Raw genomic sequence first — 57,272 nt, forward strand, 5'->3', positions numbered from 1 at the left:
TAGGGCAGAGGTGTAAGCGTAGCGATACGTTCAGCTGACTGTCACTAATCGGTCGAGGGTTTAACCAAAAGGTCGAGTAGGTAGAGGTAGGAAACGGAAGATGTAAGGTAGACTGCGGAAGCAGGGATTAGATTTCGGATGAATTGGGATAAATGTTCTGTGTGTGGTTTTCAGGGTGTGATATTTTTTATAAGTGAGAAAGTGGAAGTGATTGCTTGATAGCAGTCACTTTTTTTAGGCTTTCTTTTTGGGTCGCAAAAGGGAAAGGGCTGTATTATACTGATAAATAAGAGCTTCAGGAATGCAGACGGAGGAAGAAAAATGAAATTTGAGAGATTTTTTCAGGCAGTAAAGAATGGAAATGATGTGCGTGGAGTAGTCCTCGAGACGGAGAAGGAGGCACGTACTTTCTCTCCTGAGCTGGCAGCGTATATTGCAAGAGCGTTTACAGATTTTCTTGCGTGCAAATTGGGCAAGGAGAGCTCTGAGCTTAGAATTGCGGTGGGGCACGACAGTCGAATTACCGCAGGAGATATGAAAAAGGAGTGTTTTCATGGCCTGTCTGTATCAGAGGTCTTTGACTGTGGGATGATTACGACCCCTGCGATGTTTCAGTCTACACTTCTTCCTGAAAGCCATTTTGATGGAGCGATCATGCTGACTGCGAGCCATCTTCCATTCAATCGGAATGGTATGAAGTTTTTTACAGAGAACGGAGCGCTCTCTTCGACAGAGCTTAAGGAAATTCTTCAGATTGCGGCGGAACTTTCGGAGCGGTGGGGAGAGGCAGATGCAGATTGTCTGGTGACAGCGGCCCGACTTCCGATCGGAGCATTTACCGCGCAGACTTTTGATATGAAAGCAATTTATGCCGCGCATATGAAGCAGATTATCTGTGCGGAGGTGCAGGCGGAGGACTTCCTGCACCCGTTGTCGGGGCTCCATATCGTCGTGGATGCTGGAAATGGTGCCTCCGGTTTCTTTGCAACGGAGATTCTCAAGCCGCTGGGGGCGGACATCAGTGGCAGTGTTTATCTGGAACCAGACGGACATTTCCCGAATCATGTGCCAAATCCGGAGGATGGAGAGGCTATGCGTGCCGCCAGAGAGATGGTGCTCTCTGCGGGAGCGGATCTCGGGGTTATTTTTGACTGTGATGGTGACCGCGCAGCAGTGGTGTTTGAGGATGGGACAGAGGTGAATCGCAATACTCTGATTGCATTGCTTGCCGTTATTGTTGCAGAGAACCATCCGGGTTCCTGGATTGTTACAGATTCTGTCACCTCTGATGAGCTCGCTGATTTTCTGACGAATGGGCTGGGGCTTAAACATCTGCGCTTCAAGCGTGGCTATAAAAATGTGATTGATCGGGGAATAGAGCTGAATCGCAGTGGAGAGTGCTGTGAGCTTGCGATTGAGACTTCGGGGCATGGTGCATTTCGTGAAAATCATTTTTCGGATGATGGGGCCTATATTGCGGTGAAGATCATCTGTCACATGGCACGGCTCCTGCGCGAGAACAAAAAGATCAGCAGTCTGATTGCAGGACTTGGGCAGCCTGCGGAGTCTGCTGAACTTCGCTTTAAAATTAAGGCGGAAGATTTCAAAGTCTATGGAGAAAACGTGCTGAATGCCTTCAGGAACTTTGCGGAACGGGATGTCCGCTTCCATATTGTCAAGCCTAATTATGAAGGGATTCGCATTGCTTTTCAAGATGAGGAGGTGCAGGGGTGGCTGCTGCTCAGAATGTCTCTGCATGATCCGGTGATGCCGATGAATATAGAGGCAGAGAGCGCTGGAGGAGTCGCGGTGATCAGAGAGAGAATACGTCCCTTTTTCAGCAAATACACAGAACTGGAATTGAAGTAAATAGTGAAACAGATTATAATTCCGCTTCAAGGCTGTAGAATGTAAAGGCTCAGGACAAGGCAAAGGCTTTGTATGCTTTGTCCTGCAACTTTTCTTATGAGTGAGAGGCGAAGGAATTGAGGCACCTTATGGACTTTATTTTAGATATAGATTATTATAAATATCTTCTCTGAGGACTTGACAGAACACAGAAATGTGGTATCTTTATATTGTTAGTTTGAACTAATTATGTTTATGCCTGACAAAACTCCTTCAGGCATTTTTTACCTTGAAATAGTTAGAAAATGCTAACCATCACAGATCGACACCGGGAGGTAAACACGATGAGCGTAGTGATAATCGGAGGAAACGAATGTATGGAGCGCCAGTATTGCGAGCTCTGCTCAAAGCATGGCTGCAAGGCGAAGGTTTTCTGTAAGTTTAAGGGAGGAATGCGGGACAGAATTGGCAAGCCGGATCTCATGATTCTCTTTACGCACACGGTATCGCATAAGATGGTTCAGTATGCGTTGAACAATGCTGGGGATTCCACAAGAGTTGTGCGCTCACACACGAGTTCTATGGCCTCACTCAAGGAAATTCTGGCGGAGCATGTCGCCTGATATGTCAGATCAGTTTATAGTGGAGCGCTGTTCGCCGACGCTTGCCGGGCTGAAAACAGGGAGTCTGTTTCCAGTGGAATACAGTGACAGGGCTGAGATAAACCGGGAGATACGTGATCTGAACAGAACGCTTGCCCTTAAAGGGCTTCGGGCAATTCCGGTTCGCTACACAGAGCGCTTTGTTCTGATTTATCTGTATCGTCCGGATTATCTTAAGCGTGATTTGGAACAGAAGGAAGCGGAGGAGATACTTCGCGAGCTGGGATATTCCTGCGGGAGTACCAACCGCTGCGTGGCAGAGCTGGAGCGGCAGATGAAGAAGCGGGAGACATTTCCGCATGAGATCGGTCTCTTTCTGGGCTATCCGCCGGAAGATGTGCGGGGGTTCATGCGCGACTCACGCCGCGGCTGCAAATGCATTGGTTACTGGAAGGTATATGGCGATGTAGAGCGAGCGGAGAAGACCTTTCAGAAATACAGGAAGTGCACAAGGGTATACGCGGATTGCGTACGAAGAGGAAGTCCGCTCTCTCAGCTGATCGTACAGACGGACAGAAGCGGCAGAGAGAACGGAAGAGAAGTTCAGAAATAAAGCTGTAAAAGAGCTATGTGCGGAGCGCTGGAAGCCTCCGAATCATATAGAAGAAAAGAGTAGAAAGGGATTAGAACATTATGAGTAAGGTAGCAGTGGTATTTTGGAGCGGAACCGGGAACACACAGGCTATGGCAGAGGCTGTCGAGGAAGGTGCAAGAAAGCAGGGGGCGGATGTCTCTGTCTATGGGCCGAACGATTTTACGGCGGATATGGTCGCAGAGTTTGACGCAATCGCATTTGGCTGCCCATCTATGGGAGCGGAGGTTCTGGAGGAGACGGAGTTCGAGCCTATGTTCACAGCAGTTGAGGGCTCTCTCAGTGGGAAGAAGATTGCGCTCTTTGGCTCTTGGGGCTGGGGCGGCGGTGCATGGATGACCGACTGGGAAGCGCGCTGCCAGGAGGATGGAGCGGTTCTCGCCTGCCCGAGCGCGATGTGCCAGGAGGCGCCGGATGATGCTGCGCTGGAGGAGTGCAGAAGCCTTGGTGCAGCACTTGCCTGAGTGCTTCCATTCTTTTATAGAAAAACCTCGATTTTTGTTCTGAATTAAAAAATAGTTTTTCTGATCACTCAGGCCTGAGAGCTGTTCTCAGGTCTGGGTTTGTTGTATTAAATATAGATTGGCCATTGACAAATTGGTTTGCGAAGGCTAGACTCTTATGCGTAATTAGAAAGTTCTAATAATACTTTGCGCAAAGTAACGGAAGTTAATGTTGCTTGCAGAGCAGGAGGAATTCATGCTGCCGCTTTCATTATCCGCTAATGGAGATATTGTGACTGTGATCAGAGTCGGAGGAAACGCAGAGGGAAAGAAGCATCTGGAGGATCTCGGTTTTGTTGCGGGCAGTCGCGTCACGGTGATTTCGTCCCATCAGGGGAATATTATTGTAAATATCAAGGATTCCAGGCTGGCGATTACAAGTCAGATGGCAGAGAAAATTATGGTGCAGCCTGCGTGAGCGGCGGCGCTGTATATTTGAACAGACAGAGTCAGGAGGGGAGAGAGGATGAAGACACTCAGAGATATTCCGGTTGGAAGCACTGCTACGGTGGTTAAAATTCACGGAAGCGGTGCGCTGAAGCGCCGCATCATGGATATGGGGATTACAAAGGGAATTCAGATTTATGTCCGTAAAGTAGCTCCGCTGGGAGATCCGGTGGAGATCACAGTGCGTGGCTATGAGCTGTCTCTTAGAAAAGAGGACGCGGATATACTGGAGATGGAGTGATACGGAGGTAGAAATGAGAATCAAGATAGCACTTGCAGGCAATCCAAACTGTGGAAAGACAACACTTTTCAATGATTTGACCGGTAGTTCTCAGTATGTGGGAAACTGGCCTGGTGTCACAGTGGAGAAGAAAGAGGGAAGACTGAAGAAACATAAGGATGTCATTATTCAGGATCTCCCCGGTATATACTCCCTGAGCCCCTACACCATGGAAGAACTGGTATCCCGGAATTATCTGGTAGAGGATAAGCCGGATGTGATTTTGAATATCGTGGACGGAACCAATATCGAGCGAAATCTTTACCTCACCACACAGCTGCTTGAGATCGGACTGCCCATGGTGCTCGCAGTCAACATGATGGATCTTGTTAAAAAGAATGGTGACAAAATTGATCTTCAGAAGCTCGGTGAGGAACTGGGATGTCCGGTTGTAGAGATGAGTGCGCTGAAGGGCGAGGCTACCGCCGCGGCTGCAGAGCTCTGCCTTACCGTTGCGCAGCAGAAGAACCATGCGAAACTCCCACATACCTACACCGGCAGTGTTGAACATGCGCTGGCACACATTGAGGAATCAATCCAAGCCCTAGTGGATCCGGTGAATCTGCGCTGGTATGCAATCAAGATCTTTGAGCGCGATGAGAAGGCGATAGAGAAGATAGCGCTCGGTGCAGAGCTGAAGGAACATCTGGAGCAGCATATTCAGGACTGCGAGAAGGAGATGGATGATGATGCGGAGAGCATTATCACCAATCAGCGTTATCTCTATATTCAGAAGGTTGTCGGTGATTCTGTGGTAAAGAAGAGCCGGGGCGGTGAGCTGACTATTTCAGATAAGATAGATCGCATTGTGACGAACCGTGTACTGGCACTTCCGATCTTTGCTTTTATCATGTGGCTTGTCTATTACATATCTGTCACGACAATAGGGACCGCGATGACAGACTGGACCAATGATACTCTTTTTGGGGATTGGATTCCCAATGCTGTCACGGGGGCACTGGAGAGTGCCGGTGTGGCAGGATGGCTGCAGAGCCTGATTGTGGACGGCGTTATTGGCGGAGTTGGTACGGTGCTTGGCTTCGTGCCGCAGATGGTGGTGCTGTTTCTCTGCCTCTCCATTCTTGAAGACTCGGGCTATATGGCGCGTGTCGCCTTTATTATGGATCGCGTGTTCCGCAGATTTGGTCTCTCCGGAAAGTCCTTTATCCCGATGCTGATCGGTACGGGCTGTGGTGTTCCGGCGATTATGGCGTCCCGCACAATCGAGAATGAGAAGGATCGCCGCATGACGATTATCCTCTCGACCTTCCTGCCCTGCGGTGCGAAGATGGAGATCGTTGCGATGATGACCCTGGTCTTCTTCCCGGGAAGTCAGTTTGTAGCTCCGGGGATGTATTTTCTTGGGCTCGCAATTGTGATTCTTGGTGGTATCGCACTGAAGAAGATGCACTACTTTGCAGGAGATCCGGCGCCCTTTGTCATGGAGCTTCCGGCCTATCACATTCCCTCTGCGAAGGGCGTGCTGATTCATGTCTGGGAGAGATCAAAGGCTTTCATTATCAAGGCCGGTACAATTATTTTCGCAGTGTGTGTGATTCTCTGGTTCCTCATGAACTTTGATTTTTCTTTGCATTATCTGGACGGGGATCTGGATGCCAGTATCCTGCGTTATCTGGGCGAGGGCATGGCAGTGTTCTTTGCGCCTCTGGGACTTGGAAGCTGGCAGGCAGCAGTTGCTTCTGTCACTGCGGAGCTCGCAAAGGAGCAGGCCACAGCGACTCTCGGTATGCTGGCACATGCGGCCAGTGAGGAGGAGGTTGATGTTGCAGCGGCAATCTTCCGTATGTTTGGTGGAAGCAAGCTGGCTGGTATGAGTTTCCTGCTCTTCAATATTTTTGATGCGCCCTGTCTTGTGGCCATTGCGACGGCCTTCCGAGAGATGGGAGAGAGCAAGTGGGGATGGATTACGTTCGCCTTTCAGATGGGGGTGGGATACGGACTGGCACTCTGCACCTATCAAATTGGAATGTTTGTAAGCGGAAATGGATTTAACCTGTGGACAGCTGTGGCCATTGCACTGGTGCTCATGGTGATGTTCTTTGTCCTCAGACCCGCACCAAAGTATGAGAAGCTCTCAAATATCAGTGCCGTCGATGCGAGGGCATGAGTCAGAGCTGCGGTGCGTGCAGAGCTGAAAAGGAGAGTTCATGATGAATACAGCTACAATCCTTGTTTTTATGCTTCTGCTGCTTCTCTTTGTGCTGGCGCTGCGCTACAGCATGTCCCATGGCTCCTGTGAGGCCTGTGGGGGATCTTGCGGGAGCAGTGCAGGCGCTGAGGCGGGGCACAGCTGCGCGGCGGGCGGCTGCAAAAATTGTGCGCATCTGGCGGAGGAAATGCAGGAAGTGCCGGAGCGTTTCCGCATAAAGCAGTGAGAGCTGCCTGAGCCTCACATTCAGGCTTTGGATGGGAGCGGATAGATATGATTAAAAATATTATCAAAATAGAGGGCATGGCCTGCGGGATGTGTGAGGCACATGTGTGCGATGCGATTAGAAAGGCATTTCCTGACGCAAAGAAGGTCAGCGCCTCGCATGGAAGAAGGGAAGCAAGCTTTCTTTCAGAGGGGGCCGTAGATGCGGAGCTGCTGAAGCAGCTGATCAACGAAACAGGCTATCACTATATTTCTGCTTCTGCGGAGCCGTATAAAAAGAAGGGATTTTTTGGATTTCTGTAAAGCTTTGTGAATTGGGGAGATGGAGGAAATAAGCTTCGCAAGGGCTGTGATTTACAGAGTGGTTCATGTTATACTGGATGCGATTCATGCGGCGGAAGGGCTGTATGAATCGCATCTGTTTGCTTTACAGAAAAGAGTGCTCTATTGAATGAGGAGAAAGCGTTTATTATGATGAAGGAAGAAAAGAAGAAGCTCCGGAAGGAGGTGCTGGAGCGGATTCATGCGCTGCCTGAAACCTATTGTACAGAGGCAGATGCCGGAATACTCCGTCAGGTGACGGACATGCCGGAGTACCGCGCAGCCGGAACCGTGTTCTGTTATGTTGGAATGGATCAGGAAATAGATACAAAGCCGATTATCACCCGTATGTTAGCGGACGGAAAACGCGTGGCAGTGCCCCGCTGTGTGGGACGGGGTGTCATGAACGCCTATGAGATCCATACGCTCTCCGTGCTGGAGCCGGGCATGATGGGGATACTTGAACCGCCGACCAGCTGTACACTTGTAGAGCCGGAGGAACTCCAACTGGTACTGGTTCCCTGTGTGACCTGTACAGCGCGCGGCGAGCGGCTGGGTTACGGCGGAGGTTTTTATGATCGCTATCTTGAAAAGACCTCAGCCTTCCGGGCTATACTGGTTCGCAGCAGGGTGATGGAAGAGGCAGTCCCTATGGAGGAGCATGATCTTTGTATGGATGCAGTAATTACGGAGCTTGGCAGGATAAACTGCCGAAGATAAAGGAGGAATGATGGAGAGCAGATTTGATCTTTCACAGGCAAGTGCCGAGCTAGCAGAGGAAGTGAGAGGAGAGAAAAGCATTGATCTGGATGCCATGGTATCCAAGCTCATTCCCTATGGTCTGTACAGAAAGGCACAGGTAGACGTGGCCAATATCTTCTTCGAAGATGCGAGAAGAGATTTTATGATTGCAGAGGCGGAGGAAGGACTCGGAAGGGCGCTCGCAGATCGAGAGGTGCGGGAGCTCATAATTGCAGCTATCGGAATGTCCCTGGGGCAGGAGGCGGAAATAGATGTCTGCTACGCCTCAGAGCTCTCTGCGGCGGCCTGTGTCAGACTGATGAGCGATGACTGGGAGGAGAGCTGTGAGGATCTTGTGAGCGGCGCGTGCCGCGATGTGGAACAGCTGCCGCTGGTAGATATTTATGCTTGCTATGAGGGAGATGACGGGGCTTTTTATGATGAAATTCCGGAGGAGGCAGAGCCGGAGGACTTCCGGGAGCTGACCGCTGCAGATATTTTCTTCTGCGAGGGAGCGGAGCCGGACTACATTGAGGAAATTCTGGAGGTCATGTCTGTGCCGGAGCATCACTCCTACGACTATCTTGTACCGGAGCTCATGCTTTCTGATGATGAGGACGGAGAGATGGAGATGGCAGAGGAAGAGGAGCTCCTGTAAGATTGGTTTTTTGTCTGTCCGCGCCCGCAGCAGCATTGCTCACTGATTGGGCGCGGATAGAAACAGATATGGCAGATGTGTGTGGTTGATCTGCAGAGAAAGAAACAGTGCGCGAGTGCTCAGAGCTCCAGCGCAGGAAGCTGTTTCAGCTGCTCAGAGTAAGCGGAGAGGGTGTCAATATCCGCGTCCTCACCCTCACAATAGTAGAGACAGCCGCCCTCGTAGCCGCAGAGACCGCCCGCAGCCATGATCTCTGCATCAACATCAAAGAGTTCGGGAAAGGCATCCAGTTCCGTATAGGGGGTTCCGGTACTGGGATAGATGCGCAGGCCTGTAGCCTGAGGGGCATTTACAAAGTCGGCGATTTCACCGATCGGAAGAGGCACGCGCTTCTCAACACTGACGGGATGTATGAGCGTCGCGCGCTTACCGATGACAGCAGCTTCAATCGGGATGATAGTGCCTCCCTGTGGGTGTCCTATGAGAATGCCGGCGGTATCTGTCTCAAGATGGACTGCATTTGCACCCTTAAAGATTAGGTCGTCCGGCCCCAGCTCGTCGGAGATATCAAAGATGGTTTTTTCAGGAAGCAGTTCTCCCTTTCGAATGATGAGATCATATTTCTGGGCGGCTCTGATGGCCGGACTTGCCGGCCGAAGAATGCCGCGGTGGAAGCTTCCCTTATCGATGCCCTCCAGTCCCAGCTTTTCGCAGAGGGCTTCAGCGAGATAGCTGTTCGTTGTTCCCATGATAACGACGACTGTGTGTTCTCTCGCAGCAGCGAGGATATCCTCACGTGAAGCGAGAGCATCTGCGATCAGTTTTTTACCCTGATTCGGACTCAGATACAGCTGGATAGATTTCATGCCGGATTCCTTTCTCATCAGAATAATGAATAGACTACGACAACCTGCCTTGTTGCTCATTGCAGCATAAGTATACCGCAAAAGTGAGGGAGGGTACAGATAGACACTATGGTCATTGATCGCAGTTTTTTTTACAGTCTGGAGCATTATGAGTACGGAGAAGCTTTTTACGGAAGTTATCGCTCTGTCTGCTACAGATTGGGTATAGAACCGCTGGAAAATGTACACTGGACGCCGGTTGATAAGCGGGAAGTGCACAGTCTTCGCGCCTACGTCTGGCCCGGCCCCTTTGCCTTCAGCGAAACGCAGGAGGAGAAGGAATTTCAGGACTTCCCATATACTGCCGAGGGACTGGATGCTGCAGTGGCCTGGATTGATGCACACTGTGAGGGAGCGGGAGAGCTGAAGCTTCTGTGAGGGGAGACAGTACTGCGCCATCATATCAAATGTAGAAGAGACAAATACAGCGAGTCAGATTTCTGATCTGTGAACTGTCCCCGATTTTCATACTGAAAATGAAATCAAATATCCGGGGGCTGTGCATGATACAGAGTTCTGACTCGCTGTTTGTATGCTGTAAAGGGAAGCTCTATCAGTACTGATTGTTGCCGTAGCTGTTTATATCGTCAGAGGTAATGTGGAAGTACTTCTTTACGAAGCCGGGCAGCTCTCTGCTGCGGAAGCTCAGCTCATAGCCGAGCGCCTCTCCGTAGGGGCGCAGCGCCTTGCTCTCCTGCTTCAGCTCAATGCGTATACTGATCGCGCCGAATTTAGAGTTCAGATTGTTTGTGCAGTTCAGAGACCAGAGGGCAGCACTGTCCAGTATCTCCTGAATCTGTTCCGGATCCGTAACAATCAGATTTTTAGGTCTTACATTCCTCTCGGAGTCTGCCAAACCTTCATCCTCAGAGGTGGCAGCCGCGCGTGGTGCCTCGGCGTCCGCCGCCTCCTGCGGAGTGTCGGAGGGTCCGTACTCAACCACTGTTTCATCGCTGCGGTTGTCCTCCAGTGTGATGGAGGCGATAGCATCCACGCTGAGCTGCGGATTAAGATTTACACCGCAGCGCTCGAGGAGGACCAGAGTCTCCTGGAAGGAGGGATAGACAGGATAGTACTGCACACGGTTGAAGGAATCTATGTCAGCGTCCTTTGCACGAATGGCATCTGCCATTGCCTGAAATTCGTGCGACTTGAACTGGATGCAGGCGATTGGATCCTCGTGTCGCTGTGTGTCTGCGCTGAGCGCCATCAGTTCTCTCTGGTAGCTTGTGAGGAGCTGCTCCTTCATGCTTTCGTCCGACAGCGGCACGTGCGCACATCCGTCAATATCCTCATAATTGATGCCGGAGATATCGGCCGCCGCAGCTGAGAGCACGGGGTATATGGCTTTTTTGTAATTTTCGTCCTCCAGCACCTGATCCATGGAATTTCGGACAGCGCTCAGATTCATGTAGTAGTAGCGAAATACCCTGCGCCCATTCTTCAGATGCCAGCAGATCAGAACCTCACCGTGGAGATCCTGCGGTCCGCCGCTCTCAGGCAGCAGACTGTCTTCCTTGTAATAGACAGGATCCGCATACCTTTTGTCCCGAAGGCTTAAGTTGTACTGGATGCCCTGTTTGGCAAGCTCCAGTACGGGAGCGGCATTCGTAAGAGCCATAGAAGTTACAATAGCCTCCTCGTTGTGATTCCGCACAACGACGGGGTAGAGATCGTTTCCGCTTCCGTTCAGCTGGATTTCATTCTGATACTGATACAGGTTTGGTTCCAGTGTCTGGCTCAGCACGCCGACAGATTCGACCTGATCCTCCTTGGGAAGATAGCTGTCGTATCCCATGAGATCGAAGCGAAATACGGCTATGATCGCGAGCGACGCCAGCGTACAGAAGAGCAGCTGCAGCTTATGAGAGAAGAGTCTCTTAAAGTCAAAGTGATAGATAATCTCAATCAGGCAGTGGGTGATGATCGCGCCGCAGAGCAATCCAAAGAGCGCAAAAAGATCAGAGCGCAGCGCAGTTACAGCTACCATTGCGCCGAATATACCGGCGGGGATGACAATCAGGCAGCGTATCGGCGCTTCTGTCATATGGAAGGCCATCGCGTGACCGGCGGACTCAGATTTTCTCTTCTTATACAGCAGCAGTGCAAGCAGCAGCAGAATGACCGCAGCAGCGAGAGCAACGGCGGCGCGGCTTTCGGCCGGAGTATCCGTCATATCAAGCGTCCACAGGAAGGGAGAGCTGCGCTGGATTGCCGGGAGCAGGAGAGAGGAGTTATCGTAGTAGCTGTTCAGCCAGGTGGCGTGAAGCCACTGCGAGAGGGTAATGACGGCGGGACCCCAAAAAGTTAGTACCGAGAAACCGAGCAGGCAGACCAGAAGATGTCCGGTCAGCATGACAGAGACTGTCATGGTTGCATAGAGCAGAAGAAAATATGCCATATGCATGATATATCCTGCCATGGCGGCGGAGAAACAGCCGCTGTATCCGGAATAAATCTGCGTGATTGCAGCTGAGAGCAGGGCCATCAGCAGATAGGAGATGCCTGTGATCAGGATGCTGTTTACATTTACTACAGAGAACAGCAGAGTTCTGCTGATGGGAAGACTGTGATAAAAATCTGTTTGTTTGATGCTCTGCAGGTAGGAAAAGCCGGAGCTTGCCATGACCACAGAAAAGCAGAGCATAAAAAAGCTCATCGCACTGTTTTCTGCGGAGTGCCAGTCGAGAAAGCTGTTGTAGAGCTTCTCCCTGGCCATCAGCAGTGCAGTTTGCGGGTCCATGCCGTAGGCAAAATTTGCGGGATTCAGTTCCACTGCAGCAGTCAGGGCAGAGGCTACCGGAAAAAGGAAGAAGAATACCAGAAGCGAGAGGGCGATCGACCAGACGCGCCGCTTCAGATTTTCTCTGGTGAGATTAAAGTATAAGCTTTTTAATGTCATAGCCGTTCACCTCCGTTTCACTGATAAAGATCTCTTCAAGTGTCAGCGGAACCAGCTCGAAGAAGATGGTCTCATAGCCGCGCATCTTTAGAAGAATCTCCTCCTCTGTGCCGCGCACTGTGAGGGTCAGAACACTGCCGCGCTGCTCGGAGAGGACAATATCCAGATCCTTTAAGTCCTCTTTTGTGAGTCCCTCCTTCAGGACACACTGCAGGCGGTGAATATTCAGTTTCATCTCCTCAAGATCACGGGAGAAGAGTATGCCGCCCCGGTGCAGGAGCCCGACGTGGTCGCAGATGTCCTCCAGCTCGCGCAGATTGTGGGAGGCAATAATCGGGGTTAGTCCCCGCTCTGCCATGTCGTTTGCGAACAGTCCCTTTACGGTCTGCCGCATGACCGGATCCAGTCCGTCGAAGGTCTCATCGCAGAACAGGTACTTTGTTCGTGCCGAGAGGCCGAGTATTACAGACAGCTGCTTCTTCATGCCCTTTGAGAAGCTGTTGATTCTTCGTTTTCCGGAGAGGGCAAAGCCGTCCATGAGCTGCAGGTAGCGCTGCGTATCAAAGCTCGGATAGAAGCTTCGGTAAAAATACATCATATCCTCCGGCGTTGCATTGGAGAAGAAGTGCTGATCATCTGATATATAGAAGAAACGTTCCCGCAGAGAGGGATTTAAGTAAACATTTTCGCCGTCGAGCAGCAACTCGCCTTCGTCCGGCTTCAGTATACCGGCAGCGGTCTTTAAAAAGGTACTCTTTCCTGATCCGTTTGTACCGATGAGTCCAAAGACACTGCCTTCATGGATTTCCGCATTGATATGATCCAGGGCTGTGATATCGTCGAAGCGCTTGGTGAGTTCTCTGGCTGTTATCATTGCTTACCTCCTGCCATGTCAGCTGCTGCCGCAGAGTCTGTGCGGGTACCATGATGTGCAGCGTCCTCGTAAAGTTTTTGCGAATATGAGACGAATTCGTTCTCCCGTATTCCCGCAGTTTTTGCCCTCCTTACCAGCTCGAAGAGCTCCAGAAAGATGGCTTCCCGTTTGCCTGCCTGGATTTTCTGCATATCTGAGACAAAGCTTCCGCGCCCTTTGACAGAGTAGATATAGCCCTGACGTTCCAGCTCGATATAGGCGCGCTGTACGGTGTTCGGATTAATTGAGAGCTCCGTCGCGAGGGTGCGGACGGAGGGCAGAGGATCGTCCTGTTTCAGGATGGCCCGTGCCATGAGATCTGAGAGCTTGTCCACGATCTGCTCGTAGATGGGTCTTCGATCCCGTTGGTCTATGAATATCATTGCGTCCTCCTTTGTCAGTCGTTTCTGAGGGCAGCCAGCGGACTGAGCCGCATGGCGCGCTTTGAGGGAAGATATCCTGCTGCGGTACCGATCAGAATGGCAAAGATCAGTCCGAAGAGATACAGCCAGAGTGGAATATAAGAGAGACCGGAGCTGCCCGGCATCATCATCCCCATATTCTCACCGCCTGAGTGACTGCTTGTGAAGTTGATGAGCAGGGAGAGCAGAAGGCTGACGATCAGACCCACAAATCCACCCAGAAGTCCGATTGAGCCGGACTCCATAAGAAAGAGATTGCGTATATCGGTCATATCGCAGCCGAGTACCTTCATGACACCGATTTCACGGGTGCGCTCATAGATGGACATCATCATGGTGTTGATGATGCCGATCGCTGCGACGAGCAGGGAGACCGCGCCGATGCCGCCCAGCACTGCCTGTACCAGTACCATAGATTTCTGAGACTGCTCCAGCCACTGCATCATGGAGTTGGCCTGGAACCCCATATCACTGATGCGCTGCTGAACCTCTTTTACATTTTTCATATCGTCAACAAAGACATAGGCTTGGTCATAGACATAGTAGTTGAGCGGACGCCCCTTGCGGTTTGTCTTCGGGTTCGGAACCAGGTTTTTGCGGTAGATTTTTCGGAGAAAGCTCTTAAAGCTGTCTATATCGCAGTAGGCTTCGTAGGAGTAGTCTGTGTAACCGCTCTCGCCTCCGTCTACGATGCCTGCGGTTTCCAGCAGATATTTCTTCTGGGGCTTTGTCTGACCATCCTCGGCTTGGGAGGAGTCAGAGGGGCGCTTATAGCCCTCCGGGAAGGTGAAGAAGATCGTATCCTTCTCCGGATCCACGAGACTCTCACCTGAGCCCATGTAAAAGGACTGATTCTTTGAGGGTATATAGAAGTTTTCACCGACCATGTTTCCATAGATCACGCCGAGTGTCGGTGCATCCGGCGGAGGGACAGAGCCATTTTTCAGGGGGATCTGTTTCAAAAATTCCTGTGATACACCGCAGAGCGAGACAGAGCCAATCGCAGCACCGCACTTTGCTTCGAGGCTTACGCTGAGCTTCGGAGATCCGCCCGTGACATGCGGGATTTTTTTGAATTTTTCCAGCTGCTCGTCCGTGATATCTGCCGTGCTTCCGTCCGAACGGAAGGGGTAGACAGTGATAGTCGTGAGGGAGGCCGCATTGGAGTACATCTCTACCATGCGCCGGTTCATGCCGAGTCCGAGACTCATCATGACTATGATGGAAGAAGTTCCTATGACGACACCCAGCACAGTGAGCAGAGTGCGGGTCTTCCGGCGCAGGAGATTGCGAAACGCAAGCTGTATGAGATCTAGAGGTCTCACTGCAGATCACCTCCCTTTCTTCTCGCTTGCAGTGCCTCAGTCGTTGCCTTCATCTGCATCCTCATCTGTATTGTTTTCCTCGTCCTTTTTCTTCCGGCGGCGTCTGATCGCAAATACTGCGCCGGCAGCTGCGGCTATGACGGCAAGTGCCAGAGGCAGGAGCTTCTTCGGGCCGGAGCTGGACGGTACGTTCATATCCATGCCGTCCATATCCACAGGTTCCTCCGGGACAGGCTCCGTCACAGTCAGGGTACAGCTCTGCTCCATGGAAGAGATGTTTCCGTTTACATCCTCGTATTGAATGACAATCGGGATGGTTCCATCCCCTGTGCTCGGGGCGACACCAGTCAGCATGACGTCGACATTACCCGTCTCACCGGGCTTGATGTTTCCGACATAGGCGCTGGTCTTTTTGATTGAGGGATCCTCAAAGATCGCCTGTACGTTGTACAGCAGGACCTTGCCTGTATTGTTGATGCCGAACATGATGTTGGACTCTCTGCCGACTTCAATGCTCTCGGGCGTCAGCTCAAAATTTGAGACGGAGAGACGCGAGTGCTGGTTTACAGGAATATCAACCGTCAGTTTCTCCTCGGCATTCTTGAAGTCCGGGGAGTCGTACTTCTCATTGATCGTGATGACGTAGGAGCGCGGGTTTACCCCGGGAGCAGCTTCCATGGTGAGACTCAGCTCTGTGCTCTCATTGGCCTTAAGCGAGTTCACAACAAAGGAGCCGGAACCGGACTCCATGGAAAAGACGGAAGAATTGTCCACCTTTTCTGATTCCAGGGAGAAGAGAATATTGCTCGCACCGATATCTGTGGAGGCGTTCTTCATGGTGAGGTAGAGCGTGAAGGGCTGGCCCGCGAAGACCTGCTCAGGCTCTGTGCGGAAGCTGTCCAGAATGAGACGTGCTTTTTTTCTGTCGTTTGCGTTGAACTCACCGAGTTTATCGGAATCATCGTTCATTGAGGGGTTGCTGATGCGCACATAGCTTGTGTATTTTTCTTCGTAGGAGGCGGCAGCGTCCGGGGTGAGCTTATAGCTCACGGTATAGCTCAGGGGATAGAAACCGCTCGCCGCGTTCTGCATGATACCCATGGAATAGGCGGCGGAGATGGTCTCATCGGGCTGCACTGCGTCAAAGCTGCGGTCATAGTTGGATTCGTTGATATCAAAGGGGAAGCCGGTCGCTGCGGAGGATTTTGCGCGTGCGGTCTGCTGGACGGCAGTGCCTTCGGCGAGCGCAGTGTTCAGGTGGATGCGCACCTGATAGAGCGGAACGCTCATGAGATTGCGGAAGTTCACGCCGTACTCCATGACTGCGGGAGCATTGCCCGCGGGGGTCTGCTGCCCCTCGCCGATTGCGAAGGCCTTGTCATTCGTGAGAGAAGCCGGGTTTGCCACCTCCTTGCTTCCCTTGATGTAGACATTGATATACTCAATTTTCATCGGTCCCCGATAGTCCGGATAGGAATTCGGCGGGACGTTGTAGTAGAAGGAGACCGGAATGCCATAATAGTCTTCCTTGGTATCTGCGCGGACCTTGATGTTGAAGACGACTTCCTGGTACTCACCGACCTGCAGGCGCTCAAAGCGTGCCTCCTGCGTAAAGGTAGAGGCATTGACCTCAAAGGGATAGCGTCCGCTGTCGATGGGGTAGGTCAGGTTGCCGCCGTAGGCGCGGTCTATGCCCTTCTTCTGTCCTTCCTTCCACGCCTCGTAGAGATCCGGCTCGTCCTCTTTATTGTAGGGATTCTTTCCGGAGGTCTTCTGTTCGGGATCCTCCTCCTGGCGGAGATAGTTCTGGTCGTTCGAGAGACGGACAATGACATTTGTGATATGGTCGGTCTGCGGATTGTTGAGCCCGTTTACGTTGTTGTAGCCGACGCGGACCTTGAAGCTCATATCCTGTCCAGGGTAGCCGACCTGCAGCTCTGTGGCATCATGAACGTAGGTGTTCAGATTTGTGTTCACATAGGAGGCATAGGCCGCATGCGGGGGCAGAAGCAGCACAAAGAGGAGAGAGAGCAGAAGCTCCACTGCTAGAATGCGCCCGAATACTGCATTTAATTTGAGGTTCATTGGTATTATCCTTTCCTGTCTGTTATTTTTCCGTCTACAATGCGGATCTGTATGTCCGCCCGTTCCGCGATGCTCTGATCATGTGTAACCATGACAAGCGTTTTCTGCTGTTCGGTGACAATGCGTTTTAGTAGATCCAGCACCTCGGCTGTCGTGTGGGAGTCCAGATTTCCGGTTGGCTCGTCTGCAAAGATGATGTCCGGGTCGATGGCGAGCGCCCGGGCGATACCGACACGCTGCTGCTGCCCTCCCGACATCTGACCGGGCATATGCTCCGCTTGATCCAGTATGCCGATGCGCTCCATATAGTGCCTTGCGGTGGCGATGCGTTTCTCTGCCGGAATACCGCGAAAGAGCAGCGGCATGGCGACATTCTCCGCGGCATTCATAGAGGCAATGAGATTGTAGCTCTGAAAGATGAAGCCGACGTGATCCCGGCGAAAGCGCACCAGCTGGTTTTCGTTCATTTTGTCAATGCGTTTTCCAAGTATGCGTATGCTTCCGCTGGTCGGCGGTTCCAGACCTGCGAGCATATTGAGGCAGGTCGATTTTCCGCTTCCCGAGGTTCCTACGATGGCCAGAAAGGTACCCCGCGGAATATCGAAGGAGATACCGTCCAGTGCATGAACCTGATTGGTTCCGATATAGTAGATCTTTTTCAGATCGCGGACGGAAATGATAGGAGCTGACTGCGACATGAACCCTCCTGTTGATTCAACTGTATTAATATGATTAATACAGATAGTATACAGTTGCTGTTCATTCATCACAAGATGAAAAATGAAAGTATTTCTTACAAAAAGCAAAAGAATTTGTGGAGATAAATTTTAGTAATATTGAATTACGTCACCATGATAGCAAGTTAATGAATTAGCAACATTCTTCAAAAGGAGCGAGAAGGAGCTCATCACCGTGATCAATCGCTGCATTGAGGAGCTGCGCACGAGCGGTCAGATTGATCAATGGATTGCGGAGTACTCGGACTATGCAAAGACGCTGGGAATCAACTAAGGAATAAGCCAGAGAGGAGGAGAGCCAATGCTTGCAAACATGTCGAAAATCTGGGCGAAGTATTCATTCGTATACCTTCAGGGACTCGGCGGGACTGTGATGCTGTCTGTGATTGTGGTGCTGCTCGGCACACTGATCGCCTTCCTGAAGCTCAGTCATTTTCGGCCCAGGCAGGCGTCTTTGACACACTGGATTTTGCCTATACCTGGCATCCGTCGAGCTTCAATGAGGTGTCGGCGGACAGCTCATTCACTATGCTTATGCAAATTCCGGAGGCAGTGCGCCAAATGTGGTGCCCGCCTACGCAAAGATCAAATACGAAGTGCGGGCCGGTAATGTCACAGAGCTGAAGGAGCTTTTTGCCCGTGTCAGGAGATGTGCGGAGGGGGCAGCTCTGATGACAGAAATTGAAATGAGCTGTGAGCTCACCATGGCTTTTTCAGATTTCCGGCAGAATTCCGTACTGGCCTCTATTGTATCGGGTTGTCTTGCAGAGCTGGGAGCGCCGGAGTGGACAGAAGCGGATTATGCGCTGGCAAAGAAATTTCTGTCGAGCTATGATGCGCACACGCGCGAGGAGATGCGGAGAGATCTGGAGCAGCCGGTGGCTGCAGAAGCAGCAAAGCGGGAGTGCAGAGCGCGGAGCGGAGGGCATTACAGCTGTCCCCTGCCGGATTTCGTAAAGCCCCCGATTGGGAGATACTGAAGTTTCCTCCCTTGAAGACAGGTTCGCTTTCGTGTAAGATAAAAGGCAGGCGTAGAGTGCCTTAGAAAGAGGAGATGTGCGATGAAAATCAGAAAAATGATGTTGTCGGCGGCGGCCGCTGTGCTGCTTTCTTTAAGCCTTGCTGCCTGTGGAGGAAAGACTGAGACGACTGCGGATACGAAAGCGGCAGAGAGCAGTGCAGAGACAAGCGCCGAGGTACAGGCAGAGAGTCAGGCGGAAGCTGCAGCAGGGGACGTGCTCCGAGTATCCTCTCTGAAGGGCCCCACTACGATGGGGCTGGTGAATCTCATGAAGGAGAGTGAAAGCGGGGCCTCTGAGGGCGCTTACAGCTTTTCCATGGCGACGCAGCCGGACGAGCTGCTCGCAAAGATTGTGGGGGGAGAGACAGATATCGCGCTGGTTCCGGCAAATATGGCAGCAGTGCTCTACAATAAGACGCAGGGAGCGGTCTCTGTGATCGATATCAATACCCTGGGAGTACTCTACTGCATCACGGGAGATGAGAATATCCACTCGGTAAAAGATTTTTCTGAAAATATGGTAATTACCACAGGGCAGGGCGCCACACCGGAATATGTGCTGAACACACTGCTGAAGGAGAACAGTGTGCTGGACTGCACAGTTGAGTTCAAGTCGGAGGCGACTGAGATCGCTGCGACGCTGAATGCAGATCCCATGCGGATCGCGGTGCTTCCGCAGCCTTTTGCGACAGTCGCGGTGAGCCAGAATGAGGCACTGCACACGGCATTTTCGCTCACGGATGAGTGGGACAGTCTGCCGGGGGATTCCCGTATGGTTACCGGGGTCACGGTGGTGAGAAATGAGTATTTAAAGGAACACCCGGAGGAGATCGAGCTCTTTTTAAAGGAACATGAGAAGAGTGCTGCGAAGGCTGCAGAGGATGTTCAGGGGACGGCTGCACTGGTCGCAGAGTATGGGATCATAGAGAAGGCGCCTCTCGCGGAGAAGGCATTGCCGCTCTGCAATATTGTCTGCATTCGCGGCGAGGAGATGAAGACTGCGCTCTCCGGTTATCTGGAAGCACTTTATCAGCAGAATCCGAAGGCTGTGGGCGGCGCGCTTCCGGAGGACAGCTTTTACTATATGAAGTGATGGGAGAGAGGATGAATCTGAGGCAGAGCGTTTTGGCACTGCTGCTCTGGCTGCTGCTCTGGCAGCTGATCTCAATCTCAGTGAACAACACAATCCTGCTGGCAGGGCCGCGGGAGACAGCGGAGGCGTTGTTACGGCTTTTTGGAAGTAGTGCTTACTGGAGCTCTGTGCTTCATTCACTGCTTCGCATACTCGGCGGCTTTCTGGCGGGAGGGCTTTTAGGCGTATTGCTCGCCGCCGCTGCCTACAGCAATCAGGGACTCAGGATCATCTTGAGTCCCTTTGTGGCATCCATCCGGGCGATTCCGGTTGTGAGCTTTGTAATTCTGCTTCTGATCTGGTCCGGAAGCGGCGGCGTGGCGTTCTGGATCAGTGCGGTTGTGAGTTTTCCGGTGCTCTACCTCAATTCACTCGCGGGACTGATGAGCACAGAGCACACGCTGATAGAGGTCACAGAGCTCTTCCAGCTGCGGCTGAGGGACCGCATTTCTGCCCTGTATCTCCCGCAGCTGAAACCTTTTTTGCGGGGGGCGCTCTCCATCGCAGCCGGCATGAGCTTCAAGGCGGGAGTGGCAGCGGAAGTGATCGGACAGCCTCTGCTCTCGATCGGGAACGGCATGTACCGCGCGAAGATCTATCTGGAGACCGCGGAGCTCTTCGCATGGACCCTCACAGTGGTGCTGCTCTCCTGGCTTCTGGAGAGAATGCTGCTTCTGCTGCTAAGAAAATGCTGATTCACAGCTCTTGTACATTTCAGGGTACAGAGCGCCGGGCTGTGGACGGAGCTGAGAGATTGTGATAAAATTAACTTGAAAGCGAGGGTCGCTTTCCGGGGGAGCGCGCTGCTCCTACAGAGCGGAGGAAACCATGATTAACAGTGATGAAGCCCTCATTCAGACCAGACATAAGATCATTGAGGAGACCTGTCGTCTGGAGTGGAAGGGTCAGCTTGATGCGGAACATAAGGAGGAGCTTGTCTATAAAATAATTCCGGGTCCGAAGCCGGAGATCGGGCGCTGCTGTGTCTATAAGGAGCGGGAGATTGTGAGGCACAGAGTGCGCCTTGCCTGTGCGGAGAATCTGCTTGATAACCCGGCTTCGGACAATGAGGTGCAGGTGATCAAGCCGGCCTGCGACGAGTGTCCGCTCTCGACCTATACCGTCACGGACAACTGTCGTCTCTGTCTCGGAAAGGCCTGCTTAAGCTCCTGCCACTTCGGAGCGATTTCAATCGGGGAATTTCGCTCTCATATTGACTCAAAGAAGTGTAAGGAGTGCGGAATGTGTGCGCAGAACTGTCCCTACGGGGCGATTGTACATCTGGTGCGGCCCTGCAAGCGAGCCTGTCCTGTGGATGCAATTACCTATGATGAGTATGGCTTCTGCGTAATTGATGAGGAGAAGTGCATCGACTGCGGGCGCTGCATTCACAGCTGTCCCTTCGGCGCGATCAGTGCGAAGAGCTATCTGGTCGATATTATCCATGCCATACGCGAGGGCAAGGAGGTTATCGCGATGTGTGCGCCGGCGACAGAGGGACAGTTCGGAGAGAAGATCGGCATGCCCTCGATCCGTCATGCACTGAAGAAGCTTGGCTTTGCAGATATGGTGGAGGTGGGACTCGGCGGCGATATGACGGCGGCCTACGAGGCACTGGAGTGGTCCGAGGCCCGCAAGGAGGGGAAGAAGATGACGACCTCCTGCTGCCCGGCCTTCATTAACCTCTTAAAAAAGCACTTTCCGCAGCAGTATGCGGAGAATATGTCCACGACAGTGTCGCCGATGTGTGCGGTGTCGCGCTATCTGAAGACGACCCATCCAGGCTGCGTCACTGTTTTTATCGGGCCCTGTGTCGCGAAGAAATCGGAGGCGGCAGATAAATCTGTTCCGGATAACGCGGACTACGTTATGACCTACGGCGAGCTGAGCACGCTGCTGCGCTCCAGGGATGTGGAGCTGGAGCCGGTTGAGGAGGAATATCAGGAGGCCTCGATCTGGGGAAAGCGCTTTGCCACCAGCGGAGGTGTTGCAAACGCAGTGCTGGAATGTATGCAGGAGCGGGGAGAGGATATTGAGGATATCAAGCTGCTGCGCTGCGCAGGAGGAGAGGAGTGCAAGAAGGCGCTCATGCTTCTGAAACGCGGACGCCTCCCGGAGGATTTCATCGAGGGTATGGCCTGTCCGGGCGGCTGTGTGGGCGGCCCGTCACGGCATAAGACGGAGCTCGAGCTGAAGCGCTCCAGAGAGACGCTCTTAAAGAAGGCGGATGGCAGAAAGGTTCTGGAGAATCTGAAAAACTATCCGATGGACAGCTTTTCCATGCACAGGGACGGACATATGGAGAGCACAGAAGTTTGAGATTACAGCAGCAGGGACGAGGCGTGCGCCGGCGGCGGAAGTGAGCTGCACGGAGCCGGAGGGCAGGGGCAGACGTTGGCTGTCTGCGGAGAAGAGGAGGAAGACATGGATGTTAAGAATCTGATACCCACACCGCATATTGAGGCAGGGCCGGGAGAGATCGCAGAGACCATACTGCTCCCGGGTGATCCGCTCCGTGCGAAATTCATTGCAGAACACTTCCTTGAGACGCCGAAGCTCTTTAATTCCGTGCGGAATATGCTGGGGTACACCGGGAGCTATCACGGGAAAGCGGTATCTGTGATGGGAACCGGGATGGGCTGTCCGTCGATGGGGATCTACTCCTATGAGCTGATTCATTTTTACGGAGTGAAGAATCTGATTCGCGTCGGTACAGCGGGCTCCATCAATCCGAGGGTAAAGCTTCGCGATATGGTTTTCGGAATGGGAGCCTGCACGACATCCAACTTTCCTGCGCTCATGGAGCTTCCGGGAAGCTACGCACCGGTATGCTCCTTTGCGCTGCTGAAAAAGGCTGTGGAGGAGGCGGAGCGGAGAGGACAGTCCTACCAGGTGGGGAATATTCTCTCCTCTGATATGTTCTATGGCCCCGCGGAGGGAGCGGAGGCGACGAAGAAGTGGGCCGCCATGGGTGTGCTGGCCATTGAGATGGAGGCGGCTGCGCTCTACACGAACGCAGCCTATGGCGGTGCAAATGCACTCACCATACTGACAATCAGCGATCATCTCCTGACCGGGGAGACGACCAATGCAGCGGAGCGTCAGTCGAGCTTCACCGATATGATGGAGCTGGCCCTGAGTCTCGCAATCGAGTAGGAAAAAGCTTTTTGATTGGGCAGCCCTTTATGAGCTGTGACTCTCTGCGGTGTGACACAGCGTTACAGCTCGACTGTCTCACCGAAGGACAGATAAGACATGTTTGGCATCTGCTGCGCAAGAAAGTCAAATGCCTCTGTTCCTGTGCAGTGGCAGGTATAAAACTGAGTCAGGGGGGTATTGCTTCACTTCCTTTGCAATTTCACCCAGCAATTCTGCTGAAACTGTTTTTTTGGTCGAGGGATTGAATAAATGATAGGGTGGTTTAGAAATTGCTCGGTGTGTACCTGACTGTTATAATATGAACTTCCTTCTTTTCTTTCAAAACACGGCAAATGATGGTGTGATTTTTATGAAACAACTGCCTGTATCCAGTGTCAGCAGCGGAGAGTATGATGGTATTTTTCATCAGGCGTTTCGGGATTTTTATATTGATGAGAGCCAGTTGTTTCGCTATGCAAAGAGAAGAAATGCAAAGAATAAGGTGTTACTCCATATAAGCAAATCCGATTTAAGGATGGGATTATAATATGCTGACAAAAGATAATTTTACGGAAGCTCATATCAGGAGCTTGCAGTCAAAGAGCAGACGTGATCCACTTTTGCTGGAACGCTGCGTGTATGCGTTTGGCCTCAGGTGAGAAGAAACGGACTTTGAAGTGATGAAGGCGGATAATCCGGAAGAAGTTGCCGAAATCAGCAAATGGTATCTTCCCTACGCGCTGCTGATGGAAGTGACCGGTTATACGCCCTGGTTACTCAGCGAACGGCTGAAGATCCGCAATGAGGTAGAGGCGCAGATCCCGCAATGCAAAATTGTCCTGATTGTTGACGAAAATGCGGAAAAGAAAATTGCGCAAAAGGTGCGGCAGGCAAAGAAAGACGGCGTGATTGATAATTTCATCTACGGTTCAATTTCAGCAAACTATTTGTCCGCCGTGATCGATGCGCTTTAAAGGCTGAGAAGTCTGCTAATAAAATTTCTCTGGATCATACTACATTGTCTGTGTGAAGAGAAGCAGCAGAAGCAACGGCGGAGGCGGCGGAGGCGGTGGTAGCGCGAGACGCCGTGAAGCGTCCGCTCAGCAGGCTCCTCAGCCCGTAAAGCAGGGCTGGTTACTGGAAAACGATATCTGGTACTACTACGCCGGGACCACCAGAAGCACGCTGAAGAAGGGCTGGCACCTGGATCCGCAGGACGGTTTCTGGTACTATCTTGACCTTACCACGGGCGCGATGTTCACAGACTGGCATTACATCAGCGGGGAGTGGTATTACTTCAATCCGCACACGCCGATGTGGACTTGGGAAAGACACAGCGACGGAGAGTGGTACGATAAGAAGCTGGAAAATTCCAGACCGCTCGGCTCTATGTATGCCGGTGAGAAGACACCGGACGGCTATCAGGTGGATGCAGAGGGACATTATCGTCCCTGACACAGCGCTACCGCAGAGAAAAGATATTGAAAAAGGAGGGCAATTATGAAAAAAATAAGTTCACTTTTTGTAGCACTGGCATTTTGTCTGTCTGTGACAGCATGCGGTGGTTCTTCGGGCAGAGCCGATGAGGCGCTGACAGGAAAGTATATCGCCGTGACCGGAACAGCCATGGGAATGACACTTTCCGGTGATGACGTTGCCGGCTTCACGATCGAACTGAAGAGCGGAGGAAAAGCGACGCTCGCCATAGAGGGCGACAGCGCAGACGGGAAATGGGTGAATGATGACAGCACCCTCACGCTGACGGTCGAGAAGGTCGATATGGTCGGACAGCTCGGCGAGGATACGATCACATTTGAAAATTTCATGGAGGAAATGATCGGAACTTCCATGGAGCTGAAATTCGCAAAAGAGGGAACAGACGCTGCGAAGCCTGAAAACTTCCTTCCGGAGGAGGAGAAGGCGCTCCTCGGAAAGTGGACAGGAATTTCTGTCACGGATGCGCTGGATGCGGACGCCTCCGCGGAAATTTCACCTGATGCGCTGAAGGCAACGCTGAATGCAGATCACACGGCTTCCGTCAGTCTGAACGGCGAGGAGATCGCAGCCCCGAAGTGGAGCTTCTATTCCGACATGGTGTCCTTTGACGGTGATGTTGCCGACGGAGCGAGCCTCTACGGCGAAGTGAAGGACGGTGTATTCACGATCACCTACAGCGGAGATGACTACTATAGCTTCACCATGGGCAATGGCACAGAAGCTGCAGACGCGGGAACCGAGGCATCCGCAGGAGCAGAGAGCGGGGCGGAGCAGGCCCTGGCAGCTGGCGAGCCCTCCAGCACCGGCGATGGATATGCGCCGAGAGAGGATGTGCTGAGGCTCATCAAGTGGATCGACGACGACTATGCAGATGGTCTCACCTATGAAGAGGTGCGCGACTTTATCGGAGTGGACGGCTACGACTGCGGAAATAGCGGGCCGAACAATATGACGGCGCTGGGAGATCATTATTTTAACTGGTATGCCGATGAGACACATTACATTCATGTGTGCTTCCGCGGCAGAGAGGACAGCGGAAGGTTCGAGTGCTGCCAGTGGAACACGAGCGGCTTCGATAGCTCCGAGTGGAAGGATATCAGCCTTGCGGACTGGCTTGTGGCAAACGCCAGCACAGATACCGAAAATATAACCATGGAAATGAAAGAGTTCTTCGACGGCGGAATCGTAAAGGTGAGCGCAGATGTGCCCAAGGGCAAATGGTACTGTGAGGAGAACGGCAGCAAAGCCTATTTCTACAATGTGCCTGACAAGGACAGCCAGAACTCCGGCTCCCCGCGCATCGAGACAGAGGTGGATAAGACGGTAGAGGGGTTCGACTTCTATAAGGATAATTTCGAGAACCTTGAGGAGATCGAAAGCAGGACCATAGGCGGGATAGAGATGTCCGGGCGCAGGTATAAGTATGTGGGCATGGACTGGACAGAGTATGTGGGCAAGCTGGATGATAACTTTGCGATCTCAGTCAAAATATCAGATGTGGATATCTCTGACGGAACGGAGAGCGACGGAATCCTGAACAGCATGCAGTTCAGCTGGTGAGGAAGACCTGACAGTGACGGCACATGGATCCGGTAAGAATGAGCCCGGCGATGATATGTCACACCCTGAGTGAGCAAAAACGCATATTTTTCAGCTCCTTCCGGGAAATAAATGCGTTCTGATCAGGAGAACAATGAAATAGAATAGCAACAGAGATGCTCCCCCATGAGAGGACAGTGAAAAATATACTGTCGGCTCAAGGGGGAGCATCTCTTAAGGGGAGGGCTGTTTTGTTGCATCGGAATACCTTCTGGCTCACGGCAGTATCAGCATGAGCAGAGGAATGGTGATGAATATGCCCAGTGTCGAGAGTATAGATCCGGTGGCGGCATAATCCTCGTCCGCGCCGTAGGCCCCGGCCATGACTGTGATCTGTGAGACTACGGGCAGAGCGGCCTCCGTGATGAAGACGGCCCGGGTCAGTCCTTCGACGTGGAAGAAGAGACAGAGCAGGGTGCAGATTAAGGGAGAGAGGAGGAGACGAATCACAAGCATGGTCGGGATGCCGCGCTCCATGCGTATATTCCGGATGCCGAGCTCATAGACGATGAAGCCGCAGTACATGAGGGCGAGCGGCGTCACGGTGCTGCTTAAGTAGCCTGCAAAGGACATAAAAAGTGCCGGCGGGCGGAGGTCGAGGAGCAGCATTGCAAAGGCAGCGCTGACGCCGAGTATCGGCGGCTTTGTGAGTATGCCGCGGAGCACGGACGCTGCGGAGTGCCGTGTTTTGGAGGCGGCTGTCCCCGCGCGCTCTATAAGTATGACGGCGAGGGTCTGTGTGAAGAGTGTGCTGCCCATGAAGTAAAGCATGACGTAGGGGATGGAGATCTCGCCGAAGAGCTGGGTGGAGAGCGGAAGACCGATAAAGAGCGTGTTTGAGAGGAAAGCCATAGAGACAAAGACACCCCAGCGCGCACGCGGGAGCCGGAGCAGATTTGCCGCAATGACAGAGAGCAGAAGGGAGAGCAGTATGCAGAGAACCGGAACCAGGAGGAGGCTGCCCATGGAGGCGAGATCCTCCCGCTTCAGGTGATTTAACACGCCGACGAGGCAGTTCATGGGAACCGCAATATTCACGACATAGCGGCTCAGAAACTTTTTCTCTGAGGAGGTCAGCCATTTGAGTCTGCCGAGCACGTATCCCATGCCCATGAGACTGAATATTAAGAAGACCGCGGAGAGCGCGCGCAGAAATTCACCCATATTAAGTAGCCTCTTTTCCGATATTACAGGAAGCTCTGATGCCCTGCGGTGCAACCCTCTCGGGGAATGGACGCATTTAAGTAAAATGCAGCGGTGAGCAAGGCATTATGTATACATAGGAGCATACCACGAAACGACAGACAGGAACAGCCGGAATTCCATGAAAGGAGGATGATTCATTCGGAAGTGACGGCCTCCGGCGTAGATTTCAACAAAAAAGCTCCGGGAAAGCTGCTGAGATTCAGAGAATATTTTACACTTTAAAGGATTGACGCGCCAACGCGACGGTGATACCATGATGGAAACCTGAATACAGGAACAGACCGACAGAACATACAGGAGGAACTATTATGAAAAAAATGTCGTTGGCACTTGCCCTCGTGGCGGCGGCTGTGCTTGGCGTTACAGCATGCGGTTCTGCCTCCACCGGCGGCGGAAGCAGCGCGGCCGAGGCAGGGGGAGTAGCGCAGACCCCGGCAGCGGAGAGCAGCACGGGGGAGCCGGACAGCTCTGCGGCTCAGGGAGCAGACGGAGAGAAGGTCTATCAGATCGGTGTACTTCAGTATGTGCAGCACCCGGCGCTGGACAAGGCAAATGAGGGCTTTGTTGCAGCGCTGGATGAGGCGGGCATCCGCTGTGAGCTGGAGCAGCAGAACGCGGCTGGAGATCAGTCGGCCTGTCAGACCATCGCGACCAAGCTGGTGAATGACAGGAAGGATCTGATTCTGGCAATTGCGACTCCGGCTGCGCAGGCAGTTGCAGGGCAGACTACGGAGATTCCCGTTCTTGTGACGGCGGTCACGGATCCTGCGGATGCGAAGCTTGTGGTGAGCAATGATGCGCCGGGCGGCAATGTAACCGGTTCTTCAGATCTCACGCCGGTGAAGGAGCAGATCGGTCTGCTGAAGCAGATTCTTCCGGAGACACAGACTGTCGGCGTTCTGTACTGCTCTGCGGAGTCCAACTCCATCCTTCAGGCGGAGATGGCAAAGGCGGCCTGCGAGGCAGAGGGCATGACGACAGTCAAGCTGCCGATTACGGCCTCCAACGAGATACAGACGGTCGTGCAGTCTGCTGTGAGTAAGGTGGACGCCATCTATACGCCGACCGATAACATGGTGGCGGCAGGCATGACGACAGTCGCCATGGTGGCGAATGACAATAAGATTCCGGTGATCTGCGGTGAGGATGGCATGGTGGAGAGCGGTGGCCTCTGCACCTACGGCATCGACTACTATCAGCTCGGTTATATCTGCGGGGAGCAGGCTGTGAAGATTCTCACAGAGGGCGCAAAGCCTGCTGAGATGCCGATCGAGTATCTTCCGGCGGAAAAGTGCAGCTTCAGCTACAACGAGGACACGGCGGCACTGCTCGGTCTGGATCTCACGGGCTTCGCAAAATAATTATGATCGTTCTGCATCCGGTCGGATTGCTGAATGCTTACATCATCGGGGGAAATTATGTCGGGAATATTACTGTCGTTTCACGGGGCCATCTCTCAGGGCATACTCTGGGGGCTCATGGTGCTCGGTGTCTACATCACCTTCCGTCTTCTGGATATCGCAGATCTCACAGTAGACGGAAGCTTTGCGCTCGGCGGCTGTGTCTGTGCGGTGATGATCGTCAATCATAACATGCATCCTGTGCCGGCGCTTTTTCTCGGCATGCTCGCGGGGATGCTCTCAGGCGCAGTGACGGGCATACTCCATGTGGTCTTTGAGATTCCCGCGATACTCGCCGGGATTCTGACCCAGATCTCGCTCTGGTCTGTGAATCTCCGCGTCATGGGAAAGAGCAATGTGCCGCTTCTTCAGACGCGGACGGTGTTTCTGGACTTCTCGGAGCAGACAGGCAGCTCACAGGCCAATTCGGCTATGGTGATAGGCATACTGTTTGCGGCGCTCGGCATCGCCATTCTCTACTGGTTCTTTGGAACAGAGATCGGAAGCGCCATCCGCGCGACCGGAAACAACGAGCACATGGTGCGGGCGCTGGGGATTGACACGCGCTTTACGAAGCTTCTGGGGCTCACAATTTCCAACGGGCTTGTGGGGCTCTCGGGCGCCCTGGTCTGTGAGAGTCAGAAATATGCGGATATCAATATGGGAACCGGCGCCATCGTGGTGGGATTGGCGTCTATCGTGATCGGCGAGGTGCTTCTGGGACGCATCATCAACTTTGCCGGAAAGCTCAGTGCGGCGGTGATCGGCTCCGCGGTGTATTTCCTGATCCGCGCGCTGGTGCTGCAGCTCGGAATGAACCCGAACGATATGAAGCTGTTCTCGGCGGTGATCGTCGGAATCGCGCTGGCAGTACCGGTGATGTCGGCGAAGCTTAGGCTTAAGCGCTCCTACAACCCGGACGGAGAGGAGAACTGAGCCCATGTTGAGATTAAAAAACGTATCAAAGACCTTCAATAAGGGAACCGTAAATGAGAAGAGAGCCCTCTCCGGGCTGAATTTGCATCTGAACCCCGGAGATTTTGTGACGGTGATCGGAGGAAACGGCGCGGGAAAGTCCACTATGCTCAATATGGTGGCGGGCGTCTATCCGATTGACGCCGGCACGATAGAGCTGGACGGGGTGAATGTCTCACGGGAGCCGGAGCACCGGCGGGCCAGATACATCGGCCGCGTCTTTCAGGACCCTATGCTCGGGACAGCTGCCAATATGGAGATTCAGGAGAATCTCGCGATGGCCTACAGGCGGGGGCGCGCGCGGGGTCTTCTCTGGGGAATTACGCGGGAGGAGAGAGAACTCTACAGGGAGGAGCTCTTAAGGCTGGAGCTGGGGCTTGAGACCCGCATGAGCGCCAAGGTGGGACTGCTCTCCGGGGGACAGAGGCAGGCGCTGACCCTGCTCATGGCGACGCTTCAGAGGCCGAAGCTCCTGCTTCTGGATGAGCACACGGCGGCGCTCGATCCGAAGACTGCGGAGAAGGTGCTGACCCTCACGAGGAAGATCGTCTCAGAGCAGCAGCTCACCACCCTGATGATCACCCACAACATGAAGGATGCACTGACGATCGGAAACCGCATCATCATGATGAATGCGGGACAGATTATCTTTGACGCGGCCGGGGAGGAGAAGCAGAGACTCACGGTGCGCGATCTTCTTCAGAAGTTCGAGGAGGCGAGCGGAGGAGCCTTTGCAAACGACAGGATGATACTGGCAAGGTGAGCGGGAAGCCTGCCGGGATAGAGCAGCATGAAGGTGAAATATCAGGGAAGGAAGCAAAAGAGAGACTGCCCGGGACAGCAGGTCAGAACGGGCGGTCTCTCTTTCAATGGGATTCAGGCAATGAGCTCTACGAGGCGCGCTATCCGATTGAGCAGATGCGCCTTGTGGATGACTTTGCGGCGGATGATGTCTGGTCTGCGACAGAGAATAATACCTCCTGCTTCAACTATCGTCTGACGACAGGCAGACATCGTCTGTCCTACCACGCCCTGGGGCTTGCGATTGATATTAACCCGCGTTATAATCCCTATGTTATTTACGGAGACGAGGGGATACGCTACTGCGTGCCGGAGGAAGCGCTGCCCTATGCGGATCGCGATGCAGCCTATCCCTATAAAATAGCCGCGGGAGATCTCTGCTGCCGCCTGTTCCGGGAGAGAGGATTTCGCTGGGGCGGAGACTGGACAGGACACCCGGATTACATGCACTTTTCAAAGACAGAGTTTGCAGAGGAATCGTGAAGGAGGTTCGCTATGGACAAGAAGCTGGTTATTACCATTGAGAGAGAGTACGGAAGCGGAGGCAGGGTGCTCGGGCGGACGCTGTCGGAGCAGCTGGGCATTCCCTACTACGATGATGATATCATCAAGATGTCCTCGGAGCACTCCGCAGTCGGAGAGCAGTATTTTCGTATGAACGATGAGAAGCCGGGCAGGCGCCCGTTGCTCTTTGGCGGTGCAAAAAATGTGATGGATAAGCCTTCTCTTGACAGCAATATTACGCGGCCGGAAAATCTGTTTCGTTTTGAGGCGGAGACCATCCGGAAGCTTGCAGATCAGGGGCCGTGTATTCTGATCGGGCGCTGCTCGGATTTTGTCCTGAGCTCCACTGAGTTCGAAGAGTTCATAAGTCTTTTTGTCTACTGTGATCTCTCCGACAAGATACGCAGGGTGATCAAGGTGGACGGGGTCGATACGGAGGAGGCGCTCCGCCGGATTCAGAGCATTAACAAGCAGAGAAGGAGCTATTATCGCTACTACACGGGCAACAGCTGGGGAGATCCTTCGCTCTATGACCTCATGCTGAACACCTCTCACATCACGATTTCGCAGACTGCGGAGCTTGTGAAGCAGTATCTGAGATTCCGGGGATATGCGCTCTGAGCCGGATTTTCTAAGCCCCTTCATAAATATTTTATGGTTTATAGTCCCTTTCGGCGTTATAATGTTCATCATTGGACATTTTGCCCGAGAGGGACTTTTTTGAGGTGAGAGATGAATTTACTGGACGAGATCAATGACGACAGCCGCGTAAGGCGTCGGAGAAGAAGCAAGGTGATGAAGAAGACAGCGGCCGGACTTGCTGCGGCTGCTCTGCTCTGCGGAGCGGCCGTGCTCATTCAGGGGCGAGGACGAGGCGCAGCGACACCTGCGGATGCTGTAAAAGCAGTGTCGCAAGCGGAGACTCTGTCGCCGGAGGAGCAGGCAAAGGCGGAGGAGGTGCAGCGCGTTGAAGAGGTTCTTAAGTGCTACAGTCAGCTCGGAATGATTCAGGTCGAGGGCTATCTGAATGTCCGGGATCAGGGGGCTGCCAGCGCAGATGTGATCGGCAAGCTCTACGGTGGAAGTGCCTGCGAAATTCTGGACGAGACGGGAGACGGCTGGCTGCACATCAGCTCCGGCGGCATCGAGGGCTACATTCATTCGGATTATGTGAAGCGCGGCGAGGAGGCGGAGGCGCTTGCGCGGGAGAATATAAAGCTCCGTGCGACAGTCAATGCGGACAAGCTCTTCATTCGCGAGGAGGCGTCTACGGAAGCAAGGCCGGTCGGAACCGCGCTGCAGAACGAGCGATATGTTGTCGAGGAGCAGAGAGACGGCTGGGTGAAGGTCGCGAGCGGGTGGATGAGCGCAGATTATCTGACTGTCGGGTATGCGCTGAACGAGGCGCGGAAGCTGGATATGCGCGCCATGGTTCTAAATATGTACGACAATCTGGGCGTTTCCGAGGTCTCCAGCTATCTGAACATCCGCGAGGAGCCAAAGGAGGATGGAAAGATCATCGGCAAGCTCACCAGCAAGGCGGGCTGCGATATTCTGGAGACCGCGGGCGATTGGCTTTCGATTCGTTCCGGAGGCATTGAGGGCTACGTGAAGGCGGAATATATCGCGACCGGACAGCAGGCAAAGGACGAGGCGATGGCGAGTGCCACTCTGATGGCAATTGTCAATACGGATGTGCTCAACGCGCGTTCCGAGCCGAAGGAGGAGTCCCAGATCTGGACGCAGATCACCAATAGCGAGCGCTACCCTGTGGTGGAGCAGCTGGACGGATGGGTGAAGATAGAGCTGGAGGAGGACGATGAGGTCTATGTGAAGAGCGAGTACGTGGAGGTGCGCTATGCGCTGAACGAGGCGATTCACTTCAGCCCTGCGGAGGAGGCAGCGATGCAGTCGCTCTCCAGAAGACAGCAGATTGTAAACTACGCGCTGCAGTTTCTCGGAAATCCCTATGTCTGGGGCGGAACGAGTCTGACGAACGGTGCGGACTGCTCCGGCTTCACCATGCGTGTGATGGAGCATTTCGGCGTGTCGCTGCCGCATTACTCCGGCTCGCAGGCGCAGATGGGAAAGAAAGTGAGCTCCTCGGAGATGCGGCCGGGAGATCTGGTGTTCTATTCGAATTCCGGCGGGAGAATCAATCATGTCGGAATCTATATCGGCAATGGTCAGATCGTCAATGCGGCGAGCCGGAGATCCGGAATCAAGATCTCAAACTGGAATTACCGCACGCCGCGCGCCATCCGCAATGTGCTGGGAGACTGAAACTGCAAAATGTGGTAAAATAACGAGGAAAGACTCCCTGCGCTTGCGCAAATGGAGTCTTGACGAGAAAACCCATCGAGCGGGAGCGAGATGGTAAAATAACGAGGAAGAACCCCCTGCGCTTGCGCAGGAGGGGTTCTGACGACAAAACGCATCGAGCGGGAGCGAGATGGTATGCTACAGTGATCATGTAATATAAGTTCGGAGGCAGATGGTTTGGCACAGAAATCAGCACGAAAACGTGGCGGGAGCACATCCGGCCGCAGCACGGCAGGAAAGAAGAGGAGAAACAGCGCAGAGGAGCGTCGACTGATAGAGGAAAGGGAGGAGCAGCGCGCTCTGATTCGCTCAGAGGGCGCTGTGATCTTTGTCTTTGCACTCTCAGTTTTGCTCTTTTTAAGCAACTTTGGTCTGTGCGGCGCAGCGGGAGTTCTTTTGAAGGGGCTTCAGCTGGGTCTCTTTGGTGTTCTTGGATATATCTTTCCGCTTCTGCTTCTGTTCTGTGTGCTGTATGGCGTATCAAACCGTGGGAACAGCCGGGCGCTGATCAAGCTTCCGGCTCTGCTGCTCGCATTCTGGGTGGCGGCCGGACTCGTTCATATGCTTGCCGGACAGAGAACCGCCGAGACAGGGGGTCTGCGGGAGCTCTATCTCAGTACCCGGGGCGGCGGTGTGCTGGGCGGTATCTTGTCCGGTATGCTAAAAGGTATCTTCGGCGTGGCAGGCTGCTTTCTGATCCTTCTGCTGCTTCTCATTTTCCTTGTGGTGATCATTACGGAGCGCTCCTTTGTAAATGCGCTGCGGCAGGGCAGCGGCAGGGCGTACCGCCATGCGCAGGAAGATCTCGAGCGATACCGAGAGGACAGGAGACTCCGTGCGGAGGAGCGCCGTCGCTACTTAGAGGAGCGCAGGGAGCGGGATATTGACCTGGAAGCGACAGATTTTTCGCGGCTTGCTGCTGAGGAGGGGGGCGACGGAGCTGCGCCCTCTCTTCGCACAGAGCTTCCGGAGACGGAGGAGACTGTGCCTTTCTGCCCGACGGAGAGCGGAGAGAGAGAGAGCTCTTCGGATCAACAGATTTTTATATATGAAAACGCTGTTTCTGACGCGGCTCCCGCAGAGACGGTAGCAGGTACAGCGGCGGAGGCAGAGCCGGGAGACGCTGTAGCGAAGTTTCCGGATCTCTCCGGGGTGCTCAGCTCGGAGTCGGATTTTGCAGATGAGGATCCCTATCTCCGGGAGGCCTTCGAGCGCGCAGATGCGATTCTTCAGCGCGACAGCAGAGAAGGGACGACGCGTGCGTCTTCGTCCGTCTGGGGCGGAGCGGCTGCCGGGATGGCGGCCGGAGCTTTTACAGAGGTCTCAGATAACTATGAGGCGGAGCATACAGTGCGCACCGTGGAAACGACAGCTCCGGAAGGGGGGGCGGAGTATCCGTCCCACATGGAGGCCACAGAAATACAGCCGCGCGGCGAATATGAAGCTGCTCTGTACGCGGACAGAGATATGGATCATACGGATAAGGCACCATGGGGAGCCGATTTTGAAGAGGAGGAGCGCGCAGCGGCAGGGGATCGCTCCGGGCAGGAGTGCAGTACTGCAGAAGAGCTATACGCGGAGCCAACTGATGCGAGTGAACGCGTGGTCGTCACGGCCAGCGGCAAGCTGATTCAGGGAGAGTATCAGTCTGTTCAGAAGAAGATGGAGGAGGCGCGGCGCGAGCGCAGAAGAGAGCTGAATCGAGAGGCAGGTTTTGCGGAGACAGAGCGCGCCACAGAGGAGGCTGCGCAGGAGGCGGCCGCCTCCATGGCGGAGCAGAAGGAGTACCTCTTTCCGCCGCTCTCTCTTCTTGAGAAGGGAAGAACTGCGCCGGGCGGAAGCTCGGATCTCGAGTACCGCAGCACCGCAGCCAAGCTTCAGCAGACGCTTCACAGCTTTGGCGTGGACGTCACGGTGACGAATTTCAGCAGAGGACCGGCGGTCACACGCTATGAGCTGCTCCCGGCGCAGGGGGTCAAGGTGGGGCGCATCGTGGCGCTTGCCGATGATATCAAGCTGAGTCTTGCGGCCTCGGATATCCGCATTGAGGCGCCCATACCGGGAAAATCCGCGGTGGGCATCGAGGTGCCGAATAAGGAGAATAATACAGTCTTTCTGCGGGATCTTCTGGAGAGCGACGCCTTCCGCATGAGCAGGGGGAAGCTTTCTTTTGCCGTGGGCAAGGATATCGGCGGACAGACGGTTGTGACGGATATCGCAAAGATGCCGCATCTTCTCATTGCGGGGGCGACGGGCTCCGGAAAATCGGTCTGCATCAATACGCTCATTATGAGCGTTCTCTACCGCTATCGTCCCGAGGATGTGAAGCTCATCATGATAGATCCGAAGGTCGTGGAGCTCTCCGTGTACAACGGGATTCCCCACCTTCTGATTCCGGTGGTCACAGAGCCGAAGAAGGCCGCAGGAGCGCTGAACTGGGCAGTCGCGGAGATGACAGATCGCTACAAGAAGTTTGCGACGACGGGCGTGCGTGACCTGAAGGGCTACAATGATAAGATACTGGCGGCGCGCCGGAGCGGGACAGTGAATCCGGAGGAGCTTCCGAAGCTGCTGCCGCAGATCATCATCATTATTGATGAGCTGGCGGATCTCATGATGGTGTCGAAGAATGAGGTGGAGGAGGCAATATGTCGCATTGCCCAGCTCGCGCGGGCAGCCGGCATGCATCTCGTGATCGCCACCCAGAGACCGAGCGTCAATGTGATCACCGGCCTCATCAAGGCCAATATTCCATCGAGAATCGCCTTCGCGGTCTCGTCCGGCGTAGATTCCAGGACCATACTGGACGGTGTCGGTGCAGAGAAGCTGCTGGGCAAGGGAGATATGCTCTTCTCGCCGCAGGGCGCGCCGAGACCCATGCGCGTGCAGGGGGCCTTTGTCTCCGATCAGGAGGTGCAGAAGGTCGTCGAGTACATAAAGGAGGAGGAGCTTCCGCTCTCCTACAGTAAGGAGACAGTTGAAAAGATTGTCCGAAGTGCGGACAGCACCGCGCAGACGCCCGGCTCGGGGCGGGATGAGCTGTTTGCACAGGCGGGACAGTTTATCATCGACAGGCAGAAGGCCTCCATCGGAAATTTACAGAGAATGTTCAAGATTGGCTTTAACCGCGCGGCGCGCATCATGGATCAGCTGAGTGAAGCAGGAGTTGTCGGCGAGGAGCAGGGCACAAAGCCGCGCGAGGTACTGATGACAGCGGAGCAGTTCGAGGAGCTGCTGCGTCAGAGTGAATAGAGTGGCGGGCGGAAAGCCGAGCCATGTAATCAAAATTTGGAAGAGGAGAGAGGAGCAGAGGCTCCGGGACAGCTTATGAAACTCATTCAGAGGGCCGAGACGAAGGGTTTTCGCTATGAACTGATACAGGGAAGTGCGGACAAGGAGATCACTGCGCTGTGCTATGATTCGAGAGAGCTGCGGGAGGGCTGTCTCTTTGTGTGTATGAGAGGGGCGAATTTTGATTCCCACAGTCTCCTCCCGTCTCTTGCGGCGGCGGGAGTGCAGATCGCCGTGACCGATCATGACTGTGCGCTTCCGGAGGGACTCACGGTGCTTCGCGTCGCAGATTCGAGGGAGGCGCTCTCACAGCTTTCCGCCGCGTGGTTTGGCTTCCCGGCAGAGAAGCTCACGACGATCGCTGTGACCGGAACCAAGGGAAAGACGAGCACCACCCATATGATACGGGAGATACTGGAGCGCGCAGGGAGGAAAACTGGACTGATCGGGACGAACGGCATCACGATCGGCGACTGCCACCGTGAGACAAAGAACACGACGCCGGAGAGCTACCATCTGCATGAGGCCTTTGCGGAAATGGTTGAGGCGGGCTGCAGCTGCGCTGTGATGGAGGTGTCCAGTCAGGGGCTCATGCTGCACCGCACCGGTGGCATATGCTTTGACTACGGCATTTTTATGAATATCAGTCCCGACCACATCGGGCCGAATGAGCACGCGAGCTTTGAGGAGTATCTGCATTGGAAAGCCGCGCTGTTCCGTCAGTGCCGTGTGGGGCTGCTGAACGCGGATGACGCACACACGGAGGAGATCATAGGAAATGCCTCATGTGAGAAAATATGGCGCTTCAGCACAGAACACCGCCCGGCGGACTTTTCTGCTGCGGGGCTGCGCTACGCCGCAGAGGAAGGCTTTGTGGGGCTCTGCTTTGATTTCCTCTCGCCGGAGCGCGAGGCACTCCCGGTGCGCGTCGGCATTCCAGGGCGCTTTAATGCGGACAATGCACTCGCCGCGCTTGCTGTGTGCTCCCTGATCGGCGCGGGGCGGGAGGCGCTTTCCACAGGGCTTCAGAGCGTACGTATCAACGGGCGCATGGAGATCGCAAATGCGGCTCCCTTTACTGTGATCGTGGACTATGCGCACAACGCAGTCAGCATGGAGGCGCTGCTTGACACGCTGCGGGAGTACGGCCCCCGGCGCCTTGTCGTGGTGTTCGGCTGCGGAGGCAACCGGGCGAAGGAGCGGCGCTATTCCATGGGGGAGATCGGTGGAAGAAAGGCGGATCTCTCCATTATTACGGCGGACAACTCCCGCTTTGAGCGGGTGGAGGATATCATCGCGGACATACGCGGAAGCATTGAGAAAACCGGCGGAGCTTATCTCGAGATTCCGGACCGGAGAGAGGCGATTTTCTATGCAGTGGAGCATGCAGAGCCGGGCGACATGATCGCGGTGATCGGCAAGGGGCACGAGGACTATCAGGAGATCGAGGGCGTCCGCCATCACTTTGTGGACCGCGAGGTCGTGGATGAGGCGCTGAAGCGGCGCTACGGGGAGAAAAAGTCATGAGAAGCTGGAAGCTCAGTGAGGTGATAGAGGTCTGTGACGGCCGTCTCCTCTGTGGCAGTGCGGAGGGGGAGATATCTCATCTCAGTATCGATTCGCGCGATGTCTGCGAGGGGACGCTCTTTGTGCCGTTTGTCGGTGAGCGGACAGACGCGCACCGCTTTATCGCTGCGGTTGCGAAGGCGGGCGCGCGGGCGGCATTTACCGCAGCGGGACGGGCAATTCCGGAGGGACTGCCGGAAGATTTTGCTCTGATTGAGGTGGAGGATACACTGAGGGCTCTGCAGGCGCTCGGCGCTGCGGCGAGAGACCGGCTGTCTATCCCCATCATTGCGGTTACCGGGAGTGTCGGAAAGACCACGACGCGGGAGATGATAGCGGCGGCGCTCTCCGCGGAGCGTCGGGTTTTCAGGACAGCGGCGAATCACAACGGACAGATCGGTGTGCCTCTGACGCTGCTGGAGATAGACGAGCGCTGTGAGCTTGCTGTGATCGAGATGGGAATGAGCATTCCGGGGGAGATGGCGGTGATCAGCCGTCTTGCGCGGCCTTCCATGGCTGTATTTACCAACATCGGCCTCGCGCATATTGAGCAGCTGAAGACGCAGGAAAATATACGCGCGGAGAAGCTGCACATACAGGACGGGATGCCGGAGGGTGCGAGCCTGCTCCTGAACGGGGACGATGCGCTGCTCCGGACAGCTGAGCTCAGGCCGGGCTTTCGGAAGGAGCTCTACGGGACAGGAGCGGACTTAAGGTATCGGGCGGAGGATGTGACGCTGCAAAACGGCTGCGCCTCCTTCACGGCGGTGATTGACGGAAAGCGCGTCCCCGTGCAGCTTAAGCTGTACGGCAGGCATCAGCTGCTGAATGCACTGGCTGCACTTGCCGTCGCGGATCGCTTTGGCGTGTCTCTTGACGCCGCGGCTAAGAAGCTCGGGGAGTTTACAGGCTACCGGCACAGACAGCAGATCTTTGTTCACGGGGGCGTGACGGTGGTGGACGACAGCTACAATGCGAGCCCTGACTCCATGCGGGCGGCGCTGGATATCCTGGGGGGGCTTTCGGTGAGCGGCAGAAGGATCGCAGTGCTGGCGGATATGAAGGAGCTCGGAGAGCGGGAGGCAGCGCTGCACAGGGAGCTGGGGCGATACCTCTCTTTGGGAAAGAAGGCGGATCTGCTCCTCACGCTGGGGCCGCTCGCGGAACAGATCGCAGAGGTGGCAGAGCGGGACGGGGTGGAGGTGCAGTGCTATCAGGACAGGTCAGCACTCGAGACAGCGCTTCATTCCCTCCTCCGTCCGGGTGACGCACTGCTCTTCAAGGGCTCAAACAGTATGGGACTCTCTGCGCTCGCAGACAGCTTCAGCGGGAACGCAGACCGGTGAGGACAGCTTGAACAGAGTATATGCCTATGCAGATGTAATGATTGGAATCACGCATGAGAGCGTGGATCGTCCCTTCACCTACGCGGTGCCGGAGGCGCTCCGCGCTGTTCTTGTACCCGGAATGCCGGTGAGAGTTCCCTTTGGAAGGGGAAAGGAGCTGAGGACAGGCTATGTGCTCGCGCTTCGGGAGAGCCCGCCGGAGGGGATAAGCCGAATACGGGAGATCGCGGCAGCGGCGGAGCGGACTGTGAGCGCAGAGCAGGATCTTGTGGAGATGGCGCTCTGGATGCACAGACACTACGGCTGCATGCTGAATCAGGCGCTGAAGACGGTGCTTCCGGTGAAGCGGAAGGTGAAGGCAAGGTCAGGGAAGGAGCTTTTTCCGGGGCAGGCAGGGACGGGAAAGCCCTATACACTCACGGAAGAGCAGAGTGCAGCGCTTCACCGCTTCTCGGAGGACAGGGCCGCTGGACGAAGCGGGCGTTACCTGCTCTTTGGCATCACCGGAAGCGGAAAGACAGAGCTCTATATCGCCATGCTCAGAGAGGTGCTTTCGGAGGGGCGTCAGGGAATCCTTCTGCTCCCTGAGATCGCGCTCAGCTTTCAGATTGTGCGGCGCCTCCGGGCTGTCTTCGGGGATCGCGTCGCGATTCTTCATTCCCGGCTCTCTGCGGGGGAGCGCTACGAGCAGTTCCGCAGAGCCGCAGAGGGAGAGGCCGATATCATGGTGGGCCCGCGCTCTGCAGTCTTTGCGCCGCTTAGGCGTCTGGGACTCATTATCATGGATGAGGAGCACGACAGCGCTTACAAGAACGATACGGTGCCGCGCTATGAGACGCGGGACGTTGCGGAGAAGCGAGCGGAGCTCGCGGACTGTCCGCTGGTGCTGGGAAGCGCGACGCCCTCTGTGCAGTCATGGGCAAAGGCGCAGAGCGGGCGCTACACCCTGCTCCGGCTAAGCCGGCGGGCAGTTCCAGGGGCACAGCCTGCTGCAGTTCGCGTGGTGGACCTCCGGCAGGAGCTGAGAGAGGGCAATCGCTCTGTATTCAGTCTCTGTCTACAGGAGCTCATCCGGGACAGACTCTCGCGCAGGGAGCAGACCATACTCTTTATGAACCGGCGCGGCTACTCAAACTTTGTGTCCTGCCGTTCCTGCGGAAATGCCATACGCTGCCCGCACTGTGACGTCACGCTGACCCTGCACGAGGGGGAGCGTCTGGTGTGTCACTACTGCGGTTATACAATTGCGCTGCCCGGACGCTGCCCGGACTGCGGATCGCCCTATCTGGCAGGCTTCGGAACGGGGACACAGAAGCTGGAGGGAATTACGAAGAAGCTCTTTCCGGCGGCGCGTGTGCTCCGCATGGATGCCGATGCGGCCTCCGGAAAGCACGCAGGAAGAGATATACTCTCAGCTTTTGCGGCGGGAGAGGCCGATATTCTCATCGGAACGCAGATGGTGGTGAAGGGGCACGATTTTCCGAATGTGACGCTGGTCGGCATCATGGCGGCAGATACGGAGCTCTATCTCAGCAGCTATGACAGCGCGGAGCGAAGCTTTCAGCTCCTGGTGCAGGCGGCTGGCAGAGCGGGAAGAGGCGCGCGGCCGGGAGCCGTGGTGATACAGACCTATCGCCCGGATCACTACGCAGTGCGGACAGCCGCGGCACAGGACTACGAGAGCTTTGTCCAGGAGGAGCTTGCCTACCGGGAGGCGGGGGGGTATCCTCCGCTGTGTTCGATTCTCACGGTGCAGCTTGCGTCAAAGGATGAGCTTCTTCTGCGGCGCGCGGCGGAGCTCTTTACAGCCATCTGCCGCCGGGAGGCGGCGGAGCGGCGGGCGGTATTCATAGGCCCGGTCAACGCCTCCGTATATAAAGTTCACGATTACTTCAGAAAATTAATCTATATGAAACACAGCTCCTATGATATACTGTTAGACATTAAAAATGCGGCGGAGCCCGCATTCCGCGCGGCTTTCCCGGGTGGAATCTCGCTTCTCTACGACTTCTCCTGAACGCGTCAGGAGTACAGCCTCAGGCCGCGGATTTGGGAAGAAGGGGAGAAAATGGCACTCAGAACGATAAGGGAAATCGGAGATCCGATCCTAAATAAAAGGGCGAAGGAGGTGCGGGAGATCACAGACCGCACAAGGGCGCTGATCGGAGATATGTACGATACCATGCGGAATGCAAATGGCGTGGGACTCGCGGCGCCGCAGATCGGCATTCTGAAGCGCATTGTGGTGATTGAGGTGGAGGAGGGACAGCCCTATACGCTCATCAATCCGGAGATCATCGAGAGCGACGGGGAGCAGACCGGCTATGAGGGCTGTCTCAGTGTGCCGGGTAAGACCGGAATCGTGACGAGACCAAACCACGTGATCTGCAGGGCGCTGAATGAAAATATGGAGCCTGTTGAGATCGAGGCGGAGGAGCTGCTCGCGCGCTGCATCTGTCATGAGCTGGATCATCTGGATGGACATCTCTATCCGGAGCTTGCATCCGAGATGATGAGCAATGAAGAGCTTGAGGAGCGTGAGCGTCTCGCCGCCGAGGAAGGCTGAGGGGGCGGCAATGAAGATTATTTATATGGGAACTCCGGATTTTGCGGTCGCACCGCTGCGTGCGCTGATCGGCGCAGGGCATGAGCTGCTCTGTGTATTGACGCAGGGAGATAAGCCGCGCGGCCGGGGGCAGGCGCTCCATATGCCGCCGGTGAAGGAGGCTGCGCTGGAAGCAGGCATTCCGGTGCTGCAGCCGGAAAATATGCGTGATCCGGCGCTCCTTGAGACACTCCGGGGCTACGGCGCAGAGCTCTTTGTTGTCGCGGCCTTCGGGCGCATGCTTCCAAAGGAGTTGCTCACGCTGCCGCGCTACGGCTGTGTGAATATTCACGCCTCGCTTCTTCCGGATTACCGCGGCGCCGCTCCGATCCAGTGGGCGGTGATTGACGGCAGAAAAGAGAGCGGCATTACCACGATGCAGATGAATGAGGGACTCGATACAGGGGATATACTCCGGCAGTACCGCCTTACTCTCACAGAGGATGAGACCGGGGGCTCGCTCTTTGACCGCCTGACTGCACTCGGTGCGGAGGCGATACTGGACACCGTGCGCGGTCTTGAGGAGGGGAGCATCATCCCGCGCCCGCAGGGAGAGCCCGGGACAGCCTATGCCGCCATGCTCACAAAGGGGATGGGAAATATAGACTGGAGCCGTCCGGCCGCGGAGCTTGAGCGCCGCGTGCGGGGGCTGAGCCCGTGGCCCGGCTGTTACAGCTTCTTAAACGGCAGGATGATCAAGCTCTGGAAGACGCGGGTCATGCCGTCCGACGGGCGGGAGAGTGCAGAGCCGGGAACGGTGTGCGCTGCGGATGATGGGGGGCTCATTGTGCAGACCGGAGAGGGGCGCCTGATCATTGATGAACTTCAGCCGGAGGGGAAGAAGCGCATGGAGAGCAGCGCATATTTAAGAGGTGCGAAGCTCAGGGAAGGAATGCATTTTCAGAGCAGTCGCAGCTGATTGAGCAGAGAAAGAGGCGGCGGGATCGTCCTTACGACGGCGGTCGCTTAAAGAAGGAGGTGTCTGCCCTATGTATGGCTATGGTTACTACGGACTTGACTGGACTTATATTCTGGTGTTGATCGGCATCGGAATCACCATGCTCGCATCCGCGAGGATGAACAGCAGCTTTACGAAGTACGCGCAAATACGCAGCAGCTCCGGCCTCACGGGAAGAGAGGTCGCAGAGCGCATCCTGGCCGCCAACGGCATCTATGATGTCGCCGTGCAGCCAGTTCCCGGACAGCTCACGGATCACTATGATCCGTCGAAGAAGATTGTGAGGCTCTCGGAGTCTATTTACAGCTCAACCAGTGTTGCGGCGATCGGTGTCGCGGCTCATGAGTGCGGCCATGCGATTCAGGACAACCGGAGCTACTTTCCGCTGCGCTTTCGCTCCGCCTTTGTGCCGCTGGCGAATCTCGGTTCCCGATTAAGCTGGCCCATGATCCTGATCGGTCTGCTGCTCGCACAGAGCGGGGCTTATCTGGGTTACAATCTGATGTCCTGGGGGATACTCCTCTTCAGTCTGGCTGTGATCTTTCAGCTGATCACGCTGCCTGTGGAATTTGATGCGAGCCGCCGCGCGCTGATACAGCTCAGTGAGACGGGCATACTCCCGGCAGGGGAGAAGCGGCAGGCGCGTGAGGTTCTGACTGCGGCTGCGCTGACCTATGTGGCTGCTGCCGCGGCATCGCTTCTGCAGCTCATGAGACTTTTGATTCTGTTCGGAGGAAGAAGACGCCGTGACTGAAGTAAGTGCCCGTTCCGTTGCTCTGGACTGTCTCATGGCGGTCACGGAGGAAGGTCAGTTTTCTCACACGGTCTTAAACAGCGCCCGGGAGAAGTATGCCTGGATGGCGCCGGAGGACCGTGCTTTTTTTGGACGTCTGGTGCATGGAAGTCTGGAGCGTCTCATACAGCTTGACTGGGCTCTGGATCATTGTTCCAGCGTGAAGACAAAAAAGATGAAGCCGGTGATACGAAACATCCTGCGGCTCTCCGTCTATCAGCTTCTCTTTCTCGATCGGGTTCCGGCACATGCCGTGACCAACGAGGCTGTGCGGCTCACGGAGAAGCGCGGTCTGCGCGGTCTGAAGGGCTTTGTGAACGCCGTGCTGCGCCGCATTGCGCAGGAGCGGGAGAGCCTTCTCGCGGCGCTTTCAGGGCATGCGGAGCTGGGGCTTCGCCGGGCCTGTCCGGCCTGGATTGCCGCACGGCTTGAGGGGCAGTACGGAAGCGCTCTCGCGGAGCAGATCCTGACGGCTTTTCTTGCGCCCCGCGGGCTTTCTGTCCATGTGAACCGAACGGCACTCGAAAAGGACGGTGTGCAGTTTCCGGAGAAAGGACGGGAGAAGCTCTGGAAGCGCTCGGCCTGCTGCCCGGATATCTACAGTACGGAGGCAGCAGAGGGGGCGGCAGCGCTCTCTTATATCGAAAGCGGAGTCGTCTTTGTGCAGGATCTGAGCTCGGCGCTCGCCGTGATGGCAGCAGCCCCCGCAGCGGGGGAGCGTGTGATAGATCTCTGCGCCGCACCGGGAGGAAAGTCCCTTGCAGCTGCGGATCTCATGCGAGGCGCAGGGGAGATACGCAGCTTTGATATCTCGGAGCGGAAGCTTGCCCTCGTGCGGGAGAATGCGGCGCGCTGCGGCTTTGCGGGGATCATACACCCGGAGCTATGGGATGCGGAAGCGCTTAAGCCTGAGCTTGTCGGAGAGGCAGATCTCGTGATCGCGGATCTTCCCTGCTCGGGGCTCGGCGTGCTCGGCGGCAAGCCGGATATCAAGCTGCGGCTGAAGGAAGAGAGCATCGCAGAGCTGGCAGCGCTTCAGAGACGCTTTCTTAAGAATGCTGTGGCCTATGTAAAGCCGGGCGGGCGTCTGCTCTTTTCCACCTGTACCATTACGGAGGAGGAAAATCAGGAGAACAGACGCTGGCTGCTGGCGGAGTATCCGGAGCTTGGCCCCGTTGATCTGCGGGACAGACTGGCTGCTCTCAAGGGCATTCCGGGGGCTGATACTCTCGCGGAGGGCTGGATGCAGCTGCTGCCGGGAGCATTACCCTGTGACGGCTTTTTCTTTTCTGTATTTCAAAAAGCAAGGTGAAGGAAATGAAGGATTTGCGTTCCATGTCCCCGGAGGAGCTGGGGGAGTACGTGAGGAGTCTGGGAGAGCCCGCCTTTCGCGGAAAACAGCTCTATGAGTGGCTGCATAAGAAAAAAGCGGCTTCGCTCGATGAGATGAGCAATCTTCCGAGGAGTCTCCGGGAGAAGTTTGCTGCAGCGCAGCTGTTCTACAGCCTGAAGCCTGTGACGGTGCAGGAATCAGAGCTTGACGGCACAAGAAAATATCTCTTTGAGCTTCGCGACGGAAACTGCATCGAGAGCGTATTCATGCGCTATCATCACGGAAACAGCGTATGCATCAGCTCTCAGGTCGGCTGTCGCATGGGCTGTCGCTTCTGCGCATCCACAGTGGACGGGCTGGAGCGGAACCTGAGCGCCGGGGAGATGCTGGATCAGATCTACCGCATCGAGGCAGATACCGGGGAGAGGGTCTCCAACATTGTTGTGATGGGCTCCGGAGAGCCGATGGACAATTACGACAATCTGATCCGCTTTCTTCACATGGTGAGTGATGAGCGGGGGCTGAACATCAGCCAGAGAAATATCACAGTATCCACCTGCGGCATAGTCCCCGGAATACGGAAATTTGCCGAAGAGGGGCTGCAGGTCACGCTGGCTCTCTCACTGCACGCGGCGGAGGATGCGACGCGGCGCTCTCTGATGCCGATCGCGAATCGCTACAGCATCGCAGAGGTGCTGGATGCCTGCAGGTACTATTTTGAGAAGACGGGGCGGCGGGTGAGCTATGAGTACAGTCTCGTCTCGGGTGTGAATGATACGGAGGCAGAGGCGGAGAAGCTCATACGTCTGCTTCGTGGAAGAAGGGGGCATGTGAACCTGATTCCGGTGAATCCCGTGGTGGAGAGAAGCTGGCGGGAGTCTGCGCCGGAGGCGGTTCTGCGCTTCAAGAAGCTTCTTGAAAAGAGCGGGATAAATGTTACTATTAGAAGAGAAATGGGACGGGATATCGACGGAGCCTGCGGGCAGCTGCGCCGCCGCTACAGAGTAGAGACGGAGAAAAAAACAGAGGGAGCCCCTGGCACAGAAGGGCTGTGAATCCCGGGACTGAGGGAGGATGCCCGAAGAGGTCGGCCCGGCACAGCTACAGAGACAGAGGATGCGAGAATGAGAGCAGCAGCACTGACGGACACAGGATTGGTCCGGGAATCAAATCAGGATACGGTATTCAGCAGCACAGCGCCCGTGGGCGCGCTGCCGAATCTTTTTATAGTGGCAGACGGAATGGGCGGACATCAGGCAGGGGACTACTGCTCCAGAATGCTGGTGGACCGTCTGGTAGCCGCGCTGCAGAGCGGAGAGGAGACGGTTCCTCTGAGGGCGCTGCGGCAGGCCATTGGGGAGACCAATCTGAGTCTCTTCCGCGAGGCGGAGGAGAGGGAAGAGCTCTCCGGCATGGGCAGCACGCTTGTCGCTGCCTTTACGGAGGAGGAGACCGCCTGTGTCTTCAACATCGGGGACAGCCGTCTCTATGCCGTGGAGGAGGGCGGCGCGCTGCGCCAGGTGACGCGGGATCACTCCTATGTGGAGGAGATGGTCAGCGCGGGGAAGCTGGAGCGCGGGAGTGAGCAGTACTATCAGAATAAAAATATCATTACCAGGGCTGTCGGGATCGCAGAGAGCGCGGATGCAGATGTATTTGAGCTGCCACTCACGGGCTGTAGTGCCCTGCTGCTCTGCACGGACGGGCTCACCAATATGGTGACGGACGCGGAGATCGCAGAGCTGCTCCGGAAGCATCAGGAGCCGGAGGACGCTGTGCGCGCGCTGATTCACGCAGCAAATACCGCGGGAGGCAGAGACAATATTTCTGCTGTGCTGGTCCAGCTTGCGGGAGAGGAGGCGAGACGATGACACTCAGACCGGGCGTGTATCTGCAGAATCGCTATGAGATTCTGGATCTCATTGGCAGCGGCGGAATGTCAGAGGTATACCGTGCGCACTGCCATAAGCTGAACCGCGATGTCGCGATCAAGCTGCTGAAGAAGGAATTCTGTTCGGATGAGGAATTTGTGCGGAAATTTAAGTACGAGGCACAGGCCGCCGCAGCCCTGAACCATCCGAATATTGTGAATATTTATGATGTTGTGGATGAGGAGGAGCTCCACTACATTGTGATGGAGCTTGTGGACGGGATCACTTTGAAGGAGTATATCCTTCAGAAAGGAAAGCTCGGTATTTCAGAGGCCGTCGGCATTGCGACGCAGGTCGCACGGGGCATCGGCGCGGCGCATGAGAGAAGAATCATCCACCGCGATGTGAAGCCTCAGAACATGATACTGTCAAGGGATGGCAAGGTAAAGGTTGCAGATTTCGGCATCGCCCGGGCAGTGAGTTCCCAGACGGTCAGTTCCCAGGCCATGGGCTCCGTGCACTATATCTCTCCGGAGCAGGCAAAGGGCGAGTTCACGGATGAGAGAAGTGATATCTACTCTCTGGGCGTCACGCTCTATGAGATGCTCACGGGACGGCTGCCCTTTCAGGGGGATACCGCAGTTTCGGTGGCGCTCTCGCATATAGAGGAGACCATGACACCTCCCAGTGTATACAATCCGGACATTCCAGCGGGGCTTGAGAAGATCATCCTGAAGTGCTGCGCCAAGGATCCGGAGGCGCGCTACCAGAATGTGGATGCGCTGATCGCAGACATGAAGGCGGTGCAGGAGCGTCCGGATGAGCTTCCGCCGGGCACGGCGTCTGAAGCTGCAAGTGATGGCAGCACCAGAATGCTCAGCAAACAGGAAATGGCGGAGATACGCTCAGTGGCTGGAAGAAAGAGCAGAAAGGCGGAGCCCGCAAAGCAGACATCTGAGGAGGAGAGCGAGGACGCAGGGCTGAACCGTATGCTGAAGACGGTCGGTATGATTCTTGCGGTGGCAGTTGCAGTGGCTGCACTCTCTATGCTGGCGGTTTTCTCCGGTGTCTTCCGGAAGCACGCTCCGCAGAGCGGCGCCGCAGTGGCGCAGGAGACGGAAGAGCAGGGGCAGGAGAGCTACATGCCCTATATCATAGGACTCTCTCAGCAGGAGGCAGAGAGGAAGCTCGCGGAGAGCGGCCTTTTACTCACTGTGACAAAGCGGGAGCACTCGGAGCAGTTTGCAAAGGATCTCGTCATGGAGCAGAAGCCGGAGGCAGGAGAAAAGCTTCAGAAGAACGCAAAGGCCGAGGTCACACTGAGCCTCGGAAGTGCGGAGACAGAGCTTGCAGAGCTGAAGCTCACAGAGCTGAATGAGAGCGAGGCAGAGTCCGCACTGAGGGATGCGGGCTTTGAAGTGCAGATTGTGGATGAACACAGTGAGACCGTCCCGGAGGGGAAGGTGATTGACTACAGCCCGCTTCGCGCGAAGGAGGGGGATGTGGTTACCCTCAAGGTGAGCCTCGGCAGGGAGCTTAAGGATGCCGTCGTGCCGAATCTCATCGGAGACAGGGAGGATCAGGCGAGGCAGAAGCTTTTAAAGGCAGGGCTGCAGCCGGGTACAGTGAGTCAGGTGCACAGTACCACGGTCGCAGAGGGCATCATTATCTCTCAGGGCATTGACGCGGGAAGCATTGTGCTCGGCGAGAGCGCAGTGGATTATGTCGTGAGCAGCGGCCCTTCGGATGATGACGGCTCTGTGCCAATCTACAGCGTGGAGCCGATCAGCGGAGATTCGAACTCACGCTATGTGGCCTCAATCAACAATACCTATGAGCTCTCAAATCTGATCGGACCGGGCGCTTCCAGTTCCAGTGTGACCGTGATGATACGGCTTCGACAGGAAGTGGGCGGGCAGAGCGTCTATCAGACTCTGATGGAGCCGCGCACTGTGACGGCGGATACCATTATGCCCGTGCGCTTCAAGGCAATTGAGGGCGTGTACGGCGTGGATACAGGCTACGTGGAGATTTTGCAGACGGATACAGGCACAGTGCTTCAGAGCTATGAAGTGCAGTTTTTCAAGGTGCAGTGAGCGATGCAGGGTAAAATCATCAAGGGAATCGCAGGCTTCTATGTGGTGGAGAGCAGCGGGAGGCGCTGTATGTGTAAGGCGCGGGGGGCCTTCCGGAAGGCGGGCTTAAAGCCGCTGGTGGGCGATCTTGTCCGTGTGGAGGAGGCGCAGACTGAGAAGAGTGAGGGTAGCATCGAGGAGATCTACCCCAGAAAAAATGTTCTGATACGGCCCGCGGTCAGCAATGTGGATCAGGCACTGGTTGTGCTGGCGCTGCGACAGCCCGATCCGCAGCTTTACCTGCTGGATGAGTATCTGCTCACCATGGAGCGGCAGCATATCCCGGCGGCGATACTCTGGAATAAAGCGGATCTGGACACAGAGAATGCGCTCGAAAGCTATGCGGAGATCTATCATAAGGCGGGCTATCCGGTCCTCTCTCTCAGCACGCGGACCGGTGAGGGGATGGAGGCGCTGCGGGACTGGCTCCGCGGCAGGACTACGGTGCTCGCGGGTCCCTCCGGTGTCGGCAAGTCCTCGCTCACGAATCTGCTCTGTCCCGATGCGGCGATGGAGACAGGAGAGATCAGCCGGAAGATATCCCGCGGAAAGCAGACCACAAGGCACACGGAGCTCTTTCCCATGGGGGAGGACAGCTATCTTCTGGACACACCGGGTTTCACCAGCGTGTGGGTGGAGGCGGAGGCAGACGAGCTGAGGGAGCTTTTTCCCGAGATATGGAGATGGGAGGGCAGCTGCCGCTTTACGGGCTGCCGTCATCTCTCCGAGCCGGACTGCGCAGTGAAGCGCGCGGTGGAGACCGGGGAGATCTCACAGAGCCGCTATCAGAGCTATGAGAGGCTTATGAAGGAAATTTCCGAGAGGAGAAGATACGGATGAACTATATTTTATCACCCTCCCTCCTGTCCGCGGATTTTACGCGGCTGGGAGAGGAGATACATTTGCTGGAGCAGTGCGGCATAAAAAATCTTCACTACGACGTGATGGACGGCGACTTTGTGCCGAGTATTTCCTTTGGAATGCCGGTGCTGAAGTCCATACGGCGCTTCACGGAGCTCACGCTGGACGCACATCTCATGGTGACGGAGCCGGACCGCTATGTGGACGATTTCCGGGCTGCGGGCGCAGATATTATTACTGTGCACGCGGAGGCCTGTCGTCACCTGGACCGAACCATCACGCACATAAAGCAGAGTGGAGCCAAAGCCGCAGTTGCGCTGAATCCGGCGACTCCTCTGCAGGCGGTGGAGGAGCTGCTGCCGGAGCTCTCGATGGTGCTCATCATGTCGGTAAACCCGGGCTTTGGCGGACAGAGGTATATCCCTTACTGTACGGATAAGATACGGCGTCTTCGCGCCATGGCGGAGCGGAGGAATCCTGAGCTCTCCATCCAGGTGGACGGCGGGATCAACACAGATACGCTGCTGCCGGTGCTGCGTGCCGGTGCAGACAATATTGTCGCGGGCTCTGCAGTGTTCAACGGAGATATCGCGGGTAATGTCGCTGCACTGCAGGAAATTCTCCGTGTATATGAAGGGGAGAAAGCGCGCTGAAATGGCGGAACAAATGGCAAAAAAGGGGATTATCATCGCGGGCGGCTCACTGACGCCCGCCTTTGCTGAAAAAATACTTGCGGAGGAGGAACGCCGGGGAACCGGAGCGCTCTGCCTCGCAGCCGCGGACGCAGGGCTGGAGATACTGGACGCCATCGGAAGAATCCCTTCTCTGCTTGTCGGGGATCTTGACTCCCTGCGGCCGGAGCTCCTTGACCGCTATGAGAATCGAAAAGAGCTTGAACTGCTGCGCCACAACCCTGTGAAGGATGCGTCAGATCTGGAGCTTTGTATCGAGGTAATGGCAGCGCGGGGGGTGCGGGAGCTCACTGTGCTGGGAGCGCTCGGCGGAAGAGCAGATCATCTGCTTGCGAACATACGGCTCTGCTACAGCGCAGCGTTGCAAAACATTTCCCTCGTTCTTCTGGATCCCCTGAACCGGATACGCTGCGTGGTGCCGGGAGAGAGCGGAGAGGCGGTACTTAAGATACGGCGGGCGGAGCAGTGGGGACGCTATATTGGTCTGCTGCCGGTTGGCGGCAGCGTCGAGGGGTTGACGCTCATGGGCTTTCGCTACCCGCTTGAGCACTTTACGCTGAGCTATGAGACTTCGCCCTCGCGCACCATCAGCAATGAGCTGGCGGAGGAGGAGGGCATCATTCGTTTTCAGAGCAGGGAGCGGAGCGGCCTTCTGGTGATGGAGACAGGGGACAGAGAAGAGAGGGAAGTATAGAAGATGGAAGCAATTGCGGGCTGGTTTGCGGCGACGCTCGGAGAGAGGCTCTCTCCGGAGGCGGTCGTCTTTATCGTATCTCTGTTTCCAATCCTGGAGTGCAGGGGCGGACTTCTGGTTGCCTCGCTCCTCAATGTGGATATGTGGCGGGCCATTCCGCTCGCGGTGCTGGGGAATCTCCTGCCCATGCCCCTGCTTCTGCTTTTTTTAAAGCGGGTGTTTGCTCTTATGAAGCGAATTTCGCTCCTTCGTCCTCTCGTAGAGCGGCTGGAGCGCCGGGCGGCGCATAAGTCTGAGGCACTCGCACGGGGGGAATTTCTGGGTCTGCTGCTGTTTGTCGGCATTCCGCTTCCAGGTACCGGCGGATGGACAGGAGTCATGATCGCGAGCCTCATGGAGATGAAGCAGAGAAAGGCGCTGGCGGCGATTCTTCTGGGGGTGCTGCTGGCGACGGTGATTATGGCGATCGTGTCCTACGGCTTTCTGGGACTGCTTATCCGGTAGCTGCGCCGCTTCCGAACGCCGCGCTGTCGCTTGAACTGCAGGGCATTTCGTTGTACAATGGCAGACAAATCGCGATGCCGTAGCGGGCATATGAAGAATGAGTTGGAGGAAGAGCATGATTGATATCAGATTTCTGAGAGAGAATCCGGAGGCAGTCAAGGAGAATCTCCGCAAGAAATTTCAGGACGAAAAGCAGCCTCTTGTGGACGAGGTGATCGCCCTCGATGAGGAGAGCAGAAGGACGCAGGCGGAGGCGGACGAGCTCCGCGCAAAGAAGAACCGCATCTCCAAGCAGATCGGCGCCCTGATGGGACAGGGAAAGAAGGAGGAGGCAGAGGAGGTAAAGCGCGAAGTCGCCGCACTGAATGCCCGTCTCTCCGAGCTGGAGCCGAAGGAGGCTGAGATCACGGAAAAGATCCGCAGCATCATGATGGTGATTCCGCAGATGATCGATGCCTCTGTGCCGATCGGCAGGGACGATTCCTGCAATGTGGAGATCCAGAAGTACGGGGAGCCGGTCGTTCCGGAATATGAAATTCCCTATCACACGGAGATCATGGAGCGCTTTTCGGGAATTGATCTCGACGCTGCGCACAAGGTCGCAGGCAACGGTTTCTACTATCTGATGGGAGATATCGCGAGACTTCACTCCGCTGTGCTCGCCTACGCGAGAGATTTCATGATAGACCGCGGCTTCACCTATGTGATTCCGCCCTATATGATTCACTCCAACGTCGTGACCGGTGTCATGAGCTTCCCGGAGATGGAGGCCATGATGTACAAGATCGAGGGAGAGGATCTGTACCTCATTGGAACCAGCGAGCACTCCATGATAGGGCGCTTCATCGATACGCTGAACGAGGAGGCGAAGCTTCCCTACACCCTGACCTCCTACTCCCCATGCTTCCGAAAGGAGAAGGGGGCGCATGGTCTGGAGGAGCGCGGCGTGTACCGCATTCATCAGTTTGAAAAGCAGGAGATGATCGTGATCTGCCGCCCGGAGGATTCCATGGCGTGGTACGATAAGCTCTGGCAGAACACTGTGGATCTGTTCCGCTCTCTGGATATCCCGGTCCGCACGCTGGAGTGCTGCTCCGGAGACCTCGCAGATCTGAAGGTGAAGTCCTGTGATGTTGAGGCGTGGAGCCCGCGGCAGAAAAAATACTTTGAGGTGGGCAGCTGCTCCAATCTCGGCGATGCACAGGCGAGAAGACTGCGTATCCGCGTGAAGGGGGAGGACGGGAAAAAGTATCTCGCACACACCCTGAACAACACGGTGGTCGCGCCGCCGCGCATGCTGATCGCTTTTCTTGAGAACAATCTTCAGGAGGACGGAAGCGTCCGCATCCCGGAGGTTCTGCGCCCCTACATGGGAGGAAAGAGCGAGCTCCGGGCTGAATGAGTGAATTACTGGATATGTTTCTTACCTTCGCGCGCATCGGCGGACTGACCTTTGGCGGCGGATACGCCATGCTCCCGATGCTTCAGAAGGAGGTGGTGGAGAACCGCCACTGGGCGACAGAGGATGAGCTGATGGACTACTACGCGGTGGGGCAGTGCACGCCGGGTGTGATTGCCGTGAATACCGCAACCTTTGTGGGGTATAAAAGGCGGGGGATTCCCGGCGGCATTGCGGCGACCCTCGGCGTGGTGTTTCCGTCGCTTGTTATCATCACTCTCATTGCGGCCTTCATCCGGAATTTTGCGGAGCTTTCCGTTGTGAAGGATGCCTTTGCGGGCATCCGCGTCGGGGTCTTTGTGCTGATTCTGCTCTCGGTATCAAAGCTCTACCGGAAGGGCGTGGTGGATATGAGCACACGCGTCATTTTCTCCGTTGTCTTTTTTGGCTCTGTCTTCTATGGTATCTCCCCCGTGATATTTGTGCTGCTCTCGGCGGCAGCAGGTATCTACCTGAGTCTCAGGGCGGGAGGTAAGAAGGGATGATGCTGTATCTGAGATTGTTCTTTGAGTTTTTTAAGGCGGGTCTCTTTGCGGTCGGCGGCGGCCTGGCGACGCTCCCATTTCTCTATAATATTTCGGACGCGACCGGCTGGTACACGCACATGGATCTCGCGGATATGGTGGCGGTCTCCGAGTCCACGCCCGGTCCGATGGGCGTCAATATGGCGACCTACGTGGGCTTTACGACAGGAGGGGGACCCGGGGCAGTGACAGCGACGCTGGGACTCATCACGCCCTCCGTGATCGTAATCATCATCGTGGCGCAGTTTTTGAAGCGCTTCTCGGAGAATCGCTATGTGAAGGGAGTCTTCTACGGCCTGCGCCCCGCCTCGGTGGGACTCATCGCAGCGGCCTGCTTCTTGGTGGGAAAGCTCGCACTTCTGGACGTCGAGGCATATAAAAAGACGCTCTCGCTTCTCTCACTCATTCACTGGAAGGCGGTATTGCTGGCAGCATTGCTCTATGTCGCCATGAAAAAGATCCAGCTGCACCCCATTTTCTTCCTTGCTGCCTCCGCGGTGATTGGAGTGGTCTTTCATTTTGCGACAGGCCAGTGAGGCCTGACAGCCGCCTCCGAACGATATTATTTCGTTCGGGGCGGCTATATTACTGTGTGTGCGTCATTCAGAAAGCCCTTGTTTCAGTTCGCACAGAATGTTAAAATGAGTTCAATGCTCCGAGAGAGCGCTTGTTCCGACAGACAACATGTGCAGCGCGAGAGCGCCTGACGCCCCGCGCAAATTTTCAGACTGACAGGAGAGGGACTATGGCATACTACTACGAAGAACCTTCAAGAACCTTTGGCGAATATCTGCTGATTCCGGGTTATTCCTCAGCACAGTGCGTTCCCACGGCCGTGAGCCTCAGGACACCACTTGTGAAATTCAGAAAGGGAGAGGAGGAGTGCCCCATTTCCATGAATATTCCCATGGTTTCCGCGGTGATGCAGTCCGTCTCCGGCGACAAACTGGCCATTGCTCTGGCTAAGCAGGGCGGCGTGTCCTTCATCTACGGCTCACAGAGCGTCGAGAGCGAGGCAGATATGGTGCGCAGAGTGAAGGCCTATAAGAAGGGCTTTGTCACCAGCGATTCGAACCTTCCTCCGAGCGCGACCCTCTCTGATGTGCTGGAGCTGAAAACGCAGACCGGACATTCCACGGTTGCGATCACAGAGGATGGTGGCCCGCACGGAAAGCTGCTCGGTATCGTGGCGTCGAGAGACTATCGCCTGTCCCGCATGTCGATGGATCTGAAGGTCACAGAATTTATGACTCCGCTGGAGCGCCTCGTCACTGCACCCAGCACGACGAGTCTCCACGACTGCAACGACATCATCTGGGACAATAAGATCAATTCTCTGCCGCTGGTCGATGAGGCGGGCAATCTTCAGTATATGGTATTCCGCAAGGATTACGACAGTCACAAGGAGAATGTGAATGAGCTTCTGGACGAGAACAAGAGCTATGTCGTCGGTGCGGGCATTAATACAAAGGACTATGAGAAACGCGTTCCCGCTCTGGTGGACGCGGGGGTAGACGTGCTCTGCATCGACTCCTCCGAGGGCTACAGTGAGTGGCAGGCCAGAACCCTTGCATGGATCAGAGAGTACTACGGAAATAAGGTGAAGGTCGGCGCGGGAAATGTTGTCGATCGTGACGGATTCCTCTTCCTCGCAAAGTGCGGCGCGGATTTTGTGAAGATCGGCATCGGCGGCGGCTCCATCTGCATCACCCGTGAGACAAAGGGTATCGGCAGAGGGCAGGCGACCGCGGTGATCGAGGTCGCGAAGGCGAGAGATGAGTACTTTGAACAGACGGGCATCTATATTCCGATCTGCTCGGACGGCGGTATCGTTCACGATTATCACATCACACTGGCGCTCGCCATGGGCGCGGATTTCGTGATGCTGGGACGTTACTTCGCCCGTTTTGACGAGAGCCCGACCAATAAGATGCGCATCAACGGAAATTATGTGAAGGAGTACTGGGGCGAGGGCTCCAACCGCGCGAGAAACTGGCAGCGCTACGATCTCGGCGGCGCACAGAAGCTCTCCTTCGAGGAGGGCGTGGACAGCTATGTTCCCTATGCGGGTCCGCTTGCAGAGGGCGTGCAGACGACACTCTACAAGGTGCGCTCCACCATGTGCAACTGCGGCGCGCTCTCCATTCCGGAGCTCCAGCAGAAGGCGAGACTCACTGTCGTCTCCTCCACTTCTATCGTTGAGGGCGGCAGTCACGACGTGATTCTGAAGAACAACAGCCAGGCGAACTGACGGCACGGAGGTACCCTTGAACCGGAATCTACTGAAAAAGTATGCGTGTCCCGCTGCGGCCTGCATACTTTTTCTTCTGATTGCAGGAAATCTGTTCTATCTGCACGGAAGAGAGCAGCAGAAGCCGCTTGAGCGAAGCGGCTTTCTCTTTGATACAGTCATCGCAATTTCTCTGTACGACCACCAGAGCGAGGCGATACTCGACGGGGCTTTTCAGCTATGCGAGCAGTTTGAGGAGGAGTTTTCTCCGACGAGGGAGGGCAGCGCCCTCTGGAATATGAATCACAGAGCCGCAGGGATCACAGAATGGGAGGCGGATCCGGATCTGCTCGCTGTGGCGGAGCTGGGACTCCGCTACAGCGAGTGGACGGAGGGCGCCTTTGATATTACGGTGCTTCCGGTGAGCCAGCTCTGGGATTTTCAGAGCGGCAGGAAGGAGCTGCCCGCGGAGCAGGAGCTTCAGAGGGCACTCGCGGAGGTGGATTACCACAAGCTCTCGATCACGGGAAATACGCTGCATTTTTCGGACGACCGCGTGCAGCTGGATCCCGGCGCAGTGGCAAAGGGATATATTGCGGATCGCCTGAAGGACTATCTCCTTCAGAGAGGGGTGCGAAGCGCCATCATCAACCTCGGGGGCAATGTGCTCTGCCTTGGGAAAAAGCCCGGCGGCGCGGCCTTTCAGATCGCCATACGAAAGCCGGAGAAGGACAGCAGCGAGGTTATAAAGGTACTGGAGATCGAGGATCTCTCCGTTGTCTCCTCAGGCAACTACGAGCGAGGTTTTGATTTGGACGGCGTGCGCTATCACCACATCCTGAATCCGAGGACGGGAATGCCGTATCAGAACGGGCTGAAGGGAATTACAGTCGTGGGACCCTCCTCCGCGGAGTGCGATGCGCTGAGCACTTCCTGCTTCTCGCTGGGCGAGCGGGAGGGCATGAAGCTGCTCGACGCGACGGAGGGCTATTACGGCTATTTCATCCGGGAGGACGGAAGCATCGTCCCCTCAAAGTACGCAAAATAAGTGGAGCTGACAGAAGGGAGGAAGTGTATGC

56 protein-coding genes (1 of these 56 running past the window's edge) are annotated in these 57,272 nt (G+C 55.3%); 48 read left to right on the plus strand and 8 right to left on the minus strand.

What is annotated here, in order from left to right; translation table 11 throughout:
- Positions 1-321 precede the first annotated feature (321 nt).
- The 11 genes from J2S20_RS05700 (at position 322) to J2S20_RS05750 (ending at position 8,447) form a co-directional block, all read left to right on the plus strand.
- Complete coding sequence (locus J2S20_RS05700; protein ID WP_106612688.1) at positions 322-1,869, plus strand: phosphohexomutase domain-containing protein; 1,548 nt, start codon at positions 322-324, stop codon at positions 1,867-1,869.
- Between the two features lie 323 nt (positions 1,870-2,192).
- Entirely contained in the window at positions 2,193-2,471 is a 279-nt protein-coding gene (locus J2S20_RS05705) for a DUF2325 domain-containing protein (RefSeq protein WP_307254106.1), read from the plus strand.
- Position 2,472: 1 nt separating this feature from the next.
- Positions 2,473-3,063: a DUF3793 family protein gene (locus J2S20_RS05710; RefSeq protein WP_106612686.1), complete on the plus strand. Its 591-nt coding sequence runs from the start codon at positions 2,473-2,475 to the stop codon at positions 3,061-3,063.
- An 80-nt stretch (positions 3,064-3,143) separates the two neighbouring features.
- Positions 3,144-3,566 carry a flavodoxin gene (locus J2S20_RS05715; protein WP_106612685.1) on the plus strand — a complete coding sequence of 141 codons (423 nt, stop codon included), beginning with the start codon at positions 3,144-3,146 and terminating at the stop codon, positions 3,564-3,566.
- Positions 3,567-3,801: 235 nt separating this feature from the next.
- Positions 3,802-4,023, plus strand: a complete 222-nt coding sequence (locus tag J2S20_RS05720) for a FeoA family protein (protein WP_307254109.1) — start codon at positions 3,802-3,804, stop codon at positions 4,021-4,023.
- A 48-nt stretch (positions 4,024-4,071) separates the two neighbouring features.
- Positions 4,072-4,293 (plus strand): FeoA family protein, encoded by a 222-nt coding sequence (locus tag J2S20_RS05725; protein WP_307254111.1) that lies wholly within the window; start codon positions 4,072-4,074, stop codon positions 4,291-4,293.
- 13 nt (positions 4,294-4,306) lie between these two features.
- Entirely contained in the window at positions 4,307-6,460 is a 2,154-nt protein-coding gene (feoB, locus tag J2S20_RS05730; RefSeq protein ID WP_307254114.1) for a ferrous iron transport protein B, read from the plus strand.
- Positions 6,461-6,503: 43 nt separating this feature from the next.
- Positions 6,504-6,728, plus strand: coding sequence for a hypothetical protein (locus J2S20_RS05735; protein ID WP_307254116.1), 225 nt, complete (start codon positions 6,504-6,506; stop codon positions 6,726-6,728).
- A gap of 47 nt (positions 6,729-6,775) precedes the next feature.
- Complete coding sequence (locus J2S20_RS05740) at positions 6,776-7,030, plus strand: heavy-metal-associated domain-containing protein (RefSeq protein WP_106612681.1); 255 nt, start codon at positions 6,776-6,778, stop codon at positions 7,028-7,030.
- A 168-nt stretch (positions 7,031-7,198) separates the two neighbouring features.
- Positions 7,199-7,768, plus strand: a complete 570-nt coding sequence (locus tag J2S20_RS05745; protein WP_211292253.1) for a 5-formyltetrahydrofolate cyclo-ligase — start codon at positions 7,199-7,201, stop codon at positions 7,766-7,768.
- Positions 7,769-7,778: 10 nt separating this feature from the next.
- A complete protein-coding gene (locus J2S20_RS05750) occupies positions 7,779-8,447 on the plus strand; it encodes a hypothetical protein (protein ID WP_307254120.1) in 669 nt (222 codons plus the stop codon).
- 119 nt (positions 8,448-8,566) lie between these two features.
- Here J2S20_RS05750 and J2S20_RS05755 read toward each other — a convergent pair whose 3' ends face one another.
- The gene (locus J2S20_RS05755) at positions 8,567-9,331 is read right to left on the minus strand and encodes a hypothetical protein (RefSeq protein WP_307254123.1); all 765 of its coding nucleotides are present in this window, start codon (positions 9,329-9,331) and stop codon (positions 8,567-8,569) included.
- A gap of 90 nt (positions 9,332-9,421) precedes the next feature.
- Here J2S20_RS05755 and J2S20_RS05760 point away from each other — a divergent pair, with 90 nt between their 5' ends.
- A complete protein-coding gene (locus tag J2S20_RS05760) occupies positions 9,422-9,730 on the plus strand; it encodes a hypothetical protein (protein ID WP_106612678.1) in 309 nt (102 codons plus the stop codon).
- 175 nt (positions 9,731-9,905) lie between these two features.
- Here the strand turns inward: J2S20_RS05760 and J2S20_RS05765 are convergent, their stop codons facing one another.
- From J2S20_RS05765 to J2S20_RS05790, 6 genes are read right to left on the minus strand one after another with little or no spacing between them, the layout of a single operon-like run.
- Positions 9,906-12,254, minus strand: coding sequence for a DUF6449 domain-containing protein (locus J2S20_RS05765; protein WP_307254126.1), 2,349 nt, complete (start codon positions 12,252-12,254; stop codon positions 9,906-9,908).
- A complete protein-coding gene (locus J2S20_RS05770) occupies positions 12,229-13,128 on the minus strand; it encodes an ABC transporter ATP-binding protein (protein WP_106612676.1) in 900 nt (299 codons plus the stop codon). The genes J2S20_RS05765 and J2S20_RS05770 overlap by 26 nt, the downstream gene beginning before the upstream one ends.
- Positions 13,125-13,550 carry a GntR family transcriptional regulator gene (locus J2S20_RS05775; protein ID WP_106612675.1) on the minus strand — a complete coding sequence of 142 codons (426 nt, stop codon included), beginning with the start codon at positions 13,548-13,550 and terminating at the stop codon, positions 13,125-13,127. The genes J2S20_RS05770 and J2S20_RS05775 overlap by 4 nt, the downstream gene beginning before the upstream one ends.
- 14 nt (positions 13,551-13,564) lie before the next feature.
- Positions 13,565-14,914: an ABC transporter permease gene (locus tag J2S20_RS05780; RefSeq protein ID WP_307254130.1), complete on the minus strand. Its 1,350-nt coding sequence runs from the start codon at positions 14,912-14,914 to the stop codon at positions 13,565-13,567.
- Between the two features lie 36 nt (positions 14,915-14,950).
- A complete protein-coding gene (locus tag J2S20_RS05785) occupies positions 14,951-16,999 on the minus strand; it encodes a COG1361 S-layer family protein (RefSeq protein WP_307254132.1) in 2,049 nt (682 codons plus the stop codon).
- A gap of 5 nt (positions 17,000-17,004) precedes the next feature.
- Complete coding sequence (locus J2S20_RS05790; protein ID WP_307254134.1) at positions 17,005-17,697, minus strand: ABC transporter ATP-binding protein; 693 nt, start codon at positions 17,695-17,697, stop codon at positions 17,005-17,007.
- A gap of 710 nt (positions 17,698-18,407) precedes the next feature.
- Here J2S20_RS05790 and J2S20_RS05795 point away from each other — a divergent pair.
- The 9 genes from J2S20_RS05795 to J2S20_RS05835 all read left to right on the plus strand — a co-directional run bounded on the left by J2S20_RS05795 (position 18,408) and on the right by J2S20_RS05835 (position 26,084).
- Positions 18,408-18,716 carry a hypothetical protein gene (locus J2S20_RS05795; protein WP_307254135.1) on the plus strand — a complete coding sequence of 103 codons (309 nt, stop codon included), beginning with the start codon at positions 18,408-18,410 and terminating at the stop codon, positions 18,714-18,716.
- Positions 18,717-18,797: 81 nt separating this feature from the next.
- Complete coding sequence (locus J2S20_RS05800) at positions 18,798-19,850, plus strand: ABC transporter substrate-binding protein (protein WP_307254139.1); 1,053 nt, start codon at positions 18,798-18,800, stop codon at positions 19,848-19,850.
- The gene (locus J2S20_RS05805) at positions 19,850-20,584 is read left to right on the plus strand and encodes an ABC transporter permease (protein WP_307254141.1); all 735 of its coding nucleotides are present in this window, start codon (positions 19,850-19,852) and stop codon (positions 20,582-20,584) included. The genes J2S20_RS05800 and J2S20_RS05805 overlap by 1 nt, the downstream gene beginning before the upstream one ends.
- Positions 20,585-20,717: 133 nt before the next feature.
- Positions 20,718-22,208 (plus strand): 4Fe-4S dicluster domain-containing protein, encoded by a 1,491-nt coding sequence (locus tag J2S20_RS05810; protein WP_106612668.1) that lies wholly within the window; start codon positions 20,718-20,720, stop codon positions 22,206-22,208.
- Between the two features lie 105 nt (positions 22,209-22,313).
- Positions 22,314-23,045 carry a purine-nucleoside phosphorylase gene (deoD, locus tag J2S20_RS05815; RefSeq protein WP_106612696.1) on the plus strand — a complete coding sequence of 244 codons (732 nt, stop codon included), beginning with the start codon at positions 22,314-22,316 and terminating at the stop codon, positions 23,043-23,045.
- A 352-nt stretch (positions 23,046-23,397) separates the two neighbouring features.
- A complete protein-coding gene (locus tag J2S20_RS05820) occupies positions 23,398-23,574 on the plus strand; it encodes a DUF6577 family protein (protein ID WP_307254145.1) in 177 nt (58 codons plus the stop codon).
- A gap of 133 nt (positions 23,575-23,707) precedes the next feature.
- Positions 23,708-24,001 carry a hypothetical protein gene (locus J2S20_RS05825; RefSeq protein WP_307254146.1) on the plus strand — a complete coding sequence of 98 codons (294 nt, stop codon included), beginning with the start codon at positions 23,708-23,710 and terminating at the stop codon, positions 23,999-24,001.
- Positions 24,002-24,053: 52 nt separating this feature from the next.
- Positions 24,054-24,482, plus strand: a complete 429-nt coding sequence (locus tag J2S20_RS05830) for a hypothetical protein (protein WP_307254147.1) — start codon at positions 24,054-24,056, stop codon at positions 24,480-24,482.
- Positions 24,483-24,527: 45 nt separating this feature from the next.
- A complete protein-coding gene (locus J2S20_RS05835; RefSeq protein ID WP_307254149.1) occupies positions 24,528-26,084 on the plus strand; it encodes a hypothetical protein in 1,557 nt (518 codons plus the stop codon).
- A 255-nt stretch (positions 26,085-26,339) separates the two neighbouring features.
- On the opposite strand, the gene J2S20_RS05840 is transcribed toward J2S20_RS05835, so the two are convergent.
- Entirely contained in the window at positions 26,340-27,287 is a 948-nt protein-coding gene (locus J2S20_RS05840) for an AEC family transporter (RefSeq protein WP_307254151.1), read from the minus strand.
- Between the two features lie 350 nt (positions 27,288-27,637).
- On the opposite strand from J2S20_RS05840, the gene J2S20_RS05845 reads away from it, so the two are divergent.
- The 27 genes from J2S20_RS05845 to J2S20_RS05975 form a co-directional block, all read left to right on the plus strand.
- The gene (locus J2S20_RS05845) at positions 27,638-28,690 is read left to right on the plus strand and encodes an ABC transporter substrate-binding protein (RefSeq protein WP_307254153.1); all 1,053 of its coding nucleotides are present in this window, start codon (positions 27,638-27,640) and stop codon (positions 28,688-28,690) included.
- A 57-nt stretch (positions 28,691-28,747) separates the two neighbouring features.
- A complete protein-coding gene (locus tag J2S20_RS05850; RefSeq protein WP_106612664.1) occupies positions 28,748-29,665 on the plus strand; it encodes an ABC transporter permease in 918 nt (305 codons plus the stop codon).
- 4 nt (positions 29,666-29,669) lie between these two features.
- Positions 29,670-30,467 carry an ABC transporter ATP-binding protein gene (locus J2S20_RS05855; RefSeq protein WP_307254156.1) on the plus strand — a complete coding sequence of 266 codons (798 nt, stop codon included), beginning with the start codon at positions 29,670-29,672 and terminating at the stop codon, positions 30,465-30,467.
- The gene (locus J2S20_RS05860) at positions 30,464-30,988 is read left to right on the plus strand and encodes a M15 family metallopeptidase (RefSeq protein WP_307254158.1); all 525 of its coding nucleotides are present in this window, start codon (positions 30,464-30,466) and stop codon (positions 30,986-30,988) included. The genes J2S20_RS05855 and J2S20_RS05860 overlap by 4 nt, the downstream gene beginning before the upstream one ends.
- Before the next feature lie 12 nt (positions 30,989-31,000).
- Complete coding sequence (locus tag J2S20_RS05865; RefSeq protein ID WP_106612661.1) at positions 31,001-31,630, plus strand: cytidylate kinase-like family protein; 630 nt, start codon at positions 31,001-31,003, stop codon at positions 31,628-31,630.
- A 111-nt stretch (positions 31,631-31,741) separates the two neighbouring features.
- The gene (locus J2S20_RS05870; protein ID WP_307254160.1) at positions 31,742-33,292 is read left to right on the plus strand and encodes a C40 family peptidase; all 1,551 of its coding nucleotides are present in this window, start codon (positions 31,742-31,744) and stop codon (positions 33,290-33,292) included.
- A 216-nt stretch (positions 33,293-33,508) separates the two neighbouring features.
- Positions 33,509-36,583 (plus strand): FtsK/SpoIIIE family DNA translocase, encoded by a 3,075-nt coding sequence (locus J2S20_RS05875; RefSeq protein ID WP_307254162.1) that lies wholly within the window; start codon positions 33,509-33,511, stop codon positions 36,581-36,583.
- A gap of 75 nt (positions 36,584-36,658) precedes the next feature.
- Positions 36,659-38,149, plus strand: a complete 1,491-nt coding sequence (locus J2S20_RS05880) for a UDP-N-acetylmuramoyl-L-alanyl-D-glutamate--2,6-diaminopimelate ligase (RefSeq protein WP_307254317.1) — start codon at positions 36,659-36,661, stop codon at positions 38,147-38,149.
- Positions 38,146-39,534, plus strand: coding sequence for a UDP-N-acetylmuramoyl-tripeptide--D-alanyl-D-alanine ligase (locus J2S20_RS05885; protein ID WP_106612658.1), 1,389 nt, complete (start codon positions 38,146-38,148; stop codon positions 39,532-39,534). The genes J2S20_RS05880 and J2S20_RS05885 overlap by 4 nt, the downstream gene beginning before the upstream one ends.
- A gap of 7 nt (positions 39,535-39,541) precedes the next feature.
- Positions 39,542-41,551: a replication restart helicase PriA gene (gene priA / locus J2S20_RS05890; RefSeq protein ID WP_307254165.1), complete on the plus strand. Its 2,010-nt coding sequence runs from the start codon at positions 39,542-39,544 to the stop codon at positions 41,549-41,551.
- A gap of 51 nt (positions 41,552-41,602) precedes the next feature.
- Positions 41,603-42,100 carry a peptide deformylase gene (gene def / locus J2S20_RS05895; protein ID WP_307254168.1) on the plus strand — a complete coding sequence of 166 codons (498 nt, stop codon included), beginning with the start codon at positions 41,603-41,605 and terminating at the stop codon, positions 42,098-42,100.
- Between the two features lie 10 nt (positions 42,101-42,110).
- On the plus strand, positions 42,111-43,058 hold the full coding sequence (gene fmt / locus J2S20_RS05900; protein ID WP_307254171.1) for a methionyl-tRNA formyltransferase: 948 nt from the start codon (positions 42,111-42,113) through the stop codon (positions 43,056-43,058).
- 70 nt (positions 43,059-43,128) lie between these two features.
- Entirely contained in the window at positions 43,129-43,851 is a 723-nt protein-coding gene (locus J2S20_RS05905) for a zinc metallopeptidase (protein WP_106612655.1), read from the plus strand.
- The gene (rsmB, locus tag J2S20_RS05910; RefSeq protein WP_307254174.1) at positions 43,844-45,202 is read left to right on the plus strand and encodes a 16S rRNA (cytosine(967)-C(5))-methyltransferase RsmB; all 1,359 of its coding nucleotides are present in this window, start codon (positions 43,844-43,846) and stop codon (positions 45,200-45,202) included. The genes J2S20_RS05905 and rsmB overlap by 8 nt, the downstream gene beginning before the upstream one ends.
- Positions 45,203-45,207: 5 nt before the next feature.
- Positions 45,208-46,278: a dual-specificity RNA methyltransferase RlmN gene (gene rlmN, locus J2S20_RS05915; protein ID WP_307254177.1), complete on the plus strand. Its 1,071-nt coding sequence runs from the start codon at positions 45,208-45,210 to the stop codon at positions 46,276-46,278.
- Between the two features lie 69 nt (positions 46,279-46,347).
- Complete coding sequence (locus tag J2S20_RS05920) at positions 46,348-47,094, plus strand: Stp1/IreP family PP2C-type Ser/Thr phosphatase (RefSeq protein ID WP_307254179.1); 747 nt, start codon at positions 46,348-46,350, stop codon at positions 47,092-47,094.
- The gene (pknB, locus tag J2S20_RS05925) at positions 47,091-49,190 is read left to right on the plus strand and encodes a Stk1 family PASTA domain-containing Ser/Thr kinase (RefSeq protein WP_307254181.1); all 2,100 of its coding nucleotides are present in this window, start codon (positions 47,091-47,093) and stop codon (positions 49,188-49,190) included. The genes J2S20_RS05920 and pknB overlap by 4 nt, the downstream gene beginning before the upstream one ends.
- A gap of 3 nt (positions 49,191-49,193) precedes the next feature.
- On the plus strand, positions 49,194-50,069 hold the full coding sequence (gene rsgA / locus J2S20_RS05930; RefSeq protein ID WP_307254183.1) for a ribosome small subunit-dependent GTPase A: 876 nt from the start codon (positions 49,194-49,196) through the stop codon (positions 50,067-50,069).
- A complete protein-coding gene (gene rpe / locus J2S20_RS05935) occupies positions 50,066-50,743 on the plus strand; it encodes a ribulose-phosphate 3-epimerase (protein ID WP_307254185.1) in 678 nt (225 codons plus the stop codon). Before rsgA ends, rpe begins: the two co-directional genes overlap by 4 nt.
- A gap of 1 nt (position 50,744) precedes the next feature.
- Entirely contained in the window at positions 50,745-51,476 is a 732-nt protein-coding gene (locus J2S20_RS05940) for a thiamine diphosphokinase (RefSeq protein ID WP_307254187.1), read from the plus strand.
- Between the two features lie 3 nt (positions 51,477-51,479).
- Positions 51,480-51,980 (plus strand): COG2426 family protein, encoded by a 501-nt coding sequence (locus tag J2S20_RS05945; protein WP_307254190.1) that lies wholly within the window; start codon positions 51,480-51,482, stop codon positions 51,978-51,980.
- A 115-nt stretch (positions 51,981-52,095) separates the two neighbouring features.
- Complete coding sequence (gene serS, locus J2S20_RS05950) at positions 52,096-53,382, plus strand: serine--tRNA ligase (protein WP_106612646.1); 1,287 nt, start codon at positions 52,096-52,098, stop codon at positions 53,380-53,382.
- A complete protein-coding gene (locus J2S20_RS05955) occupies positions 53,379-53,924 on the plus strand; it encodes a chromate transporter (RefSeq protein WP_106612645.1) in 546 nt (181 codons plus the stop codon). Before serS ends, J2S20_RS05955 begins: the two co-directional genes overlap by 4 nt.
- Entirely contained in the window at positions 53,921-54,499 is a 579-nt protein-coding gene (locus J2S20_RS05960; protein ID WP_211292249.1) for a chromate transporter, read from the plus strand. Before J2S20_RS05955 ends, J2S20_RS05960 begins: the two co-directional genes overlap by 4 nt.
- A gap of 209 nt (positions 54,500-54,708) precedes the next feature.
- Positions 54,709-56,214: an IMP dehydrogenase gene (locus J2S20_RS05965; RefSeq protein WP_307254192.1), complete on the plus strand. Its 1,506-nt coding sequence runs from the start codon at positions 54,709-54,711 to the stop codon at positions 56,212-56,214.
- A gap of 16 nt (positions 56,215-56,230) precedes the next feature.
- Positions 56,231-57,241, plus strand: coding sequence for an FAD:protein FMN transferase (locus J2S20_RS05970; protein WP_307254194.1), 1,011 nt, complete (start codon positions 56,231-56,233; stop codon positions 57,239-57,241).
- Between the two features lie 27 nt (positions 57,242-57,268).
- Positions 57,269-57,272 carry the start of a YfhO family protein gene (locus tag J2S20_RS05975; protein ID WP_307254196.1) on the plus strand. It continues 2,684 nt past the right edge of the window, so only the first 4 of its 2,688 coding nucleotides appear in the window; its start codon is at positions 57,269-57,271; the stop codon falls past the right edge of the window.

The organism is Moryella indoligenes (genome assembly GCF_030812885.1).
GTDB lineage: Bacteria > Bacillota > Clostridia > Lachnospirales > Lachnospiraceae > Moryella > Moryella indoligenes.

What these genes read in the sequence shown, in the direction of transcription:
- J2S20_RS05705 (WP_307254106.1), top strand. Translation starts at nt 2,193, where the DNA reads ATGAGCGTAGTGATAATCGGAGGAAACGAATGTATGGAGCGCCAGTAT.
- J2S20_RS05770 (WP_106612676.1), bottom strand. Translation starts at nt 13,128, where the DNA reads ATGATAACAGCCAGAGAACTCACCAAGCGCTTCGACGATATCACAGCC.
- J2S20_RS05720 (WP_307254109.1), top strand. Translation starts at nt 3,802, where the DNA reads ATGCTGCCGCTTTCATTATCCGCTAATGGAGATATTGTGACTGTGATC.
- pknB (WP_307254181.1), top strand. Translation starts at nt 47,091, where the DNA reads ATGACACTCAGACCGGGCGTGTATCTGCAGAATCGCTATGAGATTCTG.
- J2S20_RS05810 (WP_106612668.1), top strand. Translation starts at nt 20,718, where the DNA reads ATGATTAACAGTGATGAAGCCCTCATTCAGACCAGACATAAGATCATT.
- J2S20_RS05960 (WP_211292249.1), top strand. Translation starts at nt 53,921, where the DNA reads ATGATGCTGTATCTGAGATTGTTCTTTGAGTTTTTTAAGGCGGGTCTC.
- J2S20_RS05700 (WP_106612688.1), top strand. Translation starts at nt 322, where the DNA reads ATGAAATTTGAGAGATTTTTTCAGGCAGTAAAGAATGGAAATGATGTG.
- J2S20_RS05805 (WP_307254141.1), top strand. Translation starts at nt 19,850, where the DNA reads ATGGGAGAGAGGATGAATCTGAGGCAGAGCGTTTTGGCACTGCTGCTC.
- serS (WP_106612646.1), top strand. Translation starts at nt 52,096, where the DNA reads ATGATTGATATCAGATTTCTGAGAGAGAATCCGGAGGCAGTCAAGGAG.
- J2S20_RS05955 (WP_106612645.1), top strand. Translation starts at nt 53,379, where the DNA reads ATGAGTGAATTACTGGATATGTTTCTTACCTTCGCGCGCATCGGCGGA.
- J2S20_RS05760 (WP_106612678.1), top strand. Translation starts at nt 9,422, where the DNA reads ATGGTCATTGATCGCAGTTTTTTTTACAGTCTGGAGCATTATGAGTAC.
- J2S20_RS05880 (WP_307254317.1), top strand. Translation starts at nt 36,659, where the DNA reads ATGAAACTCATTCAGAGGGCCGAGACGAAGGGTTTTCGCTATGAACTG.
- J2S20_RS05785 (WP_307254132.1), bottom strand. Translation starts at nt 16,999, where the DNA reads ATGAACCTCAAATTAAATGCAGTATTCGGGCGCATTCTAGCAGTGGAG.
- J2S20_RS05725 (WP_307254111.1), top strand. Translation starts at nt 4,072, where the DNA reads ATGAAGACACTCAGAGATATTCCGGTTGGAAGCACTGCTACGGTGGTT.
- rsgA (WP_307254183.1), top strand. Translation starts at nt 49,194, where the DNA reads ATGCAGGGTAAAATCATCAAGGGAATCGCAGGCTTCTATGTGGTGGAG.
- J2S20_RS05715 (WP_106612685.1), top strand. Translation starts at nt 3,144, where the DNA reads ATGAGTAAGGTAGCAGTGGTATTTTGGAGCGGAACCGGGAACACACAG.
- feoB (WP_307254114.1), top strand. Translation starts at nt 4,307, where the DNA reads ATGAGAATCAAGATAGCACTTGCAGGCAATCCAAACTGTGGAAAGACA.
- deoD (WP_106612696.1), top strand. Translation starts at nt 22,314, where the DNA reads ATGGATGTTAAGAATCTGATACCCACACCGCATATTGAGGCAGGGCCG.
- J2S20_RS05840 (WP_307254151.1), bottom strand. Translation starts at nt 27,287, where the DNA reads ATGGGTGAATTTCTGCGCGCGCTCTCCGCGGTCTTCTTAATATTCAGT.
- J2S20_RS05905 (WP_106612655.1), top strand. Translation starts at nt 43,129, where the DNA reads ATGTATGGCTATGGTTACTACGGACTTGACTGGACTTATATTCTGGTG.
- J2S20_RS05825 (WP_307254146.1), top strand. Translation starts at nt 23,708, where the DNA reads ATGAAGGCGGATAATCCGGAAGAAGTTGCCGAAATCAGCAAATGGTAT.
- J2S20_RS05745 (WP_211292253.1), top strand. Translation starts at nt 7,199, where the DNA reads ATGATGAAGGAAGAAAAGAAGAAGCTCCGGAAGGAGGTGCTGGAGCGG.
- J2S20_RS05750 (WP_307254120.1), top strand. Translation starts at nt 7,779, where the DNA reads ATGGAGAGCAGATTTGATCTTTCACAGGCAAGTGCCGAGCTAGCAGAG.
- J2S20_RS05835 (WP_307254149.1), top strand. Translation starts at nt 24,528, where the DNA reads ATGAAAAAAATAAGTTCACTTTTTGTAGCACTGGCATTTTGTCTGTCT.
- J2S20_RS05775 (WP_106612675.1), bottom strand. Translation starts at nt 13,550, where the DNA reads ATGATATTCATAGACCAACGGGATCGAAGACCCATCTACGAGCAGATC.
- J2S20_RS05865 (WP_106612661.1), top strand. Translation starts at nt 31,001, where the DNA reads ATGGACAAGAAGCTGGTTATTACCATTGAGAGAGAGTACGGAAGCGGA.
- J2S20_RS05945 (WP_307254190.1), top strand. Translation starts at nt 51,480, where the DNA reads ATGGAAGCAATTGCGGGCTGGTTTGCGGCGACGCTCGGAGAGAGGCTC.
- J2S20_RS05735 (WP_307254116.1), top strand. Translation starts at nt 6,504, where the DNA reads ATGAATACAGCTACAATCCTTGTTTTTATGCTTCTGCTGCTTCTCTTT.
- J2S20_RS05885 (WP_106612658.1), top strand. Translation starts at nt 38,146, where the DNA reads ATGAGAAGCTGGAAGCTCAGTGAGGTGATAGAGGTCTGTGACGGCCGT.
- J2S20_RS05765 (WP_307254126.1), bottom strand. Translation starts at nt 12,254, where the DNA reads ATGACATTAAAAAGCTTATACTTTAATCTCACCAGAGAAAATCTGAAG.
- J2S20_RS05755 (WP_307254123.1), bottom strand. Translation starts at nt 9,331, where the DNA reads ATGAGAAAGGAATCCGGCATGAAATCTATCCAGCTGTATCTGAGTCCG.
- J2S20_RS05710 (WP_106612686.1), top strand. Translation starts at nt 2,473, where the DNA reads ATGTCAGATCAGTTTATAGTGGAGCGCTGTTCGCCGACGCTTGCCGGG.
- rlmN (WP_307254177.1), top strand. Translation starts at nt 45,208, where the DNA reads ATGAAGGATTTGCGTTCCATGTCCCCGGAGGAGCTGGGGGAGTACGTG.
- J2S20_RS05740 (WP_106612681.1), top strand. Translation starts at nt 6,776, where the DNA reads ATGATTAAAAATATTATCAAAATAGAGGGCATGGCCTGCGGGATGTGT.
- J2S20_RS05790 (WP_307254134.1), bottom strand. Translation starts at nt 17,697, where the DNA reads ATGTCGCAGTCAGCTCCTATCATTTCCGTCCGCGATCTGAAAAAGATC.
- J2S20_RS05850 (WP_106612664.1), top strand. Translation starts at nt 28,748, where the DNA reads ATGTCGGGAATATTACTGTCGTTTCACGGGGCCATCTCTCAGGGCATA.
- J2S20_RS05820 (WP_307254145.1), top strand. Translation starts at nt 23,398, where the DNA reads ATGAAACAACTGCCTGTATCCAGTGTCAGCAGCGGAGAGTATGATGGT.
- J2S20_RS05845 (WP_307254153.1), top strand. Translation starts at nt 27,638, where the DNA reads ATGAAAAAAATGTCGTTGGCACTTGCCCTCGTGGCGGCGGCTGTGCTT.
- J2S20_RS05920 (WP_307254179.1), top strand. Translation starts at nt 46,348, where the DNA reads ATGAGAGCAGCAGCACTGACGGACACAGGATTGGTCCGGGAATCAAAT.
- J2S20_RS05800 (WP_307254139.1), top strand. Translation starts at nt 18,798, where the DNA reads ATGAAAATCAGAAAAATGATGTTGTCGGCGGCGGCCGCTGTGCTGCTT.
- J2S20_RS05795 (WP_307254135.1), top strand. Translation starts at nt 18,408, where the DNA reads ATGACAGAAATTGAAATGAGCTGTGAGCTCACCATGGCTTTTTCAGAT.
- J2S20_RS05855 (WP_307254156.1), top strand. Translation starts at nt 29,670, where the DNA reads ATGTTGAGATTAAAAAACGTATCAAAGACCTTCAATAAGGGAACCGTA.
- rpe (WP_307254185.1), top strand. Translation starts at nt 50,066, where the DNA reads ATGAACTATATTTTATCACCCTCCCTCCTGTCCGCGGATTTTACGCGG.
- def (WP_307254168.1), top strand. Translation starts at nt 41,603, where the DNA reads ATGGCACTCAGAACGATAAGGGAAATCGGAGATCCGATCCTAAATAAA.
- J2S20_RS05965 (WP_307254192.1), top strand. Translation starts at nt 54,709, where the DNA reads ATGGCATACTACTACGAAGAACCTTCAAGAACCTTTGGCGAATATCTG.
- fmt (WP_307254171.1), top strand. Translation starts at nt 42,111, where the DNA reads ATGAAGATTATTTATATGGGAACTCCGGATTTTGCGGTCGCACCGCTG.
- J2S20_RS05870 (WP_307254160.1), top strand. Translation starts at nt 31,742, where the DNA reads ATGAATTTACTGGACGAGATCAATGACGACAGCCGCGTAAGGCGTCGG.
- J2S20_RS05940 (WP_307254187.1), top strand. Translation starts at nt 50,745, where the DNA reads ATGGCGGAACAAATGGCAAAAAAGGGGATTATCATCGCGGGCGGCTCA.